Below are 54,533 nucleotides of genomic sequence, written 5' to 3'. Positions count from 1 at the left end.
TCAGCGAAAGCGAGAAACGATTTTTGCTGCGCTGACCTGCCGTTCGGAAAAGATCAACGTCAAACATTAATAGAGTTCAGGCCTTCTTCAGCCCGGCCTTGAAGCGCTTGCCATTGGCGACATAGTGCGCGGCCGAGACGCGCAGCCTGGCAACCGCGGCATCGTCCAGCGTCCTGATCACCCGCGCGGGCGAGCCGACGATCAGGCAATTGTTGGGGAACTCCTTGCCCTCGGTGACCAGTGCGCCGGCGCCGACCAGCGAGTTCTTGCCGATCCTGGCGCCGTTGAGCACTATGGCGCCCATGCCGATCAGGCTGTTGTCGCCGATCGTGCAGCCATGCAGCAAGGCGCGGTGGCCGATCGTGCAGCCCGGCCCGATCGTCAGGGGAAAACCGGGATCGGTGTGCATCACCGTATGTTCCTGGACATTGCTGTCGGCGCCGATGACGATCGCCTCGTTGTCGCCGCGGATGACCACGCCAAACCAGAAGCCGGCATTGCGACCGACGCTGATGTCGCCGATCAACGTCGCGTCCGGCGCGATCCAGTTGCTGTCGGGATCCTCGAAACGGGGCGCTTTTCCGTCGATTGCATAGGTCGGCATTTGCAGTCTCCGATTCGTCGCAGGCCGGGACAAACCCTAGAACAATCCTAGGAAAACCGCGTAGCGGTTTCCCCCAGCAATTGCCTCAAGGCAAATACCGCGCCAGCGATTCCACCAAAAGCTGAAGCGCACCAGGAGAGCCAATGCCCCAGGAGGCAATGGCGATCAGCACGATGCCCAGCGTCAGCGCCCAGGCGATCACCGTGCAGCCGCAGGACATCAGCATCAGCGTCGAAATGCGGCCCTCGCGCCGCGCATCGAGCGCATCGTTGGCGAGCATGAACGGCCCGGCGCAAGCGGTCGCGGCCAGCGAGCGCAGGATGTACGCCGGCGACACATAAGGCTCGGCAAAGGCAAGCCGGCGGCCCGCCGCCAGTTCCATCACGGACCCAGTAAGCCCGCAGGCGGTGAGGCCGACGGCGAAAGCGAAGAGAACGGGCAGTAGCAGGCTCATCTTTACCTTCCGTTTACCATGAAATCGCACAGTCGCGTCCAGCGCAGCAAGAGCCATGCCGCGGCATGTGTGCCGCCCAGGGACAGAGGGCGGCGACTATGGGGATTGCGATGAAGCAGGCAGCGACCGCAGAAGAGTTCAACGTCGTCGATTCCGTGCTGATGAAGCGGGTGTTCTATGCTTTTGCCGCATTGGCGCTGCTGTCGCTGGCGATCAGCCTTGGCGGAAAATGGTTCGGCCGCTCGATCGCCATGGCCGGCTACACCGACGACACCACGGTCCACAGGGTAGTGATCGGCAACAATGTCATTGCCGTGCCGGCCAACGCCATCCGCTTCCTGCAGGCGCGGCGCGACGGCATCGCTTCGCGCCTCGACCTCTATCTGCGCTATCCCCAGATGGACGGCTACAGCGAAGCCGCCCGCGACGATTTCAACCACACGGGGGCCGCCAAAAACATCATCTTCCTGTCGTTTGAACCGCAGATGATGTCGCGCGACATGAGCGGCCGTTTCGCGCCGATCTATAGCGCGCTCATCAGCCAGCCCGGCGCGCCCGGCCCCGGCGGCACGACGATTTACGGTTTTACGGAAAAATCAGGCTATCTCAACGAGGTGCTCGCGGTCGCCGGCCGGGCCGGCAAGGACCCGTTCGTCGCCCGCTGCCTGAGCGGACCGAGCGCTGAGGAATCGCTGGCGCCCTGCGAGCGCGACATCCAGGTCGGCGACAGCCTCAGCCTGACCTACCGCTTTCCCCGGGAGTTGCTGGGCAACTGGCCGGCGCTTGACGCCGCTATCGTCGCCGAGGCCACGCGCGTCTTAAAGACCGCACGGTAGCGGCCCTCTGCTTTTGTCATACACGGGCGCGAAGCCGCGCGGACCCGAGGATCCGTTCCATGCCCTTAAGGCAGCGAAGCGGTGCAGAATTACTGTTGGGAAGCAGCAGAGGCAGTTCTGGACCGCCACATTCCTGAGCCGAGGCCCGGAATGTATCCCAGGGTCTCAGCGACGCCGCTGTGCGGCTGCTTCTCCCCGGGATGACGATGGCGCAGGTGGCTGCCGCCAATCGCCGAAGTCCGTAGCCCTCTGGGCTCAGGCCAGATCGATGTCGAGGATCGCCATCGAGAAATTATAGTCGCCGTCGTCCTCGTCCTTGAAGACGATGCCGAGGAACTCGTCGCCGACATAGACCTCGGCCGAATCTTCCTTGCGCGGCCGCGCCTTCACCTCGAGTTTGGGATTCTGGAAGACGCGCTTGAAATAGGCGTCCAGCTTTCTGATTTCGTCCGGCTTCAAAAGTCTTCTCCGATCGTCGGGCTTGCTCGTTGGAACGCGCTTCTGGCACGTCGACAATGGCGATGTAAAGGCAAGCCGGCTGGATAGAACGCGAACCCTGGGGCCGGATGATTTCAGGTCGAATCCAAATCCGCCTCTAAATCAAGGAGGTAGAGCATGATGTCGTCCGAAAACCGCCTCACACTTTTCGGCATCATGCTTCAGAGGCAACGGCGCCGGCAACCGGACTTCAGTCCGGCGCGCCGGGTGTTGCAAATCAGATGTCGAAGCTGACGACCTGGTCCATCGATTGCGACGGCAAAAGCTGGTCCATCTGGCGCGAAGGCTGGTCGCAGCCGGTCTCGCCGACGACGCGGGCCGGTACGCCGGCAACCGTCTTGTTGTGCGGCACCGGCGACAGCACGACCGAGCCTGCCGCGATCTTCGAGCAATGGCCGATCTCGATATTGCCGAGAATCTTGGCGCCGGCGCCGATCAGTACGCCGTAACGGATCTTGGGGTGGCGGTCGCCGCCGGCCTTGCCCGTGCCGCCCAGCGTCACGCCGTGCAGGATCGACACATCGTCCTCGATCACCGCCGTCTCGCCGACGACGAGGCCGGTGGCGTGGTCGATGAAGATGCCCTTGCCGATGCGGGCGGCCGGGTTGATGTCGGTCTGGAACACCGAAGACGAGCGGCTCTGCAGATAGAGGGCGAAATCCTTGCGGCCCTGATTCCACAGCCAATGGGCCAGCCTGTGCGTCTGGATGGCGTGGAAACCCTTGAAATAGAGCACTGGCATGATGAAGCGGTCGCAGGCCGGATCGCGGTCGTAATAGGCCTGGATGTCGACACGCACGATCGACGACCATTCCTTGTCGTCGGCCAGCATCGACTTGAAGGTCTGGCGGATGAGGTCGGAACCGATGTCTTGATGTGCAAGCCGCTCGGCGAGCCGATGGATGACCGCCTCCTCCAGGCTCTCCTGGTTGAGGATTGTCGAATAGAGGAACGCCGCCAGAAGCGGGTCGCGATTGACCGCTTCCATCGCCTCGTCGCGGACCGAACGCCAGATCGGATCGACCGGCTGGACCATTGTGGGGCGGGAAATGCTGATGCTGTTCATCGACGTCTTGTCCTGCGTCCTGGCCGCTTGCCTATTCTCCGGCGGCACATATAAGCCAGATCATAGCACGATTGAACTCAATTTTCCTTAGTGCTCGGTGAAATGGATTTGGTTCACGGAAATTCAAGCCGCCATGGAAAACGAACCCTTGATCGACGCTCCGCTGAAACGCGCGCTCTCCGCGCTCTATCAAGCTCCGGATCGCCACTATCACAACCTCGCCCATATCGAGGCGTTGCTGGCGCTGGCGGACGAATATCGAGCATCGCTGCATGATTCCGGCGCCGTCGAAGCCGCAATCTGGTTCCATGACGCCATCTATGACAGCCGCGCCAAGGACAACGAGGCCAGGAGTGCGGCACTTGCGCAGGACAAACTTGGCGCCCGCACCGATCCGGAGCGCCTCGGCCGCATCGCGGCGATGATCGTCGCCACCGCCACGCATGAACTGCCCAGCCTTCAACCACGGGGCCTCGCCGATGAGAACGCCCTCCGCGACGCAGCGCTTTTCCTCGACATGGACCTGGCGATCCTGGGTGCGTCACCCGGCGCTTTCGACGCCTATGAACAAGCGGTCCGACGCGAATATGGCTGGGTCGAGGAGCCGATGTGGCGCGCCGGCCGCGGCGTGATTCTCAAGACTTTCCTCGCGCGCCAGCATATTTTTCACTCGCAGGAATTCCGCCAGAGGTTCGAGCCCCAGGCCAGGCAAAACATGGCGCGGTCGCTCGAAACGCTCAAACCCTAATCCGGAAAGGTCTCAATGCGCTGCGCATAGGCTTTGAAACCGGCGCGCCGGTAAACCGCTTGCGCGCCAGGGTGATCGAAGGTGTCGGTGTGAAGCCAGACCCTTTGCGGCGCATGCAACCAGACGGCGCGAAGCGCCTGGTCGAGCAGGAATGGCCCAAGCCTGCGGCGGTGGAAGACGGGGATCAGCCCGAAATGAACCAGTTCGACCTCAGGCTGGCCGACGCCGTTGAATTCGCACAGGCCAGCGGCCACGCCCTCGACGCGCAGCACGTGGATATGTGTCGAGGGCAGCGCCAGCAGGCGCTCGAGGTCTTCCGCCGGCATGCGCAGCCGCTGGTCCCATTGCACGGGCTCGCCGACCGCGTGGTAGAGGCTGATATAGTCGGCCACATCAAGTGTTTCACGCGCCACCGTGGCGCCCGATAGCGGGCAGTCGAAAGCCGGCGCCGAATTCGGTTCGCGCATGTCCATATAGGTGACGAGAAGGTCAACCAAAGCGGCACCGCCTCCGGCTGCAAGCCAGACGAAGATCGATCACCTGAAGGCGCCAACGGACTTGGTGGCCGCCCAAACAAAGAACAGGCCGATCACCAACGACAGCCCGTTGAGGATGATACCGACGATGCCGAGGACACGATTGTCGTTTGAACGTCCCAGTGCCATCAAGCCAAAAACCACGCCGGTGATGTGCGCCAGCGGCGCCGCAACGAGAAACACCAGCAGAAAAACCCCGCCGAGGACGTTTTGAGCGGCCAGCGACGCCTCGCCTGGCATCAACGCCAGCGTGACCACCGCCGCAAAATCCATTGCGAACGCCAGCAGGGCCAGGATCACCGAGCGTTTGCCCAAGCTGCTCCGCCCCGCCACGCCGGGCATTGCTATCGTGCTTCTTCCCCATCCGGCCATTACTCGTCCCCGATCAGGTGAAAGCGCCGATCGTCGATGCCATTGCCACAAGCAGCAGGAAGCCAACCGCCAGGGAGCCGCCGTTGAGCAGGATGCCGACGACCCCAAGCACGCGGCTATCGTTCGAACGCACCAGCGCCATCAGCCCGAAAATCAATCCGGCAATATGCGCCAACGGCCCTGCCAGCAGGAAAACCGCCATGAAGAAACCCGTGGCGATGTTCTGGGCACGCTCGGATGCGTGGGTCGGAAGCGCCACCATTGTGGTCAGCGCCATCACACCGGCACCGAAGGCGAGCAGCGCCAGGATGACGGAACGCTTGCCGAACTTGCTTGTCACGACGGCGCCCGGCAGAGCGTCGGCGCTTCTTCCCCATTGTGCCATTGTTTGCCACCCCTCGCCGGCCGCCCAATCCATATCGCCCGAAAATCGCTTACCGGTTAAAGCGGATTTTCGGCATAAAACTCCAAAACCCGCTGCTTGAAGGTCTTGTCGCCCACAGCCAGCATATGGTCGCGGCCGTCTATGTGAAACACCTTGGCGTTCGGCATCAGCGCGGCGAGCTCGTCGGGCGAGCCGCCGATATCGTCTGTCGTCCCGACCGCAATCAGCGTTGGTTGGGCGATGCGCGTCATGTCGTCTTCGCTGAGCAGTTCGCGCGACGTGGCGATGCAGGCGGCCAGCGCGCGGCGGTCGCTGCGCGTCTGATCGGCAAAGGCGCGAAACGAGCGACCGCGCGGATGGCTGGTGGCGGCCGGATCGTTGGCCAGCAGCGCCTCGGCGATCGGATCCCAGTCGCCGACGCCGTCGACCATGCCGATCCCGAGCCCGCCGAAGACAAGCGTCGCCACCTTGTCGGGATCCGACAGTGCCAGGAACGCCGCGATGCGCGCGCCCATCGAATAGCCCATGACATGCGCGCGGCCGATGCCAAGATGGTCGAGCAGGGCCGCCGCGTCCGAGCCCATCTTGGCCGGGGTGTAGTCGGCCTCGTCATAGCTTTTCGACGACGAGCCGTGGCCGCGATTGTCGAAGGCGATGGCGCGATAGCCGGCATCGTTCAGCGTCTTGAACCAGCCGGGCGATACCCAGTTGACATAGTGGCTGGAGGCAAAGCCGTGGATCATCAGCACCGGATCGCCCGCCCCCGACGCCGGCTGGCGGTCGAGGAAGGCGAAGTCGAACCCGTCATGGGAGAAGAATTGCATCGGGAGCGGCTCAGCCGGCGCCGGGCATGGGCGCGTTGCCCTTGTCCGATGGCGGCATGCCGGGGCCGGACACCGTGCCGACGGCCGGATGGCGCAGCAGATCGCCATAGTCGATGCCGTTTTTGGCGGCGGTGCCGGCCTTGAGCTCCAGCACGAAGCGCACTGGCACACCCGGCGAGATGACTGCATCGGACAATGGAGTGCCGTGCTTGACGGCCCGGACCTTGCCGTCCTGTCCAACAAAGATCAGGTCGAGCGGCATCGGCGTGTTGTGCATCCAGAAGCCGACCTGCTTCTGCATCTCGAAGACGAACAGCATGCCATGATTGTCGGCCATATCCTGGCGATACATCAGGCCGGCCTCGCGTTCCGAGTCGGTGTCGGCGACTTCGATCGAAAAGGATTTATCGCCGCCTTTCGTCGCCACGACCAAGGGTGTCGGATCGACGGGAAGGATCATCGCCTGACCGCCGGCGATCGTCTGCTGGGATGCGGTCGGCTGCCCGGAATAGAAGTAAGCGCCTGCGGCTACCGCAACGATGACGCAGAGCGCGCCCGCTGTCAGCCAGTTCCTGTACGCCATTGGAAATCCTCGACCAAAGACCATGATCCCTAAAAGTGGTCTCAGGTATTCGGATAAGATCGTGGTGAAACCAAGAAAAACGCCGTCCTGACTTCCTCAGGAAGGCTCGCGTCCTAATGCGCGACCGGCAAGGTGCCCATATCGGGGTGAATCTCGGCAGCCATGAGGCCCTTGTCACCGCGTCCGAAACGCACCAGCACGACCTGTCCGGGCCTGAGCTCGGTGATGCCATAGCGGCGCAGCGTCTCCATATGGACGAAGACATCCTCGGTGCCCTCGCCGCGCGTCAGAAAGCCGAAGCCCTTGGTGCGGTTGAACCACTTGACCAGCGCCCGCTCGAGCCCGCTTTCCGGCGTCACCGCCACATGGGTGCGCTGTTCCTGCATCTCAGCCGGATGGACCGCGGTGGTGGTGTCCATGGACAGCACCCGGAACGCCTGCAAACCACGGTCGCCATGCTTGACAAGGCACACGACACGCGCGCCCTCCAATGCCGTCTGAAAACCGTCCTTTCGAAGGCAGGTGACATGGAGGAGGATGTCGCCCGAAGAACCGTCATCGGGTAGTATGAAACCGTAGCCCTTGGCCACGTCGAACCATTTGATGGCGCCGGCGATTTCGACAAGGTCGGCGCTATCGCCGCCACTGTCGCGCTTCAGGGCGCCGTCAAGGTTCTCATCCCGCCTCGTGAAAGAGGCCTTATCCCCCATAAGAACGCCCCCTTTTTTCAAGAAAACCGCAAGTGATTCTTGACATTAGATTAACACCGCCGCTTCCGGGGTGTGCAAGACCTGCCGTGCCTTTTTTCACGGTTGAATACAGGAATAGCTGACTTGTTGTTTGCCGGCGTCGCTGCCGGCAGCAATGACGATCCATCAAGGCGGTCAACCGGTCGGCAATTTGCAAGGGATTTTGCCGAAATCGGCAACCACTTGTGTCCGGCGCTTTTGTCAGAGCAATCTGATTTTTCCAAAACCGGTGACCACTTTTCCAGTCCGATGCTCGTTGCCCTTCGGCGGGGTGGACCTTATGTTGCCTCGCAACCCAAACATCCCCGAGGAAATCCCATGCGCTACCTCCACACAATGGTCCGTGTCGCCGACGTCGATGTCTCGCTTGATTTCTACTGCAACAAGCTCGGCCTTAAGGAAGTGCGCCGCTACGAAAACGAGCAGGGCCGCTTCACGCTGATCTTCCTCGCCGCCTCCGAGGATGTAGAAAGCGGCATCACTGAGAAGGCGCCGCTGATCGAACTGACCTACAATTGGGATCCGGAGGAGTACAAGGGCGGCCGCAATTTCGGCCATCTCGCCTATGAGGTCGACGACATCTACGCCACCTGCCAGCATCTGATGGACAATGGCGTCATCATCAACCGGCCGCCGCGCGACGGCAACATGGCCTTCGTCAAGTCGCCGGACGGCATCTCCTTCGAACTGCTGCAGAAGGGCCCGGCCAAGCCCAAGGCCGAGCCGTGGGCATCGATGCCGAACACCGGCACCTGGTAGCGATCACGCATCTTGAGCGAGGCGGCCGCGCCGACAAGCCGGCCGCCTTTGCCATTTCAACCAACGGCACCTATTTACCTGCCTGTCGCGCCAGCCAAGCAAAGCCAGTGCCTCATCCAGGAGAATTCATTTATGCCGACCAGCCGTGCCGATCTCACCACCGCGTATGCCAGCCGCTATTTGCAGCAGTTGTGCAAGCACTGGGCGCACAAATTTCCCGTCGAGTTCGATCCGAACCACGGCACCATCGATCTGTCGCTCGGCCGCACGGTTCTCGATGCCGATGCGGCAGCGCTGCATATCACGGTGTCGACGGATGAAAGCGGATCGCTGGAGCGCATGCAGAGCGTCGTTGCCGATCACATCAAGCGCTTTGCCTTCCGCGAGGAGCTGACTTTCGAGTGGAAGCAGGCTCCGGCGACCTGACCTCAGATCAGGCGCGACGGCGAACACCGGAAGCTAGCAGCCCCCCAGATCCAAATAAAGCTATGGCGTCGCATGGTAGCGACGCCATCTGAACTTTCGGAGCGGCCGATCGATCAGAACTTGTAATTTAGGCCGATCTTGATCGTATGGGCGTCGATCTTCACCCTTGCGTCGTTGCCCTCGATATCTGTCAAACGGACCTTGCCGGAGTCGAAGTACTGGTATTCCAGCTTCGTGGTCCATTTGTCGGCGAAGGCCCATTCGACACCGCCACCGATCGTATAGCCGAAGCGGCCTCCGCTCCTCGATGCGCTGCTGTCCGGGTCGGGCACCCCGTCAAAATCGAAAGTATCGCCATAACTCAATTTGTAGTGAGTCGCCGCCGCGCCGCCCTTGTTGTTTAGCCGAGGCTTAATTACCATCGCGACCGCAACGCAGAAGCGGTTCAAAGCGAACGCGCTATCTGCAGCAGCGCCAGCACCGAGCGCCAGTTGCGCGCGGTGCCGGGCACTTTCAGCACGCGCGGGATGAGATTGGCGAACACCGATTTGCCGAGCCCGTCCGGCGCCTTGAGGTAGAGCACGTCGTCCCTGACCTCGAAGCTTTCCGGGCCGGTGCATTTTTCGGCAAGCCTGGCGATCTCGTCCGCCGTCGGCTGGCGCTCCAGCGTGTAGGCGTGAAGCTTGGTCGGATCGCCGGCGACTTCCGGATAAGGATTCTCCTTCACCAACCGTTCGAACCAGGAGAGATCGCGCACCATGATGCGCGAGTGAAAGCCCCATTTTTTCTCGAACGCCATTTCGATCTGTTTCGCCAGCGTGGCGGCGTCGCCCTTCTTGGTCCGGAACACGACATTGCCGCTCTGCACATAACTGGCGACATCGGTGAAGCCTAGCGCCTCGAATAACGCCCGCAACTCCGCCATCTGGACGATGCGGTTGCCGCCGACATTGATGCCGGAAAACAGTGCGACGAAGACCACCCTTCGCTCTTCGAGCTTCGGGTGGCAGGCTGTACCGCTCATATGATGAACCCGGCCAGGGTCTCGTTGTCGGTGATGTCCTGATAGTGCACGCCCTCGGCCTCGAAATTTGCCCTCAGCAGATCGAAGTTACGCCGGTCTTTGGTTTCGATGCCGATAAGCACAGAGCCGAAATTGCGTGCCGATTTCTTCAGATATTCGAAGCGGGCGATATCATCGTCGGGACCGAGCAGTTCGAGGAAGTCGCGCAGCGCGCCCGGCCGCTGCGGAAAGCGGATGATAAAATATTTCTTCAGCCCCTCGAAGCGCAGCGCCCGCTCCTTCACGTCGGGCAGCCGCTCGAAATCGAAATTGCCGCCCGACACCACCGCGACGATGGTCTTGCCGCGGATTTCCTTGCGCGAAAAATCCTTCAACGCGTCGATCGCCAAGGCACCGGCCGGCTCCAGCACCACACCTTCGATGTTGAGCATCTCGATCATGGTGGCGCAGAGCCGGTTCTCAGGGATCAGCCGCACCGCCTGAGCGGCGAACTCCTTGAGGTGGCGCAACGGCTCGCGGCCGATCTCGGCCACCGCCGCGCCGTCGACGAAATTGTCGACATTGGCGAGCCGGACGCGCTTGCCGCTGGCGAGGCTCTGATGCAGGCTCGGCGCACCGGCCGGTTCGCAAAAGACGTAGCGCGCGTCACGTTGCTGATCGGCGAAATAGTGCGTCACCCCCGCGGCCAGGCCACCGCCGCCGACCGGCAGCATGATGATGTCGGGCATGCGCGCGCCTGGCATCTGGCCGGCGATCTCATAGGCGACCGTCGCCTGCCCCTCGATAATGTCCTTGTGGTCGAAGGGCGGCACCATATGCGCGCCGGAACTTTCGGTGAATTCGAAGGCGGCGCGGTAGCAGTCGTCGAAGAAGTCGCCGACCAGCCTGATCTCGACGAAATCGCCGCCGAACAGCCGCGTCTTGTCGATCTTTTGCTGCGGCGTCGTCACCGGCATGAAGACCACGCCCTTCTTGCCGAAATGGCGGCAGACGAAGGCAAAGCCCTGCGCATGGTTGCCGGCCGAGGCGCAGACGAACAGCTCGGCCTCGTTGCCGGCGGCAAGCGCCTTGCGGAAAAAGTTGAAGGCGCCGCGGATCTTGTAGGAGCGCACCGGCGAAAGATCCTCGCGCTTCAACAGCACCCGAGCCCCCGTCTTCTTCGACAGATAGTCGTTTTCCTGCAGCGGCGTTTCGGGAAAGATCTCGCGGATCGCGGCTGCGGCGGTGGCGACACGGGAGGAGAAACTGTTCATGGCGCCGTCACCTCTGGATCGAATGGTTCGAAGGCGAAGCCTATTGCACAATTCGCCGTTTGCAGCCACCGATGCGGCGCGGCCGCTTTGACGCGCCAGCAGGAAATCCATTGGAGCCATCTTCATGCCTGTTTCGGCTGTCGCCCTGAAGACCGTAGACCTTCCTGAATTCGCCGAGCCGACCGTGATGCCGCTGCTTAAGCGCCAGACCTACGAAGCGCGCATCGAGGCTCTGCTGGCGCGCGGCGCCGAAGCCGGGCTCGACGGCTTTGCCGTCTATGGCGACCGCGAGCACGCGGCCAATGTCGCCTATCTCAGTGGTTACGATCCGCGTTTCGAGGAGACGTTGCTGGTCATCGTCCCCGGCAGCCAGCCAAAGCTTCTCGTCGGCAATGAGGGCTGGGGCTATGCCGAAATCTGCGACGGGCCTTACGAGCGCGTCCTCTACCAGACCTTCTCGCTGCCGGCGCAGCCACGCGACCGCTCGGCCTCTCTATCCGACACGCTTGCCGCCTGCGGCCTGAAGGCCGGCCAGAAAATCGGCGCCATCGGCTGGAAGCCGTTCGGCGCCGGCGATGGCGGCTTTGGCGAGACGACGCTCGACCTGCCGTCCTTCATCGCCGATACGCTGCGCACACTGGCCGGCGACAGAGGCGCGGTGGTCAACGCCGCCAACCTGTTGATGAACCCATCCGACGGCCTACGCGCCATCAACGAGGCAGACCAATTGGCGTCCTTCGAATTCGCCGCGACCTTTTCCTCGCAGGGCCTGCGCAACGTGCTTGGGAATATTGAGCCCGGCATGAGCGAATTGCAGGCCGCGCGGCTGATGGGGATCAACGGCCTGCCCCTGTGCTGCCACCCGATGCTGTCCGCCGGCAGGCGTGCGCCCTACGGCTTGCCTAGCCCGCGCCTCGACATCATCAAGCGCGGCGATCCCGTCACCATGGCCTATGGCATCCAGGGCTCGCTCAACGCCCGCGCCGGCTTCCTGGTCGAGAGCGCGGCCGAACTGCCGCGCGAGATAAGCGACTATGTCGAACAGCTGGTAGCGCCCTATTTCGCCGCCGTCGTCGACTGGTACGAGACCATCGGCATAGGCGTTGCCGGCGGAGCGCTTTGGAAAGCCGTGCATGACCGCATAGGCGACCCGTTCTTCGGCGTCTCGCTCAATCCCGGCCATCTCGTCCATATGGACGAATGGATGCATTCGCCGGTGTTTTCCGGCTCGGACATCAAGCTGCAATCGGGCATGGCGCTGCAGGTCGACATCATTCCGGCGACCGGAACCAGCTATTTCACCACCAACATCGAAGACGGTATCGCGCTTGCCGATGAGTCCCTGCGCGAGGAGATCGCGGCCCGCTATCCCGAGGCATGGCGCCGCATCGAGGCGCGCCGCGCCTTCATGGGCGATGTGCTCGGCATCAGGCTCAAGCCCGAGGTATTGCCCTTCTCCAACATCCCTGCGTTCCTGCCGCCATTCTGGCTTTCGCGCAACAGTGCGATGGCTGTGACCCGACGCTGACCACATTTCGGCTGGACACGACTTACTTCTGCCGCACTCTCACTGTCCGGGAGGTGTCGCGGAGGGTAGACGGGCCGAGGGTAGACAGGCCTTTGGGCCTCAAAGTGAATTCTATGTGAATTCATCTTTCGATTGGAATTTTTGACGTGCGTTTGAAGACGATTTGCATTCTTGCACTTGCCCTGTTGATCGCCGGCTGCGGCGGCCGCAAAACCGAGGAACTGCTCGGCAGCGCCGTCATGTCCACGCCGGTGACCGAAATCTCGGGCAATCACTCGATCTTCATTGCCACCACACGCAAGAAATCCGACGATCCCAACAAAGTTTTCGACGGCGAACGCTCGGCGACGCTGAACTACGCCCGCGTCACCGTCACCGTTCCCGGCATCCACCAGACCGGCCAGATCGAGCGCCGCTCGCGCGGCAGGTCCAACGACCCAGCGAAGTACTTCATGGCCTCCGAGGTCGTCGGCTACGATGCGCAGCCGAAATTCTCCAGTGCGCTCAATGCCGACATTGCCGCGCGCGGCGGCCGCGTCATGGTCTTCGTGCATGGCTACAACACCGGCTTCGACGACGCGGTCTACCGCCTGACCCAGATCGTCCACGATTCCGGCTATCCCGGCACGCCGGTGCTGTTTTCCTGGGCATCCGGCGCCAGAACCACCGACTATGTCTATGACAAGGAAAGCGCCAGCGCCGCCCGCGATCAGCTGGAGGTGACATTGCGCATGCTGCAGCAGTCCGGCGCGCGGCGCATCGACATCGTCGCCCACTCGCTCGGAACCTGGGTGACCATGGAAACGCTGCGCCAGATGGCCATCACCGGCGACCGCGATCTCGGCGGCAAGCTCGGCGATGTCGTGCTGGCCTCTCCCGACATCGACGTCGACGTCTTCAAGAGCCAGATGCGCCGCTACGGCAAGCCGGACAAGCCGTTCATCCTGCTGCTCTCCGACGACGACCGGGCGCTGCGGCTCTCAGGCCTGATCGCAGGCTCGCGGCCACGCGTCGGCGACTACAAGGATGCCGCCGACCTCGCCGCTTATGGCGTCACCGTGGTCGACCTCTCCAAGGTCAAGGGAGGCGACAGCTTCAACCACACCAAATTCGCCGACAATCCCGAACTGGTGAAGATGATCGGCCAGCGGCTGCGCGAGGATGACGGCTTTGCCAGCGACCAGACGGTGACCGACCGTATCAGCGCGCTCGGACAATAAGGCTGTCGCCTTGCGGCGACCGTCGCCGCGTGAGGTCGCGAATGCCGCTCGGCCCGATCACTTTCAACTGGACCGGGCCGGTCTCTGCCTCTACGACATTGAAATCGGCGCCAATGCGCCAGCGGGAGCCCGCTTGAACGAGCGATGGAAGACTGTCCTGGTCCTTGCGTTCGCGCTAGCTGCCGCCGGCTGCGCCGGCCCCAACACCCATGACCTGTTGAACGAGACGACGGTTTCGGTGCCTGCCTCCGACATCGCGGCCACCCACGAAATCTTCGTCGCCACCACCCGCAAGCAGGCGACCAAGGACCCACGCCAGGTGTTCGATGGCGATCGCTCGCTGACCACCAGCTACGCCCGCGTCGACGTCACCGTGCCGAAGGTCCACCAGGTCGGCGCCATCGAGCGCGCCAAGGGCTCGGCCAATTCGAACCCGGCCAAGCAATTCACCGCCACCGACGTCGTCCACTATGGCGACGCCTCGCAATTCGCCAAGGCCGTCGGTGCCAACATCACCATGAATGGCGACCGCGCGCTGGTCTTCGTCCACGGCTTCAACAACGGCTTCGACGATGGGGTCTACCGGCTGACGCAGATCGCCCACGACACCGAATATCCGGGTACGCCGATCTTGTTTTCGTGGGCTTCGAGCGGCAAGACCACGGGCTATATCTACGACAAGGACAGCGCCAACGCCGCGCGCGACGACCTCGAGGCGACGCTCAGGATGCTCGCCAAGACAAAGGTCAAGAGCATCGACATCATCGCGCATTCGATGGGAACCTGGGTGACGATGGAAGCGCTGCGCCAGCTCGCCATCACCGGCGACCGCGATCTCGACGGCAAGCTCGGCCGTGTCGTCCTGGCATCGCCCGATATCGATGTCGACGTCTTCAAGAAGCAGATGATCCGCTACGGCAAGCCCGACAGGCCGTTCGTCATCCTGCTTTCCGCCGACGACCGTGCTCTGAGACTGTCCAGCCTGCTATCCGGCGACAAGCCGCGCGTCGGCGACTACGGCAACGCCGCCGACATTGCCAGCTACGGCGTGGTCGTGGCCGACCTCAGCCAGATCAAGGGCGGCGACCGCCTGAACCACGCCAAATTCGCCGACAACCCGTTCCTGGTGCAATTGCTCGGCGACCGTCTGCGCGCTCCAGCCGGCCTGGCATCGGACGAACCCACGCAGGGTCAGATCGACAATCTCGGCCGAGGCCTCGGCAAGGCAGTCGGATCCGTCGCCGAGATCATCATCACCACGCCATTCAAGGTGCTGACCATCGCCACCGGCGGATGAGAGCCGGGGCTGATCTCAGATAAACAAACCGACCTTCTGGAACGTCGTCACGTCGATCAGGCCGACATCGGAAATCCTGAGTTCCGGGATGACGACCAGCGCCAGCAGCGAGTGCTGCATGTAGGCGTTGTTGAGCGAGCAGCCCATCTTGCGCATTGCTTCGGTGAGTTTCTCGGCCTTGGCCGCCACGATTTCGGCGCGCTCGTCCGACATCAGCCCGGCGATCGGCATTTCGACAAGCGCCAGTTCCTTGCCCTTCGAAAACAGCACCACGCCCCCGCCGACCTCGCCCAGCCGGTTGACGGCCAGCGCCATGTCTTCCTTGTTGGTGCCGACGCAGATGATGTGGTGGGCATCATGTGCGACGCTCGACGCCATGGCGCAGTCGCCCATATAGCCGAAGCCTGAGACGAAGGCATTGGTGACGCCGCCGGTGCCGCGGTGGCGCTCGACCAGCGCGATCTGGCAGATGTCGTTGCGGCGGTCCATGGCGACCAGCCCGTCCTCGACCGGCAGGTCGGCCTCCAGCGCCCGCGTCGGCGCCTGGTTTTCGATCACGCCGATGACCCGCACCCGCACCTCGTTGGCGCCCTTGGGCGCCGCAATGTCGAAGTCGCCTGGCTTCAGCTTCTTGCCGAGCTTGACGGTGTTCTTCGCCGATTTGGGGTAATCATAGGCCGGAATGTCGATCTCGAGCTTGCCGCCCTTGGCCAGCCTGATACCGCGGCCATAGACCTCGTCGATGGTCATGGCGGCAAGATCGGAGACGATCAGCAGATCGGCCAGCCGTCCCGGCGCGATCGAGCCCAGTTCGCGCTCCAGCTTGAAATGCTGGGCGGTATTCAGCGTCGCCATCTGGATCGCCGTCACCGGCTTCAATCCCTGCTGGATGGCGTGGCGCACCACCCGGTCCATATGGCCTTCATGCACCAGCGTGCCGGAATGGCTGTCGTCGGTGCACAGGATGAAGTTGCGCGGGTCGAGACCGCTCTCGGTCACCGCCTTGATCTGCGAGGCAACATCGTACCAGGCCGAGCCCAGCCGCAGCATTGCCTTCATACCCTGGCGCACACGGGCGATTGCGTCCTCGGCGCGTGTGCCTTCATGGTCGTCCTCCGGCCCGCCGGCGACATAGCCATGGAACGGCAGGCCGAGATCGCGCGACGCATAGTGGCCGCCGACCGTTTTGCCCGCTCGCACCGTGGCGGCTATCTCGCCCGACATCACCGTATCGTTGGCCACGACACCGGGAAAATTCATCACTTCGCCGAGCCCGATGATGTTTTCCCAGGTCATCGCTTCCGTGACATCGGCGACCGTCAGTTCGGCCCCGGCATGCTCCAGCCCCGGCGCGGACGGCACGCAGGACGGCATCTGGACATGGACGTTGATCGGCATGGCGACGGCCTCGTCATGCATCAGCCGCACGCCGGGCAGACCCAGCACATTGGCGATCTCGTGCGGATCGATGAACATCGAGGTGGTGCCGTGCGGGATGACGGCGCGGCAGAACTCGGTCACCGTCACCATGCCGCTCTCGACATGCATGTGCGCGTCGCACAGGCCGGGCACCAGATAGCGGCCGCCGGCATCGACCACCTTGGTGCCCTGGCCGATGGCATGGCTGGCATTCGGCCCGCAATAGGCGAAGCGGCCGCCGGCAACGGCGATGTCGGTGCCGGCTATGATTTCGCCGGAGTGCACGTTCACCCAGCGGCCGTTGCGAATGACGAGATCGGCAGGCTTGCGCCCCGTCGCGACGTCGACCAGATGCGTCGCCATCTCGGTCCAGGGTTTGGGTTTCGTCGCCGACGGCTGCTTGGCCATGAAAGACTCCTGTTTGCCAGACTGTGCCAAGCCGGCAAGGTTTTGGCCAGCGATCACAGACGAAATCCGCTCGATGAGATTCGCCCGGGCGGATGCGCCGCACCTGCTCACCCCGATGACAGCATCAACGGCGCGGTCATTCAGTTTGGCTTGTGCCGGCACTTATGCTACCATTCTGGCTATGGTGCTGATTTGCGCCGACGACCCGCCGCGAGGCGGGTTTTTGTTATGATGAGGCCGAAACCTCCTGAGGTGAAGTCATGATCCGGTTCCTGAAAGCATTCGCCTTCGTCACCCTGTTCCTGATCTCGTCCGGCTTTGCATCCGCCGAGGAGCGTTGGCAGACCTTGCCGGAGCCGGCGGCGATGCCCAAACCGGATCAGAGCGGATATGCGCCGGTCAACGGCGTTCAGATGTACTATGCCGTTTTCGGCGCCGGTGATCCGATTCTCCTGATTCATGGCGGCCTTGGCCATGGCGACATCTGGGCAAGCCAGGTGGCGACCATGTCCAAGACGCACAAGGTTATCATCGCCGACAGCCGCGGCCATGGCCGCTCTACCCGCACCGAGCAGCCTTACGGCTATGACCTCATGGCGTCGGACTATCTTGCGCTGCTCGACTATCTCAAGATCGACAAGACCGCTCTTGTCGGCTGGAGCGACGGCGGCATTATCGGCATCGACATCGCGCTGCATCATCCGGAGCGGCTGACACGGCTCTTTGCGCAGGCCGCCAACGTCACCACCGATGGCGTCGATCCGGGTGTGCTGACCAACAAGACCTTTGCCGCCTATATCGACCGCTCGGGCCGCGACTACAAGAAACTTTCGAAGACTCCCGACCAGTACGATGCCTTCGTGGCGCAGATCAGCCACATGTGGGAGTCGGAGCCGGCCTGGACCAAGGAACAGCTCGGCAAGATAACCACGCCGACCGCGATCGTTGCCGGCGACCATGACGAGGCGATCAAGCGCGAACACACCGAATACATGGCCTCCGTCATTCCGGGCGCCAAGCTCATCATCCTGCCCAACGCCAGTCATTTCGCCATGCTGCAGGCGCCGGACGAATATAGTCAGGCGGCGCTGGACTTCATTGACGCCAAATAGCGCCCCCAGCTAAAGCACCCAGCGCAGCAACGGGTGCATTCCGATTGTTGAACAATGGGTTCCGTTTTGCGGCGAATAGGATTACCTTCCGACAAGGCGCCTTCTGAACCGCCTTTTCGGAGAACTCGATGCGCTGTCTGACGATTGCCAGTGCCGGATTTCTGATTGCTCTGGCCGGGCCGGCGTTCGCCGCCGACCCGATGGCGGTGCCGATGACCGAACCAGGCTTCGACTGGACCGGCTACTATGCCGGCCTGCAGGCCGGCTACGGCTGGGGCCAGTCCGACATATCAGTGACGGAAGGCGCGCCGTTTTCCATCTCGCCCGACATTGACGGCGGTTTCGTCGGCGGCCATGTCGCTGGCCTGTGGCAGTTCGATCAGGCGGTGCTCGGCGCCGAGGCGGAGCTCAATTATTCCGCCGTCGACGGTACGGCGGTATCAGGCCTTGGAAGCACATTCCGCACGGACATCAAGTGGTTCGGATCTGTAAACGCCAAAGCGGGCTTCGCCATGGACCGCGTGCTGGTCTACGGCGTCGGCGGCGTCGCCTTTGCCGGCATCGAAACTTCGCAAGTCGCGGGCGCGTCGTTCGCCGGCACACGCACGAATGTCGGCTGGACCTTGGGCGCCGGCGTCGACTACGCGCTGACCGACAAATTCATCGTCGGCGCGCAATATCGCTATTACGATTTCGGCTCCGAGCACTATGACGTGGCGGAACCCTTCAACGATCGCGATCAGGATGTGAAGCTGAACGCGGTCGGTATCAATCTCAGCTACAAATTCTGAGCGTTCTCGGCGACTGAGATTTTCGCGACAACCAATTGTTTTGAAATCACGAACCACCTTTCATGAGTTCGACACTCGGCAAAAGATGGCTTGACGGGTTTTCGCTGGCGTCTGAAAAGGGCTGGCCTGCGGACGTGGCGGAATTGGTAGACGCAAGGGACTTAAAATCCCTCGATCTCTGATCGTACGGGTTCGATTCCCGTCGTCCGCACCAAATTGAAATGCTTAGGATTCGTTCTGTAAGAACTCACTGGCTACCATAGAAAAGGCTGACGCGGGTAGCCGTAGAGCCGGGATACAAAAGCCGGGAACTGCCATGCTGGAGTTTTGGTGTTCGGTATTGGCTGCCGTAAGAACAGTGACGGGGCTGACGGCGCAACTGCGCTTGAGCCAAATCCCGAACCTGTAGCCCTTTCGGTCGTAAGCTCGGCAGTTGGGGATCTAATGCAGCCGAAAAACGACGGTATCCGTGTCGCCGGACTTGCATCGAATGCCGACCAAAATGCCGGTTTCATAGTCATTGACGTGCCACGGTCGGAACGTCGACCACACCGCAGCGATCAAAAGCTATATTACAAGCGTGCTGGTAGCTCTTCATACGCTATGGAGCATGTCGGCATAGAGGATGTGGCTGCAGAACGTCTCAAAGACCTTTGCGAGCCGGCCACCTATTGGCCAGGGCAATCCTCTTCGAGTGTAAGCCGCAACTCACAGACCCTATCATGCCGATGCCACTGGGGCTTGGCTTTGATAAAGCGCATTGGCAGAGGAGAGGGACAAAACTGAAGAGGTTTAACACTCTTGCTGGAATACCTGCTGCAACACTCCTGTCGGTAGCGACCGACCGCGCGGGCCAGGTCAAGCACTCCCTTGGGAGCCGGCTGGGGCCGCAGCGGCCTCAACCCGGTGGGCATGCTCCGTCGCGATTTTAAGAAGAGTTGCAGCCGTTTCCTGTGGCGTCCAACCTTGCGCTTCTGACGCAGTCACCAAGGCCGCAAACGCGGCTTCTAATGCGACTTCACAGTTCACCTCACGGTCTGGGCTATCCTCTGGCAATATCGGGGTTCGACGGATTGGGACATCGTGACTTCTTTCAAAGGGGAAAAACCCGCCGCCCCAGCCTTTTGCCACTCAAACATTTCAGCAAAGGATCATTCCAGCTATCAGCAGCGTGATTAGAACTGACAACGGCACGGCCAGAAGACCGACCAACTCAACATTTCTTGTGTTTTGTCGCTTGTCCATCTTCGTCGCCCGCATGTCGTTGGCTTTGGCATCTTGCCGTCAACGTGCAGCTGTTGGAACCAACCACAAGTGCCGCTGATCGGAGATTCAGTCGGTGCTGCATATTAGCAACACATTGTGGAACGATCGGGCGGCATCAGCCAATTGCTTTTGAATGCCCTTGCACTTGCTTCGTACGATTCCGTACAGTTTCCCCCATTGGGGGAGGCGGCCGATGGACCATGACGAGGAAGGCTACAGCATTGACGCCTTCGATTTCGATGTGGTGTGCGAGACCTTCAGGAGTTCCGTTCGGGAGCTGAACCTGGCTGAAGAGCATTGGGTAGACCACGCGAAGGCGCTCCTACGGGAATTCACCGACAGCGCACCTGACGACGACATGATTAGCCGGATCGTCGGGCGCTAGTGGCCTATACAGCCGTAGTTTGTTAGAATCGTACCCAGGTCCTGCCACGGAAACCTTTTCCAAGGTTTGCCGCGTCATAGAGGCATCACAGAAGCTCTTGGAACAGATTGCCCAGCGCGGAGGCCCATTAACGAAAAAGCTCGCCACCTTGAGGCAACGGGCATCGCCAATGCCCTCAGAGAGCCCTGCCTGGACGTGTGGCGTCCTGTCCGGCCCTCGCCATTGATTTCGTCGGCAAGCTTGTCTTTGGCCTCGTGATAGGAGTTGGCATCGGGATGGCAATCGCCGGCTGCCAAGGATGCCGGGCCGCTGGCCGACCTATCAGTCAGGCGTCCGTAGCCAGAGCGTTATAAAGCAGCAAACACGCCAGGATAGAAACGGCGCTGCCTAGCAGCTGGTCTGCCGTCAGGCCGGAAAAATAGACAAGATGAAACGTCACCATCGCCCTACCAATCACGGTTCGGAACACTGCCGAATTAACCGTTAGCCGACGCTAATGTTCCGCTCTGGACTCACTACCGCTTTGGAAGAATCCTGCCGCAGCGATCAGCGCCCCGCCGACCTTGATCTCAACGTCGGTGCCACAAGGCTTTCCTTCGTTCGCATGGTTCGCAGAGATTAGCACGATCGCATACTCTCATCTCATCCGGCGTCGTCTCCCTCACAAAGCAGCGCCGGTAAGGCTCGGCGACCTTCTTGTTTGTCCCGTGTGCCAAAGGAGGTCGCCGGGCCTGCCGTTGCTCATCTTTGCTGGTGGTTGCTCCTGATGGCTGCGCTTGGCGCCGTCGCCCTACTGCTACCTGCGCGGTAAGGCCGGCGAGCCCTCTTGTCAGGCAGTCCGGCATGTAGGATTATAGTCCTCGTTGCGGCGACCCCTCAATGGAGAGCGCCAATGGCCAGAACCAAACCTTCGGAACAACTTTCCCGGGCTGAAATCCAGCGCTTCCTGGCGGCAGCCGAAGCGCTGCACAAGAGCATCGTCGGGCCGCTCCTGGCGTACCACGGCGAGCACTACCAAGCTCTACGTAAGGTCCATGGACCCCTGTTGAAGTCGATCGAGACCATCACCGGCCAGAGGGCGCAGTTCATCCGCTGGAACGGTACAGGACCGGCACAGCCCCGGGACAAGCCTCCGGGCTAAGTCTCCTCCCGGAAATCCAGCAGCTTGGCATGGCGAAGCTTCTCCTCGCCCTTCAGGAACCGCACGCGGCCGACCAGGCCCGGCTTTAGCCATTCGGCCTTGTCACTCTTGAGCCCTTTCGGCGCCGGCCCGCCAATCTTGCCTTGCACGCGGTCCCATAGGCGCTGGCGCTTGTCCGCCTTGAAGGTGACGAAGGCGCCGCCGGCATAGTGGCCTTTGTCGGCCATCAGCACCATGGCAGGCTTGCCGGCCTCGCGCTGCACGCCGATGATGTCCATCTCCTTTTCGGCATAGCACTTGATCTTGCGCCAGTTCGTCGTCGGACCCGACCGATACTTGCTGCCCTTCCGCTTTGAAACGATACCTTCAAGCCCAGCCTGGTCGACCAGATGAAAGACGGCGTCGCCAGTGCCCGGCATCGCTTCGCTGAACTGGATTCGGCCGCCGTCCGGGATCAACGCCCGGAGGATCTCGCGACGGTCTTCCACCGGCGTGTTCCGCAAGTCATGCCCGTTCAGATGCAAGAGGTCGAATGCTAGCAGATACAGATCGCGCGACGGCTTGCGGCTGGTCGCGGCTGATTGATGCGCATGGAAGTCGGATAGGCCAGCCTCATTGATCGTAATGGTCTCGCCGTCGATGATGAAGTCTTTCGCCTCGATCGCTTCCGCCTCACCGGCAAGTTGGATGTAGCGGCCCGTCCAATCATAACCGTTCTTGGTGATCAGCCGAATCCCGTCATCATCCTTGATGACCTGGGTGCGGTAGCCATCGAATTTGATCTCATGAATCCAATCATCGCCCATCGGCGGCGTGTCGACCAGTTCGGGTTCCATAGGCTTGATGAATTTCAGACGCATGCACTGACTCGCAGAACCACGACTTCAATTAGCTATCGCTAAATTAGTTCCGGAACATTTTAGACGAATTGGATGTTTGAAGGGCTATGAAGATCGAAGCCGACCAATGCCGGGCAGCGCTGACGCTCATCCGGCGCACAATGGAAGAGCACTGTCCTCCTGGCGTGCTGCCGAGCGAAGAGATGGTCAATGGGCTCTATGGTCCGGAACTGATCCATGAGGCGGAAGCCATTGCCGCCGGCATCGTCGCAACCATTGACCAGCTGCAATTGCCCGTGATGAAACCGCCGTCCCCTAGTATCAAATAGAGACCGACACAGGGAAGGTCGCTTGGCCGCGCGATCGTGGGCTCGCAACGACCGGCGAGGCGATGCCGGCCTCACCAAGGGTTACAGCCCCTCGACCAGCAGCGAAGGCGGCTCGCGGCAGTGCAACGCCCGAAGTGTTTCGAGACGACGATGTCCACCGAGCGTAGCCAGCGCGCGTCGTGCTGCACAAGGACCGAGGCAGCGGCACGGCCGCCCGGGTTACTCCAAAGGCGGCTCTTCGCTCTGTGGAGCCAAAACGGTGATATCCATCCTGGCGATTGTCGATGCGGCGCGCCCCTGGGCGCCAGAATCCGTGTCGCCACTTTCTGCCGCCATTGCCTTGGCGCGATGTCCTACGCTGTCTGCGCTTTTGCCTGGCGCAAATCCTTCGCCCGGTTCTGTCTTTGCGGGTTTCGGTCGAGGTTCAGCTGCCTGCCGATGTTGGTTTCCAATCGCCGAGACCATTGATACCTCCCCTTGATGAGGCCGCGACTGTACCTGTCAAGGCTGTAGCGAGGCTGATCACTTAAGTGGTCGGGTTGCGCCCGCTCGTCGTGGCCCTCCGATCACTGGGCTCTCGATGCCTTGGCGCTCGCGGACGTCTGGCCGGGTGGGAAGTTCAAACTCAGCCGCCCTTTGCGGCACCGGCTTCGCCCGACAATTAGGAACGATTTCGCCCGCCATGTGTTACGCAATCATGAATCTCGCGGATCCCGGATCAACAATGGCAACCGATCTTTTCACGATGCAACTCGCTGATGCTCAGCAGCGCATCAAACAGACCGAGTTCGCGCTGGTACTCAGCGAGAAAATGGTGGCTGAGAACCTCGCTTTATCCAGCAGGATACGATCGGCGAGGCGGCGTGTCCTGAAGGCCGGAAGGCCTCTGGCGACAGTCGACTCAACAAGCTGAAAGAGTTCTTCAAATGATCTCGACCCAGTCCGGACGTGGGAGAGCTTGCCGGTAACCTTAGCGGTAATCGGCCGAGTCGCAGCAGGAAGCGCGCTGAAAACTTGCTCGATGAAGACTGCGGCGTCGCTATGAACGCTACGGCTCAGTTGAGGCAGCACTTCGAAATCACGGCTATTGACCTGCTGAGCTATCAGTTTCCCTCGATCTCTAATGGTATGGGTTCTCCGCACCACCCTTCGCTCTTCGAGCTTCGGGTAGCACGCCACCAAGGCAGCCATCTCAAACGTCGAGATAGCCGGCGGCGACGAGCATTGCCTTGTACCGTTTGGCAAATCGGCTGGGCAAACGACTGAGGTAAGCTGACGCGCCAATATCCCAATGCGCGCCCAGTTCGCGGTCGAAGACAGCCGGGTCGAATTGCAGCAAGCCGCTGCGTGGGTAGACCGTGAATTCTCCGAAGATCGGCTCCCCCTCCTCCTCGTAGAAATCGACACGCACCATGTCGAACTCGCTGCCGAGCGCCTCGGCTGCCTCGATCATCCGCGCCAGGCTCTTGGGAGGGGGAATTTCCAGGCTCGAGTCGATCGCGCCCTGGACGATGTTCAGCGGGCGCCAATCGCGATCCAGGTGGGCGGTATTCTTGACCGTGGAACGGAAGGCGACGACGACAATGTAGGCGACGTGGCCAGCCAGCACACAGAATTTGTAGTCGACCGGGTCATAATCCTGGTCCTTGCCGACAAGCGCTTCGACGAAAACCCGCCGCTCTATGTGCGCATAGCTGCGCTCCAGCTTGCGGGCGCCATAGGTTTGGCCAAGGTATTCCGTCATCTCGGCAATGATCGCCTCCCGGTCGGCGTTGGCCGGATCGCGAACGATGACATTCATGGCGCAACCGTGGTTGCATTTGACGGCGTAGGGGATTTTCAGGTCATCGAAAGGGATCTGGCGCGGATCGTCGCCCTGCCACAGCACCTCCGGGATGGCGAGCCCGGGAAGCCGCTCCCTGACGATTTCCTTGGACTTGAGCTTGTCGAGAAGGCCGGTAAAGCGAGGATCGTCATCGAAAATCTTGCGCCAGTGGATCTTTTCCGTGAACGTCACCGGGGCTGCAAAATTCGGCAGATGCCGCATCCGCTCAAGGAAACGCTGGGTCAACCGGCGGTAGCGGACAAGCAGCGCGGCGTTCAGCAAGATGAGAGATGCCCGCGCGCTGTTTCGCTTCAGCCATGCCTTTGCGCCACGCGCCATTCCGGTGTCCTTGCAACCTGCGCAACTTCATCCGCGAAGTGGACGTGCCACCCTGCCCGCAGCAGTGAGGCACGTCGAGCTTCGCCGAGCTAGCCCTTCATCGGGTACAGTTTCAAATGCTGGATCAGGATGATCGTCTTGGCGTCGATGATGCGGCCGTCTGAAATGCCGGCCAGCGCTTCATCAAGCCGCATTTCCAGAACCTCGATGTCCTCGCCCTCGTCGGCCGCGCCGCCGCCGGCCGAGATGCGGTCGGCGGGTGAATAGCGGGCGACGAAGAACCACAGCCGTTCGGTGACGCTGCCCGGGCTCATATAGGGGGAAAACAGCCGCTCGATGTTCTGTAGGCGGTAGCCGAGCTCTTCCTCGGCCTCCTTGAGGATGGCGGTTTCGGGATCGTTTTTGTCGAGCAGGCCGGCGCAGGCCTCGATCAGCGGTTCGCGGTGGCCGGTGACGTAGGCGGGGTAGCGGAACTGCCGCACCAGAAGCACCGTCTGACGCTCGGGATCGAAAGGCAGGATCACCGCGCCGTCGCCACGATCGTAGGTCTGGCGAATCTGCGTCTCCCACTGCCCGTCGCGCCGACGGTAATCGAGAACGGTCTTCTTCAGGACCGCCCAGTCGTCGGACAGGACTTCCTCCGAGCGGATGCGGATACGATCTTCCATGATGAGCTCCAAGCTGTCGGCGCCATGGCGTAACCGCGAACGGTTTTGCGCGCAACCGAAACGGCGAAGCTTTCACCGCCTCGTGTCTGGTGCCGGCAACTGCCATCGCCTAAATAGCTGCAGTCCCTCTCCGGAGTTTTTTTGATGACCGCAGCGCTTTTCCAGCCGATCGCCCTCGATGGCCTGACCTTTCCGAATCGTATCGCGGTGGCGCCGATGTGCCAGTATTCCGCCGAAGACGGCTCGGCCAGCGACTGGCATCTCTATCACTGGATGAACCTGGCGATGTCGGGCGCCGGCATGGTCACCGTCGAGATGACCGACGTCGAACGGCGCGGCCGCATCACCCATGGCTGCCTCGGCCTCTATTCCGACGACAACGAGGCGGCCGCCCGGCGCACGCTGGATGCAGCGAGGCGCGTCGCCGCGCCGGAAACGAAATTCGGTATTCAGCTTGCCCATGCCGGCCGCAAGGCATCCAACCGAAAGCCCTGGGAAGGCGGCGGCCCATTGCAGCCGGGCGAGGATCCCTGGCAGACCGTCTCGGCCTCGGCCATCGCCTATGACACCGGCTGGAATGTGCCGCATGCGCTGGAGGAAGATGAAATCCTGCAGCTTGTCGAGCGCTTCACTCAAGCCGCGAGGCGGGCCGAGCGCGCCGGCTTCGACTTCCTCGAGCTGCACGCCGCGCACGGCTATCTGATCTTCCAGTTCCTGTCGCCGCTTTCCAACCAGCGCACCGACCGCTGGGGCGGCTCGCTGGAAAACCGCATGCGTTTCCTCATCGAGATCGCCAAATCGGTGAGGAAGGCAGTTCCAAACCTGATGCTTGGCGCCCGCCTGTCGGTGAAGGACTGGGTCGATGGCGGCTTCGAGGTCGACGAGGCGATCGAGGTGGCCAAAGCCTTGAAGGCGCTTGATGTTGCCTATATCTGCTGTTCGAGCGGCGGCAATTCGCCGTTGCAGAAGCTGCCGACCGGCGCCGGCTATCAGGTGCATCTGGCCGAAGCGGTGCGCAAGGGCGCCGGCATCCCGACACGGGCTGTCGGCCTGATCGACGATCCCTCGCAGGCAGAGGCGATCGTCGCCGACGGCCGCGCCGACATGGTCGCGCTGGCCCGCGCCTTCCTCGCCGATCCGCGCTGGGGCTGGCGCGCCGCCGCCACCTTCAGCGAGAAAATCCATCCCGCGCCACAGCTCGCCCGCTCGGTGACGACGATGCAGCATTGGACGAAGGGCTGAACAGGCTGCGCCGACGGATGCGCCAAACGCATCTGCTGGACAGATTGCCGCAGCTTCGCTTTAATCCGCCCGCAATATTCCCTGGGGTAGGCCGCCTTGGCGGCCGGGTTGAGAGCAAAGTCCATGGCATCAAGGGCAATCTATCCGGCAGCCGCCGCTCTGGTGGTCGCGCTGTCGTTCGCCGCGTCGTCTCCGGTCGGCGCGCAATATTGCGAAGGCACGGTGCACGGCCTGTCCAGGCACTACGATCTGGATACCGGCAGCGGGTTTCTCGCCGTGCGCGCACGGCCGAACTCGTCGTCGCGCATGATCGGGCAATTGTTCAACGGCGACCACACGGAGATTTTCGACCGCCGGGGCAACTGGTACCAGGTCGAAATCGGCGGACGGACCGGCTGGGCCAACGCCCGCTGGCTGCGCAACGACTGCAGTTACTGAGACCAACGATTGCGGTTGGTGAGACGTTTGGGCGCAGGCTGACGGCCACTTTTGCAACCATATTGGCTGCTTTGCGTTGCGGCCATCATGGATAACAAACCTTTTGAAACCCCGGTCGTGGTCGAACTCGGCCATGTCGGCAAATATCGCCAGATCCGCAGCACCCAGGAAGCGGCGGAGTGTCTGATGACGGTGTGGCCGCTCAATCGCGGCCCGCGCCATCGTGATGCTCTCGACACTTGCCTCAAAGTGCTGGAAGGTTATCGTTCGACGGCCGATGCACGCAGGGCCTTGATCGAAGCGGCCAAGGAATCGGAAGTGCTGGTTCCCGAAGACCGGCTGCCAGACGCCAAATTGCATTGAAGCGCAGATGGCATTGAAAAACGGGCCGCATTGAGCGGACGGCGAACCGGAGGATTTCATGGCGAAGCTGACTTACAAGATCGTCGAGCATGACGGGGGCTGGGCCTACAAGGTCGGTTCGACATTCTCGGAGACATTCCCGACCCACCAGGATGCGCTGCGCGCCGCCGAGATCGCCTCGGCCGAACAGCAGATCGCCGGCGCCACGGACGGCATCCAGTATGAGGATGCCGAAGGCAAGTGGCACGACGAACTGGCCGACGGCCGCGACCGGCCGCAGACTGAAGTTTCCGACTGATCCTTGCCCCTCAGCTTTCGCTGCCGGCCGTGGATGCTCGCCTAAGCAATTCCTAGGGAATTGCGTCAAAACAAACAGGCGGGACATCCTGCCGGTCAGTCGCCCGCGGCTTGATCACTTGCCGCAATATTGATCGTTCACGTTGGGCCTCACATTTCCATAGGGTCCTGACGGGTCGGAGGCGCACGGCCCCGTAGCGCCGCCATAGCCTTGGCTGCCGTCGGCATTGATGCTGCCGGTGGTGCTCTGGTCGACGGTCGATGACTGGTCGTTCCCGAACGGCCACCAGCTGTGATGGTTGGAATACGTGCCGTCCGATGACTGCGCCATCGCCGATGTGGCAAGACCGATCGTCAGCATGGATGCTGCAAAGACTTTCCTGTACATTGAATTACGCCGTATCTGCCGCCTTGGGTGCGACACGGGGTAAAACCGGATATCAGCCGAATGGTTCAGTGAAATTGTTGTGAGGCTGTGGTGAGGTCTTGGCCGGCGAATGTCCGCTCGGCAATGCGCTTGATGAAGGTGATGACGCGGTCCGGCTCGTCGAATTGCGGCATGTGGCCGAGGCCTTCGACCGTCTCGAAATCGAGCCCTTCGATCCTGTCCTTCATCGGCTCCCCATGTGTGCCCATGGCGATGACGCGATCGGCTGTCCCGAAGAAAATGCCGGCCGGCATGGCGATCTCTCCATAGCGCTCTTCGATGCGGCCAAGATCCTCTTCGACCGCCACGAAATCGGTGGAGGTCGCATGGAAATGGCTTGGCCTCAGCCCGAGCCATCCGCCGCCATCGATCATGTAGTCGGCGGGAACGGCCTGCGGCGAGAAGATGAACTCCAGTGTCCGCCGCGCATATCCGAGGCTTGTCGGTATCGCGACGGTGTAGGCCATGATCCAGCGCCAAATCCTCGAACGGATATAGAGCAGTCCCGCTTTCTCGCGGACGCCGGCTTCCAGATGGGTCAGCGGCGCCAGCAAGGCGATGCCGGAAATCGCGTCGGGATGTTCCACGGCCAGGGTCAGCGCGACGGCGCCGCCCAGGGAATGCCCGACCACAAGCGGCCTTTCCAGCGCGAGCGTTTCGATGAAGCGCCTTATGATCTCGGCCTGCTCAGGCAAGCGGCCGGTGGCTCCTTTGGCCCGCACCGAATAACCCGATCCCGGCCGGTCGAGCGCGATCAGCCGGTAACCGGGGCCGAAGCGGTTGAACAGCGTGTGCCGGAACTGATGAAGCTGGGCGCCAAGTCCGTGCACGAACAGGATCGGCCGTCCCTCGCCCGTTTCGATATAATGGACGCGGCTGCCGTCGATCTCGACGAAGTTTCCGCCGGCCGGCACCAGCCTTTCGGCCTTGGCGGCAATCCAGAGCGTTGCCGCGACCAGGCAGGCTACGATGACGAGAGCCAGCACGGACAGGCCGGCAACAAGCCACAGCAGAATTGATACCAGCATGTTTTCACCCGGGAAGCGGATCGGCGCGCACCATCACCCACTGACGAACGCTCGGCAAGGCAGATGGCGGCTTGTGTCGGCATTGCCGCCAGTTCAATGGCGCGCTATCTCAGGCGACCTTCTTTCTGCCTCAGGCGACCTTGTCTGCCAACGGGCCTGTTTGCCGGAGCCTTCCATGCCTGAAATCGTCACTGCCGCCATGCTTGTCATCGGCGACGAGATTCTGTCCGGCCGCACCAAGGATAAAAATATCGGCCACCTCGCCGACATCATGACGGCCATCGGCATCGACCTGAAGGAAGTGCGCATCGTTCCCGACGAGGAGGACGAGATTGTCGCTGCGGTGAATGCCGTACGCGCCCGCTACACCTATGTCTTTACTACCGGTGGCATCGGCCCGACGCATGACGACATCACCGCCGATTCCGTTTCCAAGGCTTTTGGGGTGCCGTGCGAATACGACGCCAAGGCCTATGCCATGCTGGGCGAGAGCTATGCCGCGCGCGGCATCGAATACACCGAGGCCCGCAAGCGCATGTCGCGCATGCCGCGCGGCGCCGACCATATCGACAATCCGGTCTCCGTCGCGCCCGGCTTTCGCATCGGCAACGTCCATGTCATGGCCGGCGTACCGGCGATTTTCCAGGCCATGCTCGACAATGTCGTGCCGACGCTGAAGGCCGGCACCAAGATGCTGTCGGCCACCGTCCATTGCCCGTTCGGCGAAGGCCTGATCGGTGGTCCCCTGGGCGATATCCAGAAGGCGCATCCCGACACCATCATCGGCTCGTATCCGAAATATGGCGACGGCAAGTTCTGGACGGAGCTGGTCGTCCGCGCCCGCAGCCAGGAGGCGCTGGATTCGGCACGCAAGGACGTCGAGGCGATGGTGGCCGGCTTCACCGCCGCCAATTGACCCTGGGTTCGCGGCCCATCGCCGGGCCGGAACCAAGCACCGCACTCCCACGTTTTCCCTCGGGCGCAGCACGCGCCGGCAGATTTGAGGGATTTCGCATGCGCTTCAAGACCATCGTCGCCATATTGCAGAACGAACAGGACGCCGAACGCGTGCTCGACTGCGCCATCCCGCTTGCCGACCGGTTCGAGAGCCATCTCATCGGCATCCATGCCGAAGCGCTGCCCGTTCCCTACACCTCGGCAACCGGCTTCCCCGACACCGAGTTCCTGCAGGTCTCCGCCGACATGAACCGCGAGCGCGCCGAGAAATTGCAGGCGCTTTTCGTTCGGCAGATCGAGAATTCCGGCCTTTCCTTCGAATGGCGCAGCCTCGAGAGCTTTTCCGGCGACAGCGCGCTGACGGGTATTTCCAGCGTGCGCGCCGCCGATCTGATTATTGCCGCGCAGCGCGAGACCGGAGGCGACCAGAGCGCCGATGTCGACACGCTGGTTTACGATGCCGGCCGGCCGGTGCTGGTGGTGCCGCATGAGGGGCCGTTGGTCACCACATTCAAACATGTGCTGCTGGCCTGGAACGGCAGCAAGGAGGCGGCGCGTGCCGCCTTCGACGCGCTGCCCTTCATCATCGAGGCCGAGAAAACCGACATTCTGGTCATCGATCCGCCGGATACGCTGGATGACAACCCGGAAGCCGCCGGCGCCGAGATCGCCGCGGCACTCTCCAGGCATGGCGCAACGGTCAGCGTGTCGGTGCAAAAATCGGGTAATGCTTCGGTCGATGACGTCATCCAGACCCGGATCGCCGAGACCGGAGCCGACCTTCTGGTGCTCGGCGCCTACAGCCATTCCTGGCTGCGTCAGCTTTTGTTCGGCGGCGTCACGCGCACCGTGTTGCGCAGCGTGCCGGTTGCGGCCTTTTTGTCGCGGTAACTCCACAGACTGGCCCCGCCCTTGCCAATGCCCTGACTTTCCAGTTAATTCCGCGCGCATTCCACAATGGTGCGCGCGGAGTGCAGAATGTCCCTTCCCGAAAAAGCCTTTCCGGTCTCCTGGGACCAGTTCCACCGCGATGCCCGGGCGCTCGCCTGGCGGCTTGCCGGCGCCAACAAGGGACAGTGGAAGGCCATCGTCTGCATCACCCGTGGCGGCCTGGTTCCCGCCGCCATCATCTCGCGCGAACTCGGAATACGCGTCATCGAGACGGTCTGCGTCGCCTCTTATCACGACTACACCAGCCAGGGGCAGTTGCAGGTGCTGAAGGAGATCACCCCGGCGCTGCTCGCCGATGATGGCGCGGGCGTGCTGATCATCGACGACCTCACCGACACCGGCAAGACGGCAGGCATCGTGCGCGCCATGATGCCCAAGGCGCATTTCGCCACCGTCTACGCCAAGCCGAAAGGCAGGCCGCTGGTCGACACCTTTATCACCGAAGTCAGTCAGGACACCTGGATCTACTTTCCCTGGGACATGGGTTTTACCTACCAGAAGCCGATCGCCGACGATCACGCAGGCTGATTCGCGCCAGCCCCATTTCTGCCCAGACGGCCAAACCCGCCCCGTTTGCTATGAAAACAGGCACTGGAAGGGACAATATTCTGTCGAATCGACAGCTGTTGGCGGAGTTTGACGGGTCGGTGTGAGGTTTTTTACTTTTAAGACTTACACTTGTCGGTAAGATTCATACGGCGGCTAACGATTCTGAGGGCTGGGGTAGCTTTCACTGATGCTGACGACACCGGCGACACACGACCATCTGGCTGAAAGGGTCCGCAAGCTCTTCGGCACTTCGCCTTGTCGCCTGCAGGTTGCCGCTTTGCCATGGCGCAATAACGAAGACGGCGTCGAGATCATGCTGATCACCAGCCGAGACACCGGGCGTTGGGTGCTGCCGAAGGGCTGGCCCGAGGCCAGGGAGCCGCTCTGCGAGGCAGCGGCGCGCGAGGCGGGCGAGGAAGCCGGATTGCGTGGCAAGATTTCGCTTTTCGAGGCCGGTCGTTACTTCTACGCCAAGGCCCTCGCGTCCGGCGAGGAAGTCCCTTGCGAAGTGCTGGTGTTTCCGCTGCAGGTCGAGCACGTTGCCGACCGCTGGAAGGAAAAGCGCGCGCGCACCCGCAAATGGGTCAATGGGGCCGAGGCCGTACGCATGGTCAACGAGCCGGACCTCTGCCAGATCATCGCCCATTTCTGCGCCGATCCCGACAAGTTCGTCGTTAGAGCCTAGCTCACAGCCACCGCTGCATAGTCCTGCGCGCCCGCACCGGTTCTTGCCCCGATTCCGGGCTCGGTGCTTCGCTCCGCGCGCCAGCAATCCGACACTATAAATCCCTCCCCTTCAGGCCAAGCTTAGCTACAGCTTGACATGCAGGCATTTACCTGCATATTGTGTCTTCAAGATGAGTGAGACCGATGGACGCCGACAAGGTTTTCAAAGCGCTGGGCGACCCGACCCGCAGAATGCTGCTCGATCTTCTGTGTGAGAAGAACGGCCAGACGCTCGGCGAGCTTTGCGAAAATCTCGACATGGCGAGGCAATCCGCCACGCAGCACATCGATCTGCTGGAAGCGGCCAATCTGATCAGCACGGTCAAGCGTGGCCGCGAGAAGCTGCATTTCATCAACCCCGTGCCGCTGCACGAAGTCTACGAGCGGTGGGTGCGAAAATTCGAACGGCAGCGGCTGAGCCTGCTGCACGACCTGAAACAAGAACTCGAAGGAGACGACCAATGACCCGGGAAACCACCAGTTTTGTCTACGTGACCTACATCAGATCGACGCCACAAAAGGTGTTCGAAGCCATCACCAGGCCCGATATCGCCAAGCGCTACTGGGGCCACGAAAACGTCTCCGACTGGAAGCCCGGCTCGAAATGGGAACACATCCGCGCCAATGACGAACGGACCGTCGAACTCGTTGGCAAGGTCGTCGAAATCTCGCCGCCGACCCGCCTGGTCATGAGCTGGGCCAACGCCTCGCAGGCCGACGATCCCACCAAGCACAGCCGGGTGACGTTCGCCATCGAGGAATACGACACCATGGTCAAGCTGACCGTCAGCCATGACGAGCTCGAAGCCGGCAGCGGCATGGCCAAGGGCATCAGCCAGGGCTGGCCGGCCGTGCTGTCCAGCATGAAATCCTTCCTCGAAACCGGCACAGGCATCCACCTGTTCGCCAAGCCGAAATCGGCCTGAAGCAATCTGACAGCGGGAGAACGACAATGACCAGGCACTATACCGGCGGCTGCGCCTGCGGCGCGATCCGCTATGAGGCCAGCGGCGAGCCGATCTTTCAGAACCACTGCCAATGCCTCGATTGCCAGAAGCGCAGCGGTACTGGCCATTGTTCCTATGTGACCTTCGGCCGGCGCGCTGACGTAAAGATCACCGGCGAGCCGAGCACATGGCGGATGATCGCCGACAGCGGCAATGAAAAAGCCCAGGCCTTTTGCCCGACCTGCGGCACGCCGGTCTACGTAACGTTCGTCGCCATGCCGGAGGTGACGGCGATCCAGGCCACGAGCCTCGACGATCCCGGCCAGTTCGACCCGCAGGCGGTCACCTACACCGTGCGCGGCCACGTCTGGGACACGATCGACCCAGCGCTTCAGCCATTCGAGCGAATGCCTGGATGAACCAGGCAGAGCCCTATCCCTCGGATAGGGCTCTGCGTTCAGCTCAGATCACCAGGCCCTTGGTCAGTTCCAGCGCCTGCCGCTCGAACAGGCGGCGGTAGATGCCGCCCTTCAGCCGGATCAGCTCGTCATGCGAGCCTTCCTCGACGATCTTGCCACGGTCGAACACGAGCAGCCTGTCCAGCGCCCGCACCGTCGACAGACGGTGCGCGATGACCAGCGTCGTGCGGCCAACCATCAGCCGCTCCATCGCCTGCTGGATCAGCACTTCCGATTCCGAATCGAGGCTCGATGTCGCCTCGTCCAGGATCAGGATGCGCGCATCCGCCAGGAAGGCGCGCGCGATCGCCACCCGCTGGCGCTCGCCGCCCGACAGTTTCACGCCCCGTTCACCGACCAGCGTGCCGTAGCCCTTCGGCAGGCCGGTGATGAAGTCGTGCGCGCTGGCGAGCTTGGCGGCATGCTCGATCTCGGCCTGCGTGGCGTCCGGTCGGGCATAGGCGATGTTTTCCGCCAGCGAGCGGTGGAACAGGATGGGCTCCTGCTGGACGATGGCAATCTGCGCGCGCAGCGACGCCTGTGCAACCTGCGAGATGTCTTGGCCATCGATAAGGATCCTGCCGCCGCTGACATCATAGAGACGCTGGATCAGCTTCACGAAGGTCGTCTTGCCCGAGCCGGAATGACCGACCAGTCCGACCCGCTCGCCCGCCGCTATCTCCACCGAAAAGTCGCGGTAGAGCGGCAGGCGATGGCTGCCATAGTGGAAGGTGACGTTATCGAAGGCGATGTGGCCATGCGTGATCCGGATCGGCTTGGCGCCGGGCCGGTCCTCGATGCCGAGCGGTTGCGACTGGAAATCGACCAGTTCCTCCATGTCGTTGACCGAACGCTGCAAATTGCGGATATGCGTGCCGATGTCCCTGAGGTAGCCCTGCAGCACGAAGAACGAGGTCAGCACGAAGGCGACATCGCCCGCACTTGCCTGGCCCCAGGCCCACAGCATCAGCGACAGGCCGATTACTGCCGTCCGCAGCACCAGCAACATGGCGCCTTGCGTCGTGCCGTTGATGGTGCCGCGCACCCAGGTGCGGCTGGTCCGCGCGCGCCATTTGGCGACGACCTTGGCAAGACGCGTCTCCTCGCGCGTCTCGGCACCGAAACCCTTGACCACGGCATTGCAGCTCACCGCATCGGCAAGCGAGCCGCCAAGCCGCGTATCCCAGCTGTTGGCGAGCCGTGCCGCGGGCGCGACATAGCCGAGCGACAGCAGCGCCGTCACCGTGATGAACAGCAGCGAGCCGACTGCCACGACCAGCCCCATCAGTGGCCAGAACCAGCCGAGCAGCAACGTCGAGCCGACCAGCATGGCGACCGACGGCAACAACGCAATCAGGATGGTGTCATTGAGCAGGTCGAGAGCCCACATGCAGCGCGTGACCTTGCGCACCGTCGATCCGGCAAAGCTATTGGCGTGCCAGTCGGTTGAGAAGCGTTGCACGCGATGGAACGCGTCGGCGGCGATGTCGGCCATCATCTTCAGCGTCAGCTCGACAATGCCCATGAAAGCCAGGTTGCGCAGCACCACGCCGGTCATCGCCAAAGCGATGAGCGCGAAGAACGCCGCCATTGCCGCATTCCACGCGACATCGTCAGCCAACGCACTGCTGGCGACGGCGTCGACCAGCCGGCCGGAATAGAGCGGCGTCAACACGTCCGCTATGGTCGACAGCAGGAAGCTGCCCATGATCAGCGAAAGCCGCCACGGCTGGCGCCGCCAGTGGCTGAGCGTGAAGCCAAGAACGCTGCGAAAGGCGCTTGCACGCAGATCGATTCGAAAACGAGCCATGATGTCATCCGGGCGCAAATCTGCCCGGTCCCGGTAAGGTCTGAAAATTGAAAACCGCGCTGGGCAATTCGCCCGGGGCTGCGGAGGTTCGGCATGGGTGGCGGCGCGCCCCGGGTTGTCGGGTGGCGACCGGCATCGGCAGAAGCCTGTACTCGACCCGGCATCGGTGCGAAGGGCAAACCTTCGCCGGACGCCAGGTGAGACCTAGGCTTCGCGGCCTCGCATTACCATGTGAAATACTGCCATTCAGACCTCCCGCAAGACACTTGCGGAGCGGTCCTTATAGAGACGCCATGAAGGATCGCCAAGGCCGGGCACGTGGCAAAGCGTAACTGGTCCAACCAGTGAGGTTATTTTGCAACAACAGCGGGTCAACCCCTCGCTATGCCTCATTCCGGGTTGCGATCGAGGCGCATGTAGCGGCCGTCGGTCGATGCCTTGAAGCCCAGCTTCTCATAAAGGCCATGCGCGTCACTGGTCGACAGGCTCCAGTGCGAGACCGTGTTGAGTTCAGGGTGGTTGATGAGCGCCCGCACCAGTTGCGTGCCAATGCCTTGGCCGCGATGCTGCGGCCAGATGATGATGTCGGCGAGATAGGCAAACACCGTACGGTCGGTGATGGCCCGGCCAAAACCGACTTGGTTCCTATCGATATAGGCCGCGGTGCAGAACGAGTTGCCAAAGGCGCGGCGATGAAAGTCATCGCTGCGGCCGGCGCCCCAATAACTCGCCATCAACAGATCGGAGGTCGCCCGGAAATCGATCCGTGACATGTCGAAGCTGATTTCACAGTCGGGCATGGTGCCTCGCAAAGAATGGAGGGCGGCCGAATTCAGTCCGGCCGGTGATTTGGCTGCCCACGTGGCGCGCTTATGGCACCACGAGATAGGCCTTCTGGTCGGCGATCGCGATGGTCACGTGGGTGCCGGAATTGAACTCGACGAAATCGAGCTCCATCCCGTCGCTGAAGATGACGCCGCCCCTGCTCTGCCGCGAAGAAACCACCAGCGGCCGGTCGCGGGTGATGACGCCATGCACAAGCGACACGCCGGTCGTGTTGCTCGGAAACGGTTCGCGCACCGAAAAGAACAGCTGTTCGGCTTCGCGGTCATAGCCTTGCGGCGGCACGGTCGGCACGGAGTTGTCACCATAGGCCGCGGCCAGTCCCGCGGCGCCCGCCATCACCGAGCGCAGCCAGCCGGTAGAGCCGGCGCCCGTGGAGATGATAATGCCGCTCGACGACTGGCGCTCGGTCCTGCCGCCATAGGTCAATTCGTAGCGCGCCGAGACATGCGTCGAGGCGCCAACGAACAGATCGTTGAAGGCGATCAGCCGGCGTCCGTCATTGGAGCGCGCTTCGGCCATCACCACCGCCTGGCGCTTCGCCTTGCCGGCGATCGTCAGGCCGAGGACCTTTTCGGTATCGTCGGCATTCCACGGCAGCAACACGCCGTCGAAAAGCGCCGGGTCCGGGTTGATGCCGATCAGCGGCTGGTACGGGAGGTACTTCGCGGTGTTGGACACCAGCCCGTCCTGACCGAGCGCGATCACCGCGTCGGAGCCGAATTCGAACTGCGGTACCAGTTCGCGGTCGAGCCGCAACTGTTTGAGGCCTTGGGGAAGCGAACCCATCACCCGGTCGAGCGCCTGGTGATAGACGTCATGCGCCGCCTTGACCGGGTCGAAATCCATGCCGGCCTGCCGGAGATAAAAGCGCGCCTGTCCCTGCGTGTTGAAGCGCGTCGTCAGCTCCTCCAGCTCGCTCTTGCGGGTGACGACGATCACCCGGTCGATCGGCCTGCCGCTCTGGTCGCTTGCCACCCGTGCTTGCCTTTCAGGACCCGGCTTTCGGCGTGGAAAGCTGGCTGAGCGCGCTGGTGAGCATGTCAGGCGTGATCGACAGATTGCCGACCGAACCGCCCTTTTCCGCCCAGGCCTTGAAGGCCATCGCCGTCAGCACGTGGGCGGGCGCCGACGAATAGACGGTCAGTTCCAGCTGCTGCGCCTTGGCTTCCGCCTCGGCAAGCGTCAGCTTGTTGCGCGCTTCGGTGTCGACCAGCAGCTTGTTGCGTTCGGCAAGCTCGATTTCGGTCGCCAGTTCGCTCTTCTTGATCTCGCGCTCCTTCTCCACGCCCCAGGCACGGCGCCCATAGATCGCGGCATCGGCCTGGCGCTGCAGCGCCTCGCGATATTCGGTCTGGAGCGCCTTGCGGATCTCCGGCGTCGGCTGGACCGAGGTGATGTGGACCTCCTCGATCGACAGGCCGGCGGTTGCCGCAATCGGATCGTTGCGCAGGAGTTCGGCGAGATTGCCGCCGAGCTTGGTCACCTCGGCCAGCGCCTGCTCCAGCGTCATGCTCGAAACCACCGCGCGGGCGCGGCTCTGTATCGCCAGCACCAGGCGCTCGGCGATCTTCTCCCGGCCGTCGCCGACGACGTCGGCACGGCTGAGCTTGGCGCTGAAATCAAAACCTTCGGCTGCCTTGAGTGGATCGATGATGCGGTAGCTGACCGACCCCTGGATTGCCAGATCCTGGAAATTCGCCGTCGTCTCGGTGAAGATGAAGGGGTTATCGAGCGACGTCACCGGCACCATCGCTATCGTGGTGCCGAACGTGCCGTACCAGAAGGAGATGCCGCGCCCCTGCTCCCTGATCTTGCCGTTCTTGAAGCGCAGGATGTGATACTCAGGCGTTCCCTTGAAATAGCTGATAAACATGCGCCCCCCAAGGTTCATCAATTTAATCAGATGTTTAGCCGCGATCCCTGAAACGGTTGGTGATGGGATAGCGGCGGTCGCGTCCAAAATTCTTACGGGTGATCTTCACACCCGGCGCCGCTTGCCGGCGTTTGTACTCGGCAATGTAGAGCAAATGTTCGACGCGCGTCACCGTCGCCCGATCGTGGCCGCGCGCGACGATGTCGTCGACGCCCATTTCGTTCTCGACCAGGCATTCCAGAATGTCGTCCAGCACCGGATAGGGCGGCAGCGAATCCTGGTCGGTCTGGTTCTCGCGCAATTCCGCCGACGGCGCCTTGTCGATGATATTCCTGGGGATCACCTCGCCTGAGGGACCGAGCGCGCCCGGCGGCACATGGCTGTTGCGCCAGCGCGACAGCGCATAGACCTGCATCTTGTAGAGGTCTTTTATCGGGTTGAAGCCGCCATTCATGTCGCCATAAAGCGTGGCGTAGCCCACCGACATCTCGCTCTTGTTGCCCGTGGTGACGACCATCGAGCCGAACTTGTTGGAAATCGCCATCAGGATCGTGCCGCGCGCGCGGCTCTGTAGATTCTCTTCGGTGATGCCTTCCTTGGTGCCTTCAAAAAGCTGCGCCAGCGTGTGTAGGAAACCCTCGACCGGTTCGAAGATCGGCACGATGTCATAGCGGCAGCCAAGCGCACGGGCGCAATCCTCGGCATCCTTCAGCGAATCCTCCGAGGTATAGCGGTAGGGCATCATCACCGCCCGCAGCCGCTCCTCGCCGAGCGCATCGACGGCCAATGCCGCGCAGATCGCCGAATCGATGCCGCCGGAGAGACCCAGCACGACGTTCTTGAAGCCGTTCTTGTTGACGTAGTCGCGCAGGCCCAGCATGCAGGCACGGTAGTCCGCCTCTTCGCGCTCGGGGATTTTCGACATCGGCCCTTCCGAGCAGACCCAGCCGCCAGAGTTATCTGCATTTTGCGCGCCTGCGGCGACACGGCTGCGCTTCCAGGTGGTGACATCGACAGTTTCCTCGAACTGGCTCATCTGGAAGGCGAGCGTCTTGTCGGCGCCGATGGCAAAAGAGGCGCCGTCGAAGATCAGCTCATCCTGGCCGCCAATCTGATTGGCATAGATCATCGGCAAACCGGTCTCGATGACCTGGCGGATAACGACCTGATGGCGCACGTCCATCTTGGCGCGGTAGTAGGGCGAGCCGTTCGGCACTAGCAGGATTTCCGCGCCGCTCTCGGCCAGGGTTTCACAGATGCCAACGTCGCCCCAGATGTCCTCGCAGATCGGAATTCCGATGCGCACACCACGGAAGTTGACGGGTCCCTGAGCCTCGGGCCCGGCCTGGAAGACGCGCTTCTCGTCGAACTCGCCATAGTTTGGCAAATCGAGCTTGTAGCGCTCGGCGAGGATCTTGCCGCCATCGGCGACGATGATCGAATTATGGGTGCCGCTCTTGCGCTTCAGCGGCGTGCCGATGATGACGCCCGGCCCGCCATCGGAGGTATCCGCGGCGAAATCCTGAGCGGCCTTCTCGCAAACCTTGAGGAAGGCCGGCTTCAGCACCAGATCCTCCGGCGGATAACCGGCAAGGAAAAGCTCGGTGTAGAGCACGATGTCGGCGCCCTGGCGGGCGGCATCCGCCCTCGCCTCGCGCGCCTTGGCAAGATTGCCGGCGACATCGCCGACCGTCGGGTTGAGCTGGGCAACGGCGATGCGCAGAATATCGGGTGCGGTCTTCTGGGTCATCTGTGCGGTTTAGCGCGGCAAATTTGCCCGAGCAATGGCGTTCGTTTGGACCAATTCGGTGATCAGTCGTCGCCCATATATTCGCGCAGCGATTGCGGCGAATGGTTCTCTCCGATCGACATCGCCAGAATGCGCGAAATGTGCCGGCGCGGCAGGCCGGTTTCCTGCGCCCATTTGTTGATCTGCGCCTGAATCCTGTCGGGATCCCCCTTCGACGTCGGACTTTCCGCGATGTCGAGGCCGGCGTCACGCAAAGCCGCGACCATATCGGCCGAGATGACGAAGGCGTCCCATTGCAGCCAGCGCAGGAAATACTGGCCGGTGTTGCCGCCAAGCCGGCTGCCATGCTTGCCGAGATACGCCATCAGCCCGACCTGGTCGTCGTCAGGCCACTCCGCGAGGAATTTGCCGAAACCGCCATGTTCCTTCGACACACGCTCAACGAAGGCGGCGTTGTCGCGGACGGATTTGATCTTCTGCGGGTTGCGCACAATGCGTTGATCAGCCGTCAGGTCGTGCCAGAAGTCATCAGGTTGAAACAACAGCCGTTTCGGGTCGAAATGGAGAAAGGCTTCCTCGAAGCCCGGCCATTTCTGTTCGATGACGCGCCAGACGAAGCCGGCGGCAAACACCCGCTCGGCCATCGTCGACAGGATGCGATCGTCCGTAATGTCGGCAACGGCAGCATTGTCAGGCGCCGGCCCGAGCAGCGAGGTCAGCACCGCGTCGCCGCCTTTGCGTTTTGCAGCACGGGCGCGAATCTTCGCGAAATCGGGCATCCTGCATCCTCGCGCCGCGCTTTTGACGAAACGCCATCTTCCTATATGCAAACGAGGCTGCCAAGCCGACGCTTTTCCTATGGAGACATCCATGCACAAAACCGTGCCAGAACTGGCCAACCGCTGGCTGAAGCGAACGCCGGAGGGCCTCAGCGAGCTCGAGCGGCGGGTGTTGCAGAGCACTGTCGACCGCAAGCCCATCTCGCAGGATATCAACGACAGCCTCACCGGCCTTCAGGGCGCCGGCGACCGGATCGCCGATGCCATTGCCCGCATCGGCGGCTCGTGGACGTTCATCCTGTCCTTCATTGCTTTCCTGGTGCTGTGGATCGGCGCCAATTGGTGGCTGCTCGGGCGAGACTCGTTCGACCCCTACCCCTTCATCTTCCTCAACCTGGTGCTGTCGATGATCGCCGCCCTGCAGGCGCCGGTGATCATGATGTCGCAGAACCGACAGGCCGCGCGCGACCGCATCGACGCCGCGCATGACTATGAGGTCAACCTCAAGGCCGAGATCGAGATCATGGCTCTGCATGAAAAGCTGGACGAACTGCGCCACAGCCAGATCATCGGCGTGCGCGAGGACATCGCGCGCCTGGCCGAACAGGTGAACCGCATAGACGAAAAACTGTCGGGCCGGCATCGGCGACACGTTTTTCTTCATTCTCGGCCGCAGCTTTGCCGACCATCCCAGGGTGCTGAAACTGAAGGCGAGGCCCGGCTTCAACCACGCCTACCGTCTCGTCTCGTCCCATCCCAACATATTCGTCCTGTCCAACCGCTACATCTATGGCCTGCGCCTGGTCGGCGGCATCGCGGCCGGTTTCGCCAGCATTTCGGTAGCGCGCTTCGTTATCCTCAACGCGGTGTCGTCGCTGGTCTGGGCGGCTTTGTTCTGCGGCATCGGCTACGTCTTCGGCCTCGGCGCCGAGCAGATGATAGGCAAGGCACTGCTCCATCACGAACGGCTGCTGATCGCGCTTGCCATAGGTCTGGGTGTCGCCATCCTTGCCTGGCTCATCGCCCGCACCGTCGCCGGCAAGGAGCGCGCCAAGGACGCCCGCGACAGCGAAACCATATCGTAAGGTTCAGTCGTCGTCCTCGACCAGAGCCCGGTCGCCGCGATCGAGGATCAGCGGGATGATGAGATCTTCCTCGTCGGCCAGATGCCGCTTCAGCATGGCGATCAGCCGGCTGTTCTCGTCCGCATAGGCGTCGGCGGCGAAGCGTTGCCTGTCCTCGCTCTCCTCGAGCGTGCGGATGAAGGCGTTCGCCGTCTCGGCGTTGCGCTCCAACCCCTCATGAATGGTGTGATGGTCGGCATCGAGGATTTCGAAGCCGCGCTTCAGGCGCGGCTCCGCCTTGGCGAAAGCCGGGAAATATTGGTAGTCCTCGACATTGTGGTGGCCGTCGAGATTGCCGAGAAAGTGGTTCAGCCGCGGCGCGAACCAGCGCGCGAAATCCGGCGCCGTCAGCCTGCCTTCGCGATAGTCGCCAATGCCGTTGGTGAGCATGCCGCCCAGCTCTCGGAACATGTCGTGCCGCTGCAGCCACATGTTTGCCATGCCGTGGATGTTGGCGTGGCCCTGCCATGTCTCGCGCGGATATTTTTCCGCCAGCCAGCGCAGGTCTTCCGGCAGGCCGGCTCTTTCAAGCAGCAGAAAATTGGCTTCCACGACGTCAGTCTCCTTTGGTGACTAACATATGGGAGCGTTCAGATCAGATCGGTAGTCCCGTGATGCGCTCGATGAGGGCGATTCCCCAGACGCCGGCGACGATAACAACCGAAATCAGCACCGCCAGCGAGCCGCAGTCCTTGGCGAGCTGGATGTCGACGTTGAACTCGCGACTGAAGGCATCGCAGGCTGCCTCGATGCCGGTGTTCAGCACTTCGACCATGATGAGCAGCAGCACCGCGCCGATCAACAGCGCGTAGCCGCGCCACGAGACCGAGACGAACCAGCCGAGCGGCAGCGCCAGCACCAGCAGCATCAGTTCCTGCTGAAATGCCCTTTCGCTGGCGGCGAGCTTGCGAAAGGCTCGCACAGAATTGAAGTAAGCACCGATCAGCCGCTGCATGCCGCATCCCCTTCGAATCACCGGCAGGGGATATCGCAATGGCTGGATCAAGGGAATAAGGCAGCCGCCGCAAAATCACTCCTCCGCAACCTTGATCGTCGGCGTCGACTTCTCGAACTGCGGCAGTCCATCGTCGATCGTATAGTAATCGCCCTTGTCGCCGACAAAGATGTGGCATTGGCCTTCGAGCCCGGTCGGGTTGTCGAACGATCCGGCCAGAACTGAGACATACGCATTCTGACCCGGCTTCCAGAACAGCACCGAGCCGCAGATCTTGCAAAAGCCGCGCTTGGCAAAGGAAGACGATTCGTACCAGCTGATGTTGTCGGCGCCGGTTATCGTGATGTCGCCGTCGGCGACGTTGGTCGCGGCGTAAAAATGCCCGCTCTGCTTGCGGCACTGCGAACAGTGGCAATAAATGACGCCGCGCAACGGCCCTCGCGTCTGGAAACGCACGGCTCCACACAGGCAAGATCCGCTGTGGTTGTTGCTCATCCCTACCTCCACCAGCCATCGTCCACGGCTTCGCCGCTGGCCGAGAGGATTTCAGTTTTGCCGCAGCCGGGCACCGGCAAATGCGACATGGGGTGGGCGTGTTCGGACCTGACCTCAGGATCTTTGCAAACCATTTCTGCAGCCTGCGGTAGAACGGACGCGTTACCTGGCGGCACATTAAGGAAACTTTAGCGCCGGCGCATCTATGGTCGTTGCCAAGCGAATGTCGCGATTGGGGACGTGTCTTTCGCAGGATGATCCGAAATACGGCTGGCACTCTCCGGTCGGCGGCATCTCGCACGGTCTGCGATGGTTCCCAGAGGCAGAGTGAACAGAACATGCAGCCGGCAGCCGTCCAGACCGACCGAAACAGCGACATTGCAACAGCCGTTGTGGCGACCATGCGTCAGCTCGGCGTGCTTGGCCTGCCGCGCAATTACGAAATCTTCTACGAAGCACTGAAAGGCACCAATCGCGAACTCGGCCTGGCCGTCGTCGCGCTGGGCAACCAGCCGACGCAGGACGATCTCGACCGCATCGGCCGCGCTTTCTTTGCCCAGCATCACGGTCCCGGCATTGTCGAGCAGGCGCGCGACGTGCTGGCCAGGGAACTCGAGGACATCGCCTTGCTGCTGCGCAGCGAACGTAGCCATATCGAGAAATACGGCAAGATCCTCGATGAGACATCGAGTGGCCTCGCCAACCGCAGCCTGCTTTCGCAGGATCTGCTGCAGAAGGTCGCCAGCGCCATGGCGGCGGCCACCAACTCGACCCTCGACCACGGCAAGCAGGTTGCAACCACGCTGAGCGACAAGACGGCGGAACTGGAGAGCGTCAAGTCGAAGCTTGAGGAGTACAAGCGGCTCGCCGACACCGACCCCTTGACGCATATCTGGAACCGCCGCGCCTTCGACAAGCAAATCACGGCGATTTACACCTCCAACAAGGGGATCCTGTTCAACGCCCTGATCCTTGCCGACATCGACCATTTCAAGGGTGTCAACGATCGCTACGGCCACCCGGTCGGCGACAAGATCATCCAGATCGTCGCTGAAATCTTCCAGACCAGCATCCGTGAAGACATGTTCGTTGCCCGCACCGGCGGCGAGGAATTCGCGCTGATCGTCGAGGGCGCCAGCGAGGATACCACTTACGAGATCGCCGAACGCATCCGCGTGCTGATCGAACAGACGCCGTTCACCAGCAGCCAGACCGGCGCCAATTACGGCACGGTGACCGTTTCCATGGGCATCTGCATGGCTTCCGAAGCGGAAAGCCCGGAGGATCTTTACACCAAGGCGGACCGGGCGCTCTACCGCTCCAAGGTTGGCGGGCGCAACCGCGTCACCCGGCACTCGACAATGGCCGGCCGCACCGGCAAGAACTGGCTGCTCTACAAGAAAGACTGACGCTTCGGCGTGCAGCCAATTCCCGGGCACAGGCAAATTTATCGGATCCCGCCTCTTTCCATATGAATTTCCGTGGACTATATTTTCCATGGAAAGAGAGAGGCCATGTCTGTTACACCACCCAATGCTGCCGCCCCTGATCTGACCGCGAAGGCGGCCGAAAACGCGGTTCTGACCAAGGCCACGCTGCGTGCCGCCGAACTCCTGGATATAACCGCCAGGGTGCTTGCGTCGATCATCGGCGTCTCGGAAGCCACGGTTTCACGCATGCGCAGGCAGGAATTCCTGCTGGAGCGCGGCACCAAGCCGTTCGAACTCGCGGTGCTGTTCGTGCGGCTGTTCCGTTCGCTCGATGCCATTGTCGGCGGTGACGAGACGATAGCCCGGGCATGGCTGAAGAACGCCAACACGGCTTTCGATGGCAGCCCGCTTGAAAAGATCCTCACCATTACCGGGCTTGTCGATGTCATTGCCTATCTGGACTCCCGACGCGCTCTCGTCTGAAGCCGTCCGGCTCGACGGCAAATACTGGCGCATGGTCGAGGCGCAGCACCGCGTCTCGACGCTGAAGATCGTCGACACGCTGGACGAACAGGCGCTGCTCGAGGATCTGATCGAGGAGACCAAGCCGCAGATCCCCATGGAATGCCGGCATCTCCACTATCTCTTGGCGACGCCCTTCCGCTACGGCTCGATCTATCCCTACGGCTCGCGCTTCCGCCGCGCCGGCCGCACCCTGGGCGTCTACTATGCGGCGGAGACGATCATGACGGCGGTCGCCGAAATGGCCTTCTACCGCCTGCTGTTCTTCGCCGATTCGCCCGACACGCCATGGCCGCGCGACGCCGCCGAATACACCGCCTTCGCCGCCGCGATCCATACCGACAATGCCATCGACCTGACGCGGCCGCCGCTCGACCGCGATCGGGCCCATTGGACGCATCCGACCGACTATGCCGCCAGCCAGGCGATTGCCGATGTCGCGCGTGAGGCTGGGCTGGAGGCGATCCGTTACCGTTCGGCGCGCGACCCGAAGGGCGTCAATGTGGCGCTGCTGACATGCCGCGGCTTTACCAAGGCCAAGCCGCTGGAGCCGCACACATGGCGCATCCGGCTAGGCTCCCTCGGCGTCCAGGGGATCTGCGAATTTCCGGAAAGGCGCATCGAGTTTTCCAGAACCGCCTTCGCCAATGATCCCCGGCTCAACGGATTGCGCTGGGAACGCGGGCGTTGATCAAACGAAAAAGCGCCGGATTTCTCTGGCGCTTATCATTTCAATTCTGAAAACAGGTTCAGCCGTTAGCCACCTGCTTGTGCTGCACCGGATGGCTCTTCTTCAAGAGATCCGACACCAGGAACGCCAGCTCGATCGCCTGGTCGGCGTTGAGGCGCGGGTCGCAATGGGTGTGATAGCGGTCCTGCAGCTCCTCGGCGGTGATGGCGCGGGCGCCGCCGGTGCATTCGGTGACGTTCTTGCCGGTCATCTCGACATGGATGCCGCCGGGGTGCGTGCCTTCGGCGCGATGCACCTCGAAGAAGGTCTGCACTTCCTTGAGGATGCGGTCGAACGGCCGCGTCTTGTAGCCGGCAGCCTCGATCGTATTGCCGTGCATCGGGTCGGACGACCACACGACGCTGCGACCTTCCTTCTGCACCGCGCGCACCAGCTTCGGCAGATGGTCGGCGACCTTGTCGGAGCCGAAGCGGGCGATCAGCGTCAGCCGGCCCGGCTCGTTCTCCGGATTGAGCAGGTCGATGAGCTCCAGCAGGCCGTCAGTCGTCAGCGACGGGCCACATTTGAGGCCGAGCGGGTTCTTGATGCCGCGGCAATATTCGACATGCGCATGGTCGGGCTGTCGGGTGCGGTCGCCGATCCAGATCATGTGGCCCGACGTTGCGTACCAGTCGCCGGAGGTCGAATCGACGCGGGTCAGCGCCTCTTCATAGCCGAGCAGCAGCGCCTCGTGACTGGTGTAAAAGTCGGTCTCGCGCAGCGCGTAGTTGGTCTCCGAGGTGATGCCGACGGCCTTCATGAAGTCCATCGTCTCGGTGATGCGGTTGGCGAGCATGCCATACTTCTCGCCTTGCGGGCTGTCGGAGACGAAGCCCAGCATCCAGCGATGCACATTCTCCAGGCTGGCGTAGCCGCCTTGGGCGAAGGCACGCAGCAGGTTAAGCGTCGCCGCCGACTGGCGGTAGGCCATTTCCTGGCGGGCCGGGTCGGGAATACGCGACTTGGGGTCGAACTCGATGCCGTTGATGATGTCGCCACGGTAGCTTGGCAGCGTCACCTCGCCCTTGGTCTCATTGTCGGACGAGCGCGGCTTGGCGAACTGGCCGGCGACACGGCCGACCTTCACCACCGGCTGCGCGCCGGCAAAGGTCAGCACCACCGACATCTGCAGGAAGACGCGGAAGAAGTCGCGGATGTTGTCGGCGCCATGTTCGGCGAAACTCTCGGCGCAATCGCCGCCCTGCAGAAGGAATGCGTCGCCGGCAGCGACAGCCGCAAGCTGCTTCTTCAGCTTGCGCGCCTCACCGGCAAAAACCAGCGGCGGAAAGGTGGCGAGCTGGGCTTCCGTGTTCTTCAGCGCGGCGAGGTCCGGATAGGCAGGAACCTGCTTGATCGGCTTTGCTCTCCAAGAATTCGGCGACCATTTCGTCATCGCTGCACCCAAACGCTCTTTCCAGCAGGCTTTTGCCCGCCATTCCCGCCCCATATGGGGATGGCGGCTCCATACACGAAGCCGATTTTCTATTCTAGACCGGAATTCAAGCGCTGGCGAATGATGGGGAGCTCCATGCCGCGACCCACTTTGGCTTCTTATCTTCGCGACGGCTGTGCAATATCCCTTGGTGCCAGAATCGATCCTCACCGATGTAGTCGCGCCGGTCATCGTCCGCTGCGCAACAATTCTCCATGGAGTCCCTATGTCCGTGTCCGCCTACCTTGACCGCGTGCGCCGCGAGCAAGGCCTGTTTACGATCGAAGAGGTTGTTGGCCTGTCCGAGCGCGGCAACGTGATCTACGACCCCTACTCCACGCTGATTTCCGCAGGCGCCGTCATCGGGCGAGGCAACGTCTTCTTCCCCGGCGTCTACCTGTTCTGCACCGACGGTGGCGCGCTGGAGATCGGCGACGCCAACATTTTCCACGCCAACACACTGTTCGAAGCATCCGCCGGCGCAATCCGCGTCGGCTCACGCAACCAGTTTGGCGAAGGCGGTTTTACTGCAAAGGCCAACAGGCCGGGAGCCTCGATCGTGATCGGCGATCAAGGCCGCTATCTCAACGGCGCGGCGGTGTTCGGTGAGACGGTGCTCGGTTCGGGCAGCCAGCTTCTCGGCGCGATCACCGTCGACAGTTGCCGGCTGGAACCGGGCGGCAGTTTTCGTGAGTCCGACCCCGACCGCCGGGCCGGATTGCTGAAAGGCGCCGGCGCCGCGCGCGGCTTCACCGTGCCTGCCGGGCACGTCATCGTCGGCGCCGGCACGTTCTCGGCATCCGACCTGCAGTTGCAGTCGAATTTCCATCCGAAAGTCTAGGTGGCCACCAGCCGCGCCAACTGCGTCATGACGACAGCCGAGCCCGCCAGACGCTTCTCGGCTGTCGGCCAGTCGCGGATGAAGACCACGCTGTGGTCGGCCCTGATCTTGGCCAGCGAGCCCTGTTCGCCGATGTACTTGACCAGCCCGACCGGGTTGGAAAACTCGCGCTTGCGGAAATGGATGACGACGCCCTTGGGGCCGGCATCGAGTTTTTCGACATTGGCCCTGCGGCAGAGTGCCTTGATGAAGACGATCTTGAGCAGATGCTTCACTTCCTCCGGCAGCGGGCCGAAGCGGTCGATCAGCTCGGCGCCGAAAGCATCGATCTCCTCTGTGTTTTCGAGATCGCCAAGGCGGCGGTAGAGCGCCAGCCTGAGCTGAAGGTCCGGCACGTAGCTTTCCGGGATCATGACAGCCGTGCCGACAGCGATCTGCGGCGACCAGCCGCCGTCCTGGACCTCGCCGGAGTCCTTCACCTCGGCCACCGCCTCTTCCAGCATCTGCTGGTAGAGCTCGAAGCCGACCTCCTTGATGTGTCCGGATTGTTCTTCGCCGAGTAGATTGCCGGCGCCCCTGATGTCGAGGTCGTGGCTGGCGAGCTGGAACCCGGCGCCAAGCGTGTCCAGCGACTGCAGCACCTTCAGCCGGCGCTCGGCCGTGTCGGTGAGCTTGCGGTTGGCCGGCAGCGTGAACAACGCATATGCCCGCACCTTGGAACGGCCGACGCGGCCGCGCAGCTGGTAGAGCTGCGACAGGCCGAACATATCGGCGCGATGGATGATCAGCGTGTTGGCGGTCGGAATGTCGAGCCCGGATTCGACGATGGTGGTCGACAACAGCACGTCGTACTGGCCGTCATAGAAGGCGTTCATGATGTCGTCGAGTTCGCCCGGCGGCATCTGGCCATGGGCCACCGCCACCTTCAGCTCGGGGACGGATTCGCGCAGGAAGTCATGGATTTCGGCGAGATCGCTGATGCGCGGAACGACATAGAAGGAATGGCCGCCGCGATAGCGTTCGCGCAGCAGCGTCTCGCGGATGACCAGCGGGTCGAAAGGCGAGATGAAGGTGCGCACCGCCATGCGGTCGATCGGCGGCGTGGCGATCAGCGACAGTTCGCGCACGCCGGTCAAGGCAAGCTGCAGCGTGCGCGGGATCGGCGTCGCCGACAGCGTCAGCACGTGGACGTCGGTTTTGAGGTCCTTCAGCCGTTCCTTGTGCTTGACGCCAAAATGCTGCTCCTCGTCGATGATCAGCAGGCCGAGATTCTTGAACGAGATCGCCGACCCGAGCAGTGCATGGGTGCCGATGACGATGTCGACCTGCCCCTCGGCGATGCCTTTCTTGGTTTCCGCCAGTTCCTTGGCGCCGACCAGCCGCGAGGCCTGGCTGACGCGGATCGGCAGGCCGGAGAAGCGCTGCGAAAAGGTCTTGAAATGCTGGCGCGACAACAGCGTCGTCGGCACCACGACCGCGACCTGGAACCCTTCCATCGCAGCGATGAAGGCGGCGCGCAACGCCACTTCGGTCTTGCCGAAGCCGACATCGCCGCAGATCAGCCGGTCCATCGGCTTGCCGGCGCCGAGATCGTCCACGACGGCATCGATCGCGCCCTGCTGGTCGTCGGTCTCCTCATAGGGAAAGCGCGCCGAGAATTCGCCGTAAAGCCCTTCCGCCGGCACCATGGGCGGCGCGGTACGCATCTGGCGCTCGGCGGCAATGCGGATCAGCTGTCCGGCCATGTCGAGCAGGCGCTTCTTCAGCCGCGCCTTGCGCGACTGCCAGGCGCCGCCGCCGAGCTTGTCCAGCGTCGCCTCGGCTGTGTCAGAGCCGTAGCGCGACAGAAGCTCGATGTTTTCCACCGGCAGGAACAGCCGGTCGTCGCCGGCATAGTGGATTTCCAGGCAGTCATGCGGCGCGCCGACCGCCTCGATGGTGCGCAGGCCGATGAAGCGGCCAATGCCGTGATCGGCGTGGACGACGATGTCGCCGGCCGACAGCGACGAGGCCTCGGCGATGAAATCCGACGCGCGCTTCTTGCGCTTCGAGCGGCGGATCAGCCGGTCGCCCAGAATGTCCTGCTCGGCGACGACAACCAGCTGTTCGGTCTCGAAGCCGGATTCCAGCGGCAGCACGGCGAGTGCCGCCTGCCCCGGCTCGAGCTTTTCCGCCTCGGCCAGCGTCGCCACCGGCACGAGATTGCCGAGATGGTGCTCGGCCAGGATCTGGCCAAGCCGGTCGAGCGAGCCTTCGGTCCAGCCGGCGACGATGACCCGGCGGCGCGCCGCGCGCTCGTCAGCGATGTGTTTTACGACGACATCGAAGACGTTGATGTTTGGGTCAGCCCGTTCCTCGGCAAAGCTGCGGCCATGGCGCGAGCCGCCATGGAAGACCTTCTTGGCCCCGACATCGGGCGCGTCGAAGGCGGTGAAGTCGATGGCTTCGCGCGGTCCGAGCGACGCTACGAGGTTTTCCGGTGAGAGATAGAGCAGGTCCGGCGCCACCGGCTTGTAGGGCACGGCGTCCTTCAAGGCGGCGTCGGCCTGTTTGCGGCGCGCTTCGTAGTGGTCGAGGATCAGCGTGTGACGCTCAGCCAGCGCTTCGTGCGCCAGATGGTCGAAGATGACAGGCGCATCCGGCAGATAATCAAACACTGTCTCCAGCCGCTCGTAGAACAGCGGCAGCCAGTGCTCCATGCCGGCAAAGCGCCGCCCTTCGCTCACCGCCGCATAAAGGCCGTCGTCGCGCTGCGGCGCGCCAAAGGCTTCGATATAGGAGCGGCGGAAGCGGCTGATGGTTTCGGGGGTCAGCGCCACTTCACTCATCGCCTGCAGCGCCATCGACTTGCGCTGGCCGGTGGTGCGCTGCGTGGCGGCGTCGAAGACGCGGATCGATTCCAGCGTGTCGCCGAAGAAATCGAGCCGCAGTGCTTCCGTCCAGCCGGGTGCGTAGAGGTCGAGGATACCGCCGCGCACGGCGAATTCGCCGATACCGCGCACCGTCGGCACCCGCTCGAAGCCGGAAATCTCCAGCCGGGACACCAGCGCGTTCATGTCGATCTGGTTGCCGGGCTTTGCGTGGAAAGTCTGCGCTTCGACCAGATCGGCCGGCGGAATGCGCTGCAGCAGCGCATTGGCAGTGGTCAGGATGACCGCGCGATGCGGCTTTTTTGCCAGCGCGATCATCGCCGTCAGGGCGTCGAGCCGCTTGGCAGCGGCATCGGAGCCTGGCGAAACGCGGTCATAGGGCAGGCAATCCCAGGCCGGCAACTCCAGCACCGGCAGGCCGGGGGCGGCAAAGGTCAGCGCCTCGATGATCGACGGCAGGCGCTGGCCGTCGCGCGCCACGAACAGCACCGGTTTGTCAGGCGCAATCTCATGGATCGCCTGCACCAGCGCAAAGGCTTCGTAGCCATCGGCAACGCCGTCGACGATGAACTGGCCGGCACGGCCTTTCGGCAGACCGATTTTGGGAATGAGGCTCATGGTTGCACGTTTAAAATGTCATGGTCCGGCGCGATGCCAGGATCTTTTGCAGGACGGCACAGTCGATATTCCTGGGAACCGGGCGTTCGCCGGTGACCATGGGCAGGAATTCGGTGTCGGGAATGTCGAGCAGCCTTTCATATTGGTCGATTTCATCGCCGGTCAAGGCGCCGATCTCGTTGTCGGCAAACGTACCGAGGATAAGGTCCATCTCGCGCATCCCGCGATGCCAGGAGCGGAACAACAGCTTGCGGCGCCTGATATCCAGCCCCTCGCTTGATCGTTTCGTCCCGGTCATCGTGCCGCATCCTTGCTTGGTGCGGCGCATATAGCGTGGATAGAGGGCGGTGTCAGCCTTGCAACGCACGGGTGGGCGGCTAAACATCCCGGGTGTGAAGAACACTCCTGACAACGCTGGTGCCGGACACCGCCCGCACTTCACCCTCCCCCTTGTGGGGAGGGTCGGCGAGCACGCTTCGCAAAGCGAAGCGGGTGAGACGGGGTGGGGGTGCGGCGCTGACCTACCGACTTCCTCGAAAGTTAGACGCGCACCTACCCCCACCCCGCTCCGCTTCGCGGATCGACCCTCCCCACAGGGGGGAGGGTAAAGGCATGCGCCCCTCCCTCCTCGACCCTCTCTTCGTCCCCATCACTTCGCTTGCCGGCGTCGGCCCCAAGGTTGGCGCTCTTATCGAGAAGGTGGTGGCGGCCGATCTCGGCGAACGGCCGGCGCGCGCGGGCGACCTGTTGTTCGTGCTGCCGCACACCGTCATCGACCGTCGCAATCGTCCCGGCATCGCGCTTGCGCCGGCCGGCGCCATCGTCACGCTCGACGTGCGCATCGACCGCCACCAGCCGCCGCCGCGCGGCAACCGGTCGGTGCCTTACCGCGTCTATGCCCATGACGACACCGGCGAGATCGGCCTGATCTTCTTCCACGCCCATGCCGCCTATCTCGAAAAGGCGATGCCGGTGGGCGAGCATGTCGTCGTCTCCGGCCGCATGGAGTGGTTCAACGGCCGCCCGACCATGGTCCATCCCGACCATATCGCCCTGGTGAGCGAGGCGGAAACACTGCCGCTGGTCGAACCGGTCTATCCGCTGACCGCCGGCCTGTCGGGCAAGGTGCTGCGCCGCGCCATCGGCCAGGCGCTCGGCCGGCTGCCGGAATTGCCGGAATGGCAGGACGGCGCCTTCATGCGCAAGCAGACTTTCCCCGCCTTCGCCGACGCGCTCGCCCGCATCCACTATCCCGCGGACCCGATCGATGTCGCCATCGAGGGGGTGGCATGGCGCCGCCTTGCCTATGACGAGCTTCTCGCCGGCCAGGTCTCGCTGGCATTGGTGCGGGCAAAAGTGCGCCGGCTGTCGGGCCGGCCGCTCATCGGCGACGGTCGCATCGTCGAGAAACTGCGCGCAGCCCTGCCGTATTCATTGACCGGCAGCCAGGAATTCGCGCTTGCCGAAATCAATGCCGATCTGGCCGACCCCGAGCGCATGCTGCGCCTGCTGCAAGGCGATGTCGGCTCCGGCAAGACGGTAGTGGCGCTGCTGGCCATGGGGCGCGCAGTCGAGGCCGGCGGCCAGGCGGCCTTGATGGCGCCGACCGAAATCCTGGCGCGCCAGCATCTGGCTACAATCACGCCGCTGGCCGAACAGGCCGGCCTGCGCGTCGCTATCCTGACCGGCCGCGAAAAGGGCCGCGAACGCACTGAAACGCTATCAGGTCTCGCCAGCGGCGAGATCGACATCGTCGTCGGCACCCATGCGCTGTTCCAGGAAACGGTGACCTATCACGACCTCGTCTTTGCCGTGGTCGACGAGCAACACCGCTTCGGCGTCCACCAGCGGCTTGCCATCACCGCCAAGGGCGACGCCCCCGACATGCTGGTGATGACGGCGACGCCGATCCCGCGCACTCTGGTGCTGACCGCCTTCGGCGACATGGACGTCTCCAAGCTGACGGAAAAACCCATCGGCCGCCAGCCGATCCGCACCGTCACGCTGCCGCTGGAACGGCTGGACGAGTTGGTCGGGCGCATGCTTGATGCCGTTGCCGACGGCCAGAAGATCTACTGGATCTGCCCGCTGGTCGAGGAATCCGAAGAGATCAAGCTGATGTCGGCCGAGGACCGTTTTGCCTCGCTGCAGCCCTTGTTCGGCGATCGCATCGGCCTCGTCCATGGCCGCATGAGGGGCGCCGAAAAGGACGAGGCGATGCGCGCCTTCAAGGCCGGCGAAACCCGCATCCTGATCGCCACCACCGTTATCGAGGTCGGCGTCGACGTGCCGGACGCCACGATCATGGTCATCGAGCATGCCGAGCGTTTTGGCCTGGCGCAACTGCACCAGCTGCGCGGCCGCGTCGGGCGCGGCGACAAGCCTTCTTCC

61 protein-coding genes, 1 tRNA gene and 1 pseudogene (1 of these 63 cut by a window edge) are annotated in these 54,533 nt (G+C 62.5%); 32 read left to right on the top strand and 31 right to left on the bottom strand.

All coding sequences use genetic code 11. From position 1 onward, the window contains the following. Positions 1-76: 76 nt before the first annotated feature. Positions 77-604 (bottom strand): gamma carbonic anhydrase family protein, encoded by a 528-nt coding sequence (locus tag NKK50_RS04665; RefSeq protein ID WP_023715799.1) that lies wholly within the window; start codon positions 602-604, stop codon positions 77-79. A gap of 85 nt (positions 605-689) precedes the next feature. Beyond that, on the bottom strand, positions 690-1,058 hold the full coding sequence (locus NKK50_RS04660; RefSeq protein WP_023667504.1) for a DUF6949 family protein: 369 nt from the start codon (positions 1,056-1,058) through the stop codon (positions 690-692). 110 nt (positions 1,059-1,168) lie between these two features. On the opposite strand from NKK50_RS04660, the gene NKK50_RS04655 reads away from it, so the two are divergent. Beyond that, positions 1,169-1,894 carry a hypothetical protein gene (locus NKK50_RS04655; RefSeq protein WP_023667505.1) on the top strand — a complete coding sequence of 242 codons (726 nt, stop codon included), beginning with the start codon at positions 1,169-1,171 and terminating at the stop codon, positions 1,892-1,894. 255 nt (positions 1,895-2,149) lie between these two features. Here NKK50_RS04655 and NKK50_RS04650 read toward each other — a convergent pair whose 3' ends face one another. After that, positions 2,150-2,353, bottom strand: a complete 204-nt coding sequence (locus NKK50_RS04650) for a DUF3126 family protein (RefSeq protein ID WP_006200852.1) — start codon at positions 2,351-2,353, stop codon at positions 2,150-2,152. Between the two features lie 256 nt (positions 2,354-2,609). Next, positions 2,610-3,458, bottom strand: coding sequence for a serine O-acetyltransferase (cysE, locus tag NKK50_RS04645; protein ID WP_023667506.1), 849 nt, complete (start codon positions 3,456-3,458; stop codon positions 2,610-2,612). A gap of 133 nt (positions 3,459-3,591) precedes the next feature. On the opposite strand from cysE, the gene NKK50_RS04640 reads away from it, so the two are divergent. After that, complete coding sequence (locus NKK50_RS04640) at positions 3,592-4,206, top strand: HD domain-containing protein (protein ID WP_023667507.1); 615 nt, start codon at positions 3,592-3,594, stop codon at positions 4,204-4,206. On the opposite strand, the gene NKK50_RS04635 is transcribed toward NKK50_RS04640, so the two are convergent. From NKK50_RS04635 to NKK50_RS04610, 6 genes are all read right to left on the bottom strand, one after another. Then, positions 4,203-4,703: a GNAT family N-acetyltransferase gene (locus NKK50_RS04635; RefSeq protein ID WP_023667508.1), complete on the bottom strand. Its 501-nt coding sequence runs from the start codon at positions 4,701-4,703 to the stop codon at positions 4,203-4,205. The genes NKK50_RS04640 and NKK50_RS04635 overlap by 4 nt on opposite strands. A 39-nt stretch (positions 4,704-4,742) precedes the next feature. Further along, entirely contained in the window at positions 4,743-5,057 is a 315-nt protein-coding gene (locus NKK50_RS04630) for a hypothetical protein (RefSeq protein WP_023667509.1), read from the bottom strand. 70 nt (positions 5,058-5,127) lie between these two features. After that, positions 5,128-5,499: a hypothetical protein gene (locus NKK50_RS04625; RefSeq protein ID WP_023741428.1), complete on the bottom strand. Its 372-nt coding sequence runs from the start codon at positions 5,497-5,499 to the stop codon at positions 5,128-5,130. 56 nt (positions 5,500-5,555) lie between these two features. Beyond that, positions 5,556-6,323 carry an alpha/beta fold hydrolase gene (locus NKK50_RS04620; protein ID WP_023681517.1) on the bottom strand — a complete coding sequence of 256 codons (768 nt, stop codon included), beginning with the start codon at positions 6,321-6,323 and terminating at the stop codon, positions 5,556-5,558. A gap of 10 nt (positions 6,324-6,333) precedes the next feature. Continuing rightward, positions 6,334-6,906 carry a DUF192 domain-containing protein gene (locus tag NKK50_RS04615; RefSeq protein ID WP_023833722.1) on the bottom strand — a complete coding sequence of 191 codons (573 nt, stop codon included), beginning with the start codon at positions 6,904-6,906 and terminating at the stop codon, positions 6,334-6,336. A 113-nt stretch (positions 6,907-7,019) separates the two neighbouring features. Continuing rightward, complete coding sequence (locus NKK50_RS04610; RefSeq protein ID WP_031203973.1) at positions 7,020-7,616, bottom strand: cold-shock protein; 597 nt, start codon at positions 7,614-7,616, stop codon at positions 7,020-7,022. Positions 7,617-7,973: 357 nt separating this feature from the next. On the opposite strand from NKK50_RS04610, the gene NKK50_RS04605 reads away from it, so the two are divergent. Together NKK50_RS04605 and NKK50_RS04600 are read left to right on the top strand one after the other, a co-directional pair. After that, positions 7,974-8,414, top strand: coding sequence for a VOC family protein (locus tag NKK50_RS04605; RefSeq protein ID WP_023667513.1), 441 nt, complete (start codon positions 7,974-7,976; stop codon positions 8,412-8,414). 132 nt (positions 8,415-8,546) lie between these two features. Continuing rightward, positions 8,547-8,840 carry a DUF2218 domain-containing protein gene (locus NKK50_RS04600; protein WP_023695391.1) on the top strand — a complete coding sequence of 98 codons (294 nt, stop codon included), beginning with the start codon at positions 8,547-8,549 and terminating at the stop codon, positions 8,838-8,840. Between the two features lie 113 nt (positions 8,841-8,953). On the opposite strand, the gene NKK50_RS04595 is transcribed toward NKK50_RS04600, so the two are convergent. From NKK50_RS04595 to ilvA, 3 genes are read right to left on the bottom strand one after another with little or no spacing between them, the layout of a single operon-like run. Beyond that, positions 8,954-9,289: an outer membrane protein gene (locus tag NKK50_RS04595; protein ID WP_031203975.1), complete on the bottom strand. Its 336-nt coding sequence runs from the start codon at positions 9,287-9,289 to the stop codon at positions 8,954-8,956. Next, on the bottom strand, positions 9,286-9,864 hold the full coding sequence (locus NKK50_RS04590) for a DUF1697 domain-containing protein (protein ID WP_023828646.1): 579 nt from the start codon (positions 9,862-9,864) through the stop codon (positions 9,286-9,288). Before NKK50_RS04590 ends, NKK50_RS04595 begins: the two co-directional genes overlap by 4 nt. Next, on the bottom strand, positions 9,861-11,117 hold the full coding sequence (gene ilvA, locus NKK50_RS04585; protein WP_023725751.1) for a threonine ammonia-lyase IlvA: 1,257 nt from the start codon (positions 11,115-11,117) through the stop codon (positions 9,861-9,863). The genes NKK50_RS04590 and ilvA overlap by 4 nt, the downstream gene beginning before the upstream one ends. A gap of 124 nt (positions 11,118-11,241) precedes the next feature. On the opposite strand from ilvA, the gene NKK50_RS04580 reads away from it, so the two are divergent. The 3 genes from NKK50_RS04580 (at position 11,242) to NKK50_RS04570 (ending at position 15,162) form a co-directional block, all read left to right on the top strand. Then, on the top strand, positions 11,242-12,645 hold the full coding sequence (locus NKK50_RS04580; protein WP_023833725.1) for an aminopeptidase P family N-terminal domain-containing protein: 1,404 nt from the start codon (positions 11,242-11,244) through the stop codon (positions 12,643-12,645). A 146-nt stretch (positions 12,646-12,791) separates the two neighbouring features. Then, positions 12,792-13,865 (top strand): alpha/beta hydrolase, encoded by a 1,074-nt coding sequence (locus NKK50_RS04575; RefSeq protein ID WP_023706608.1) that lies wholly within the window; start codon positions 12,792-12,794, stop codon positions 13,863-13,865. A 133-nt stretch (positions 13,866-13,998) separates the two neighbouring features. Next, a complete protein-coding gene (locus NKK50_RS04570; protein ID WP_023744838.1) occupies positions 13,999-15,162 on the top strand; it encodes an alpha/beta hydrolase in 1,164 nt (387 codons plus the stop codon). Between the two features lie 15 nt (positions 15,163-15,177). On the opposite strand, the gene ade is transcribed toward NKK50_RS04570, so the two are convergent. Next, on the bottom strand, positions 15,178-16,989 hold the full coding sequence (ade, locus tag NKK50_RS04565; protein WP_023744837.1) for an adenine deaminase: 1,812 nt from the start codon (positions 16,987-16,989) through the stop codon (positions 15,178-15,180). Between the two features lie 260 nt (positions 16,990-17,249). Here ade and NKK50_RS04560 point away from each other — a divergent pair, with 260 nt between their 5' ends. The 5 genes from NKK50_RS04560 (at position 17,250) to NKK50_RS04540 (ending at position 21,684) form a co-directional block, all read left to right on the top strand. Beyond that, positions 17,250-18,101 (top strand): alpha/beta fold hydrolase, encoded by an 852-nt coding sequence (locus NKK50_RS04560; protein WP_023744836.1) that lies wholly within the window; start codon positions 17,250-17,252, stop codon positions 18,099-18,101. Positions 18,102-18,229: 128 nt separating this feature from the next. After that, positions 18,230-18,892: an outer membrane protein gene (locus NKK50_RS04555; protein WP_023744835.1), complete on the top strand. Its 663-nt coding sequence runs from the start codon at positions 18,230-18,232 to the stop codon at positions 18,890-18,892. Between the two features lie 128 nt (positions 18,893-19,020). After that, positions 19,021-19,106: transfer RNA gene (locus NKK50_RS04550), tRNA-Leu, on the top strand. A gap of 1,245 nt (positions 19,107-20,351) precedes the next feature. Further along, positions 20,352-20,543 (top strand): hypothetical protein, encoded by a 192-nt coding sequence (locus tag NKK50_RS04545; RefSeq protein ID WP_023744832.1) that lies wholly within the window; start codon positions 20,352-20,354, stop codon positions 20,541-20,543. An 892-nt stretch (positions 20,544-21,435) separates the two neighbouring features. Beyond that, entirely contained in the window at positions 21,436-21,684 is a 249-nt protein-coding gene (locus NKK50_RS04540) for a hypothetical protein (protein WP_023744831.1), read from the top strand. On the opposite strand, the gene NKK50_RS04535 is transcribed toward NKK50_RS04540, so the two are convergent. Continuing rightward, positions 21,681-22,544 carry an ATP-dependent DNA ligase gene (locus NKK50_RS04535; protein WP_023667527.1) on the bottom strand — a complete coding sequence of 288 codons (864 nt, stop codon included), beginning with the start codon at positions 22,542-22,544 and terminating at the stop codon, positions 21,681-21,683. The genes NKK50_RS04540 and NKK50_RS04535 overlap by 4 nt on opposite strands. 86 nt (positions 22,545-22,630) lie before the next feature. Between NKK50_RS04535 and NKK50_RS04530 the strand changes: the two genes are divergently transcribed. Both NKK50_RS04530 and NKK50_RS04525 read left to right on the top strand, forming a co-directional pair. Beyond that, positions 22,631-22,852, top strand: coding sequence for a hypothetical protein (locus NKK50_RS04530; RefSeq protein ID WP_023681532.1), 222 nt, complete (start codon positions 22,631-22,633; stop codon positions 22,850-22,852). A 724-nt stretch (positions 22,853-23,576) separates the two neighbouring features. After that, a complete protein-coding gene (locus NKK50_RS04525) occupies positions 23,577-23,765 on the top strand; it encodes a hypothetical protein (RefSeq protein ID WP_023688348.1) in 189 nt (62 codons plus the stop codon). A gap of 279 nt (positions 23,766-24,044) precedes the next feature. Here the strand turns inward: NKK50_RS04525 and NKK50_RS04520 are convergent, their stop codons facing one another. Further along, on the bottom strand, positions 24,045-25,016 hold the full coding sequence (locus NKK50_RS04520) for an ATP-grasp fold amidoligase family protein (protein WP_023744830.1): 972 nt from the start codon (positions 25,014-25,016) through the stop codon (positions 24,045-24,047). 89 nt (positions 25,017-25,105) lie between these two features. After that, on the bottom strand, positions 25,106-25,684 hold the full coding sequence (locus tag NKK50_RS04515) for an NUDIX domain-containing protein (RefSeq protein WP_023688346.1): 579 nt from the start codon (positions 25,682-25,684) through the stop codon (positions 25,106-25,108). Between the two features lie 144 nt (positions 25,685-25,828). Between NKK50_RS04515 and NKK50_RS04510 the strand changes: the two genes are divergently transcribed. From NKK50_RS04510 to NKK50_RS04495, 4 genes are all read left to right on the top strand, one after another. After that, positions 25,829-26,926 carry an NADH:flavin oxidoreductase/NADH oxidase gene (locus tag NKK50_RS04510; RefSeq protein ID WP_023695406.1) on the top strand — a complete coding sequence of 366 codons (1,098 nt, stop codon included), beginning with the start codon at positions 25,829-25,831 and terminating at the stop codon, positions 26,924-26,926. Positions 26,927-27,049: 123 nt separating this feature from the next. Continuing rightward, the gene (locus tag NKK50_RS04505) at positions 27,050-27,364 is read left to right on the top strand and encodes an SH3 domain-containing protein (RefSeq protein WP_023744829.1); all 315 of its coding nucleotides are present in this window, start codon (positions 27,050-27,052) and stop codon (positions 27,362-27,364) included. A gap of 84 nt (positions 27,365-27,448) precedes the next feature. After that, positions 27,449-27,727, top strand: coding sequence for a DUF982 domain-containing protein (locus tag NKK50_RS04500; RefSeq protein ID WP_032891817.1), 279 nt, complete (start codon positions 27,449-27,451; stop codon positions 27,725-27,727). A gap of 58 nt (positions 27,728-27,785) precedes the next feature. Next, positions 27,786-28,025 (top strand): DUF2188 domain-containing protein, encoded by a 240-nt coding sequence (locus tag NKK50_RS04495; protein ID WP_023667535.1) that lies wholly within the window; start codon positions 27,786-27,788, stop codon positions 28,023-28,025. A 114-nt stretch (positions 28,026-28,139) separates the two neighbouring features. On the opposite strand, the gene NKK50_RS04490 is transcribed toward NKK50_RS04495, so the two are convergent. Together NKK50_RS04490 and NKK50_RS04485 are read right to left on the bottom strand one after the other, a co-directional pair. Then, positions 28,140-28,412: a hypothetical protein gene (locus NKK50_RS04490; protein ID WP_352543137.1), complete on the bottom strand. Its 273-nt coding sequence runs from the start codon at positions 28,410-28,412 to the stop codon at positions 28,140-28,142. Between the two features lie 65 nt (positions 28,413-28,477). Further along, positions 28,478-29,479, bottom strand: a complete 1,002-nt coding sequence (locus tag NKK50_RS04485; protein ID WP_050592365.1) for an alpha/beta fold hydrolase — start codon at positions 29,477-29,479, stop codon at positions 28,478-28,480. A 175-nt stretch (positions 29,480-29,654) separates the two neighbouring features. Between NKK50_RS04485 and NKK50_RS04480 the strand changes: the two genes are divergently transcribed. The 7 genes from NKK50_RS04480 to NKK50_RS04450 all read left to right on the top strand — a co-directional run bounded on the left by NKK50_RS04480 (position 29,655) and on the right by NKK50_RS04450 (position 34,028). Beyond that, positions 29,655-30,395, top strand: a complete 741-nt coding sequence (locus tag NKK50_RS04480) for a competence/damage-inducible protein A (protein WP_352543136.1) — start codon at positions 29,655-29,657, stop codon at positions 30,393-30,395. A gap of 98 nt (positions 30,396-30,493) precedes the next feature. Further along, positions 30,494-31,327, top strand: a complete 834-nt coding sequence (locus tag NKK50_RS04475; protein ID WP_023735339.1) for a universal stress protein — start codon at positions 30,494-30,496, stop codon at positions 31,325-31,327. An 87-nt stretch (positions 31,328-31,414) separates the two neighbouring features. After that, positions 31,415-31,915, top strand: coding sequence for a xanthine phosphoribosyltransferase (gpt, locus tag NKK50_RS04470; protein WP_023667540.1), 501 nt, complete (start codon positions 31,415-31,417; stop codon positions 31,913-31,915). A gap of 208 nt (positions 31,916-32,123) precedes the next feature. Beyond that, a complete protein-coding gene (locus NKK50_RS04465) occupies positions 32,124-32,621 on the top strand; it encodes an NUDIX hydrolase (protein WP_023667541.1) in 498 nt (165 codons plus the stop codon). Between the two features lie 185 nt (positions 32,622-32,806). Continuing rightward, positions 32,807-33,127, top strand: a complete 321-nt coding sequence (locus NKK50_RS04460) for an ArsR/SmtB family transcription factor (RefSeq protein WP_023681541.1) — start codon at positions 32,807-32,809, stop codon at positions 33,125-33,127. Continuing rightward, on the top strand, positions 33,124-33,588 hold the full coding sequence (locus NKK50_RS04455; protein WP_352543135.1) for an SRPBCC family protein: 465 nt from the start codon (positions 33,124-33,126) through the stop codon (positions 33,586-33,588). Before NKK50_RS04460 ends, NKK50_RS04455 begins: the two co-directional genes overlap by 4 nt. Before the next feature lie 26 nt (positions 33,589-33,614). After that, positions 33,615-34,028 (top strand): GFA family protein, encoded by a 414-nt coding sequence (locus NKK50_RS04450; RefSeq protein ID WP_023681543.1) that lies wholly within the window; start codon positions 33,615-33,617, stop codon positions 34,026-34,028. Between the two features lie 43 nt (positions 34,029-34,071). Here NKK50_RS04450 and NKK50_RS04445 read toward each other — a convergent pair whose 3' ends face one another. From NKK50_RS04445 to NKK50_RS04420, 6 genes are all read right to left on the bottom strand, one after another. Next, on the bottom strand, positions 34,072-35,877 hold the full coding sequence (locus tag NKK50_RS04445) for an ABC transporter ATP-binding protein (RefSeq protein WP_352543134.1): 1,806 nt from the start codon (positions 35,875-35,877) through the stop codon (positions 34,072-34,074). Between the two features lie 389 nt (positions 35,878-36,266). Then, positions 36,267-36,677 carry a GNAT family N-acetyltransferase gene (locus tag NKK50_RS04440; RefSeq protein ID WP_023681545.1) on the bottom strand — a complete coding sequence of 137 codons (411 nt, stop codon included), beginning with the start codon at positions 36,675-36,677 and terminating at the stop codon, positions 36,267-36,269. A gap of 70 nt (positions 36,678-36,747) precedes the next feature. Next, the gene (locus NKK50_RS04435) at positions 36,748-37,698 is read right to left on the bottom strand and encodes a diacylglycerol kinase catalytic domain-containing protein (RefSeq protein ID WP_352543133.1); all 951 of its coding nucleotides are present in this window, start codon (positions 37,696-37,698) and stop codon (positions 36,748-36,750) included. Between the two features lie 13 nt (positions 37,699-37,711). Beyond that, positions 37,712-38,596, bottom strand: coding sequence for an SPFH domain-containing protein (locus NKK50_RS04430; RefSeq protein ID WP_352543132.1), 885 nt, complete (start codon positions 38,594-38,596; stop codon positions 37,712-37,714). 34 nt (positions 38,597-38,630) lie between these two features. After that, complete coding sequence (locus NKK50_RS04425) at positions 38,631-40,346, bottom strand: NAD+ synthase (RefSeq protein ID WP_023667549.1); 1,716 nt, start codon at positions 40,344-40,346, stop codon at positions 38,631-38,633. A gap of 62 nt (positions 40,347-40,408) precedes the next feature. Next, the gene (locus NKK50_RS04420) at positions 40,409-41,125 is read right to left on the bottom strand and encodes a DNA-3-methyladenine glycosylase I (RefSeq protein ID WP_352543131.1); all 717 of its coding nucleotides are present in this window, start codon (positions 41,123-41,125) and stop codon (positions 40,409-40,411) included. A gap of 91 nt (positions 41,126-41,216) precedes the next feature. Here NKK50_RS04420 and NKK50_RS04415 point away from each other — a divergent pair. Beyond that, a pseudogene (locus NKK50_RS04415) lies at positions 41,217-41,759 on the top strand (DUF1003 domain-containing protein); the annotation flags it as partial. Positions 41,760-41,820: 61 nt separating this feature from the next. Next, positions 41,821-42,210, top strand: coding sequence for a DedA family protein (locus NKK50_RS04410; protein ID WP_352543130.1), 390 nt, complete (start codon positions 41,821-41,823; stop codon positions 42,208-42,210). Between the two features lie 3 nt (positions 42,211-42,213). Here the strand turns inward: NKK50_RS04410 and NKK50_RS04405 are convergent, their stop codons facing one another. The 3 genes from NKK50_RS04405 to NKK50_RS04395 form a co-directional block, all read right to left on the bottom strand. Next, the gene (locus NKK50_RS04405; RefSeq protein WP_023667553.1) at positions 42,214-42,801 is read right to left on the bottom strand and encodes a hemerythrin domain-containing protein; all 588 of its coding nucleotides are present in this window, start codon (positions 42,799-42,801) and stop codon (positions 42,214-42,216) included. A gap of 43 nt (positions 42,802-42,844) precedes the next feature. Further along, positions 42,845-43,204, bottom strand: a complete 360-nt coding sequence (locus tag NKK50_RS04400) for a diacylglycerol kinase (RefSeq protein ID WP_023667554.1) — start codon at positions 43,202-43,204, stop codon at positions 42,845-42,847. A 75-nt stretch (positions 43,205-43,279) separates the two neighbouring features. Continuing rightward, complete coding sequence (locus NKK50_RS04395; protein WP_023725736.1) at positions 43,280-43,699, bottom strand: GFA family protein; 420 nt, start codon at positions 43,697-43,699, stop codon at positions 43,280-43,282. A gap of 338 nt (positions 43,700-44,037) precedes the next feature. On the opposite strand from NKK50_RS04395, the gene NKK50_RS04390 reads away from it, so the two are divergent. From NKK50_RS04390 to NKK50_RS04380, 3 genes are all read left to right on the top strand, one after another. Continuing rightward, on the top strand, positions 44,038-45,108 hold the full coding sequence (locus tag NKK50_RS04390; protein WP_023681555.1) for a GGDEF domain-containing protein: 1,071 nt from the start codon (positions 44,038-44,040) through the stop codon (positions 45,106-45,108). A 105-nt stretch (positions 45,109-45,213) separates the two neighbouring features. Further along, positions 45,214-45,612, top strand: coding sequence for an MbcA/ParS/Xre antitoxin family protein (locus tag NKK50_RS04385; RefSeq protein WP_023701176.1), 399 nt, complete (start codon positions 45,214-45,216; stop codon positions 45,610-45,612). Continuing rightward, the gene (locus NKK50_RS04380; protein WP_023744821.1) at positions 45,572-46,342 is read left to right on the top strand and encodes an RES family NAD+ phosphorylase; all 771 of its coding nucleotides are present in this window, start codon (positions 45,572-45,574) and stop codon (positions 46,340-46,342) included. The genes NKK50_RS04385 and NKK50_RS04380 overlap by 41 nt, the downstream gene beginning before the upstream one ends. Positions 46,343-46,400: 58 nt before the next feature. On the opposite strand, the gene NKK50_RS04375 is transcribed toward NKK50_RS04380, so the two are convergent. After that, entirely contained in the window at positions 46,401-47,774 is a 1,374-nt protein-coding gene (locus NKK50_RS04375) for a class II 3-deoxy-7-phosphoheptulonate synthase (RefSeq protein ID WP_023688326.1), read from the bottom strand. A gap of 271 nt (positions 47,775-48,045) precedes the next feature. On the opposite strand from NKK50_RS04375, the gene NKK50_RS04370 reads away from it, so the two are divergent. Further along, positions 48,046-48,654 (top strand): hypothetical protein, encoded by a 609-nt coding sequence (locus NKK50_RS04370; protein ID WP_196814070.1) that lies wholly within the window; start codon positions 48,046-48,048, stop codon positions 48,652-48,654. On the opposite strand, the gene mfd is transcribed toward NKK50_RS04370, so the two are convergent. Together mfd and NKK50_RS04360 are read right to left on the bottom strand one after the other, a co-directional pair. Then, a complete protein-coding gene (gene mfd / locus NKK50_RS04365) occupies positions 48,651-52,142 on the bottom strand; it encodes a transcription-repair coupling factor (protein WP_352543129.1) in 3,492 nt (1,163 codons plus the stop codon). The genes NKK50_RS04370 and mfd overlap by 4 nt on opposite strands. A gap of 10 nt (positions 52,143-52,152) precedes the next feature. After that, positions 52,153-52,440 carry an FAD assembly factor SdhE gene (locus NKK50_RS04360; protein ID WP_023681561.1) on the bottom strand — a complete coding sequence of 96 codons (288 nt, stop codon included), beginning with the start codon at positions 52,438-52,440 and terminating at the stop codon, positions 52,153-52,155. A 314-nt stretch (positions 52,441-52,754) separates the two neighbouring features. Here NKK50_RS04360 and recG point away from each other — a divergent pair, with 314 nt between their 5' ends. Continuing rightward, positions 52,755-54,533 carry the 5' portion of an ATP-dependent DNA helicase RecG gene (recG, locus tag NKK50_RS04355; protein WP_352543128.1) on the top strand. It continues 330 nt past the right edge of the window, so 1,779 of the gene's 2,109 nt are visible here — the first part of the coding sequence; the start codon lies at positions 52,755-52,757; the stop codon falls past the right edge of the window.

The organism is Mesorhizobium sp. M0001 (assembly GCF_040324255.1).
GTDB lineage: Bacteria > Pseudomonadota > Alphaproteobacteria > Rhizobiales > Rhizobiaceae > Mesorhizobium.
Note: the sequence above shows the minus strand (reverse complement) of the source record. Positions and strands in the feature narration are given on the sequence as shown.

What these genes read in the sequence shown, in the direction of transcription:
- NKK50_RS04475 (WP_023735339.1), top strand. Translation starts at nt 30,494, where the DNA reads ATGCGCTTCAAGACCATCGTCGCCATATTGCAGAACGAACAGGACGCC.
- NKK50_RS04465 (WP_023667541.1), top strand. Translation starts at nt 32,124, where the DNA reads ATGCTGACGACACCGGCGACACACGACCATCTGGCTGAAAGGGTCCGC.
- NKK50_RS04395 (WP_023725736.1), bottom strand. Translation starts at nt 43,699, where the DNA reads ATGAGCAACAACCACAGCGGATCTTGCCTGTGTGGAGCCGTGCGTTTC.
- NKK50_RS04520 (WP_023744830.1), bottom strand. Translation starts at nt 25,016, where the DNA reads ATGGCGCGTGGCGCAAAGGCATGGCTGAAGCGAAACAGCGCGCGGGCA.
- NKK50_RS04420 (WP_352543131.1), bottom strand. Translation starts at nt 41,125, where the DNA reads ATGCCCGATTTCGCGAAGATTCGCGCCCGTGCTGCAAAACGCAAAGGC.
- NKK50_RS04555 (WP_023744835.1), top strand. Translation starts at nt 18,230, where the DNA reads ATGCGCTGTCTGACGATTGCCAGTGCCGGATTTCTGATTGCTCTGGCC.
- NKK50_RS04485 (WP_050592365.1), bottom strand. Translation starts at nt 29,479, where the DNA reads ATGCTGGTATCAATTCTGCTGTGGCTTGTTGCCGGCCTGTCCGTGCTG.
- NKK50_RS04480 (WP_352543136.1), top strand. Translation starts at nt 29,655, where the DNA reads ATGCCTGAAATCGTCACTGCCGCCATGCTTGTCATCGGCGACGAGATT.
- NKK50_RS04625 (WP_023741428.1), bottom strand. Translation starts at nt 5,499, where the DNA reads ATGGCACAATGGGGAAGAAGCGCCGACGCTCTGCCGGGCGCCGTCGTG.
- NKK50_RS04430 (WP_352543132.1), bottom strand. Translation starts at nt 38,596, where the DNA reads ATGTTTATCAGCTATTTCAAGGGAACGCCTGAGTATCACATCCTGCGC.
- NKK50_RS04560 (WP_023744836.1), top strand. Translation starts at nt 17,250, where the DNA reads ATGATCCGGTTCCTGAAAGCATTCGCCTTCGTCACCCTGTTCCTGATC.
- NKK50_RS04640 (WP_023667507.1), top strand. Translation starts at nt 3,592, where the DNA reads ATGGAAAACGAACCCTTGATCGACGCTCCGCTGAAACGCGCGCTCTCC.
- NKK50_RS04495 (WP_023667535.1), top strand. Translation starts at nt 27,786, where the DNA reads ATGGCGAAGCTGACTTACAAGATCGTCGAGCATGACGGGGGCTGGGCC.
- NKK50_RS04425 (WP_023667549.1), bottom strand. Translation starts at nt 40,346, where the DNA reads ATGACCCAGAAGACCGCACCCGATATTCTGCGCATCGCCGTTGCCCAG.
- NKK50_RS04535 (WP_023667527.1), bottom strand. Translation starts at nt 22,544, where the DNA reads ATGCGTCTGAAATTCATCAAGCCTATGGAACCCGAACTGGTCGACACG.
- NKK50_RS04455 (WP_352543135.1), top strand. Translation starts at nt 33,124, where the DNA reads ATGACCCGGGAAACCACCAGTTTTGTCTACGTGACCTACATCAGATCG.
- NKK50_RS04605 (WP_023667513.1), top strand. Translation starts at nt 7,974, where the DNA reads ATGCGCTACCTCCACACAATGGTCCGTGTCGCCGACGTCGATGTCTCG.
- NKK50_RS04510 (WP_023695406.1), top strand. Translation starts at nt 25,829, where the DNA reads ATGACCGCAGCGCTTTTCCAGCCGATCGCCCTCGATGGCCTGACCTTT.
- NKK50_RS04400 (WP_023667554.1), bottom strand. Translation starts at nt 43,204, where the DNA reads ATGCAGCGGCTGATCGGTGCTTACTTCAATTCTGTGCGAGCCTTTCGC.
- NKK50_RS04660 (WP_023667504.1), bottom strand. Translation starts at nt 1,058, where the DNA reads ATGAGCCTGCTACTGCCCGTTCTCTTCGCTTTCGCCGTCGGCCTCACC.
- gpt (WP_023667540.1), top strand. Translation starts at nt 31,415, where the DNA reads ATGTCCCTTCCCGAAAAAGCCTTTCCGGTCTCCTGGGACCAGTTCCAC.
- NKK50_RS04450 (WP_023681543.1), top strand. Translation starts at nt 33,615, where the DNA reads ATGACCAGGCACTATACCGGCGGCTGCGCCTGCGGCGCGATCCGCTAT.
- NKK50_RS04615 (WP_023833722.1), bottom strand. Translation starts at nt 6,906, where the DNA reads ATGGCGTACAGGAACTGGCTGACAGCGGGCGCGCTCTGCGTCATCGTT.
- NKK50_RS04375 (WP_023688326.1), bottom strand. Translation starts at nt 47,774, where the DNA reads ATGACGAAATGGTCGCCGAATTCTTGGAGAGCAAAGCCGATCAAGCAG.
- NKK50_RS04440 (WP_023681545.1), bottom strand. Translation starts at nt 36,677, where the DNA reads ATGCCCGACTGTGAAATCAGCTTCGACATGTCACGGATCGATTTCCGG.
- NKK50_RS04490 (WP_352543137.1), bottom strand. Translation starts at nt 28,412, where the DNA reads ATGTACAGGAAAGTCTTTGCAGCATCCATGCTGACGATCGGTCTTGCC.
- NKK50_RS04530 (WP_023681532.1), top strand. Translation starts at nt 22,631, where the DNA reads ATGAAGATCGAAGCCGACCAATGCCGGGCAGCGCTGACGCTCATCCGG.
- NKK50_RS04590 (WP_023828646.1), bottom strand. Translation starts at nt 9,864, where the DNA reads ATGAGCGGTACAGCCTGCCACCCGAAGCTCGAAGAGCGAAGGGTGGTC.
- NKK50_RS04545 (WP_023744832.1), top strand. Translation starts at nt 20,352, where the DNA reads ATGGACCATGACGAGGAAGGCTACAGCATTGACGCCTTCGATTTCGAT.
- NKK50_RS04620 (WP_023681517.1), bottom strand. Translation starts at nt 6,323, where the DNA reads ATGCAATTCTTCTCCCATGACGGGTTCGACTTCGCCTTCCTCGACCGC.
- NKK50_RS04385 (WP_023701176.1), top strand. Translation starts at nt 45,214, where the DNA reads ATGTCTGTTACACCACCCAATGCTGCCGCCCCTGATCTGACCGCGAAG.
- NKK50_RS04460 (WP_023681541.1), top strand. Translation starts at nt 32,807, where the DNA reads ATGGACGCCGACAAGGTTTTCAAAGCGCTGGGCGACCCGACCCGCAGA.
- ade (WP_023744837.1), bottom strand. Translation starts at nt 16,989, where the DNA reads ATGGCCAAGCAGCCGTCGGCGACGAAACCCAAACCCTGGACCGAGATG.
- mfd (WP_352543129.1), bottom strand. Translation starts at nt 52,142, where the DNA reads ATGAGCCTCATTCCCAAAATCGGTCTGCCGAAAGGCCGTGCCGGCCAG.
- NKK50_RS04600 (WP_023695391.1), top strand. Translation starts at nt 8,547, where the DNA reads ATGCCGACCAGCCGTGCCGATCTCACCACCGCGTATGCCAGCCGCTAT.
- NKK50_RS04445 (WP_352543134.1), bottom strand. Translation starts at nt 35,877, where the DNA reads ATGGCTCGTTTTCGAATCGATCTGCGTGCAAGCGCCTTTCGCAGCGTT.
- NKK50_RS04525 (WP_023688348.1), top strand. Translation starts at nt 23,577, where the DNA reads ATGGCAACCGATCTTTTCACGATGCAACTCGCTGATGCTCAGCAGCGC.
- NKK50_RS04655 (WP_023667505.1), top strand. Translation starts at nt 1,169, where the DNA reads ATGAAGCAGGCAGCGACCGCAGAAGAGTTCAACGTCGTCGATTCCGTG.
- cysE (WP_023667506.1), bottom strand. Translation starts at nt 3,458, where the DNA reads ATGAACAGCATCAGCATTTCCCGCCCCACAATGGTCCAGCCGGTCGAT.
- NKK50_RS04665 (WP_023715799.1), bottom strand. Translation starts at nt 604, where the DNA reads ATGCCGACCTATGCAATCGACGGAAAAGCGCCCCGTTTCGAGGATCCC.
- NKK50_RS04540 (WP_023744831.1), top strand. Translation starts at nt 21,436, where the DNA reads ATGGCCAGAACCAAACCTTCGGAACAACTTTCCCGGGCTGAAATCCAG.
- NKK50_RS04515 (WP_023688346.1), bottom strand. Translation starts at nt 25,684, where the DNA reads ATGGAAGATCGTATCCGCATCCGCTCGGAGGAAGTCCTGTCCGACGAC.
- NKK50_RS04580 (WP_023833725.1), top strand. Translation starts at nt 11,242, where the DNA reads ATGCCTGTTTCGGCTGTCGCCCTGAAGACCGTAGACCTTCCTGAATTC.
- NKK50_RS04390 (WP_023681555.1), top strand. Translation starts at nt 44,038, where the DNA reads ATGCAGCCGGCAGCCGTCCAGACCGACCGAAACAGCGACATTGCAACA.
- NKK50_RS04360 (WP_023681561.1), bottom strand. Translation starts at nt 52,440, where the DNA reads ATGACCGGGACGAAACGATCAAGCGAGGGGCTGGATATCAGGCGCCGC.
- NKK50_RS04380 (WP_023744821.1), top strand. Translation starts at nt 45,572, where the DNA reads ATGTCATTGCCTATCTGGACTCCCGACGCGCTCTCGTCTGAAGCCGTC.
- NKK50_RS04505 (WP_023744829.1), top strand. Translation starts at nt 27,050, where the DNA reads ATGGCATCAAGGGCAATCTATCCGGCAGCCGCCGCTCTGGTGGTCGCG.
- ilvA (WP_023725751.1), bottom strand. Translation starts at nt 11,117, where the DNA reads ATGAACAGTTTCTCCTCCCGTGTCGCCACCGCCGCAGCCGCGATCCGC.
- NKK50_RS04610 (WP_031203973.1), bottom strand. Translation starts at nt 7,616, where the DNA reads ATGGGGGATAAGGCCTCTTTCACGAGGCGGGATGAGAACCTTGACGGC.